Annotated in this window: 58 protein-coding genes and 1 other RNA gene (2 of these 59 running past the window's edge); 22 read left to right on the top strand and 37 right to left on the bottom strand. The window is 36.1% G+C overall.

From position 1 onward, the window contains the following. A protein-coding gene (locus EV200_RS16085) for a glycosyltransferase (protein WP_132534455.1) crosses the window boundary here: on the top strand, nt 1-219 show its 3' portion. It extends 831 nt beyond the left edge of the window; 219 of the gene's 1,050 nt are visible here — the last part of the coding sequence; its start codon lies off the left edge, out of view; it ends in the stop codon at nt 217-219. Nucleotide 220: 1 nt separating this feature from the next. Here EV200_RS16085 and EV200_RS16080 read toward each other — a convergent pair whose 3' ends face one another. From EV200_RS16080 to EV200_RS16070, 3 genes are all read right to left on the bottom strand, one after another. Further along, on the bottom strand, nt 221-1,033 hold the full coding sequence (locus tag EV200_RS16080) for a glycosyltransferase family 2 protein (protein ID WP_132534453.1): 813 nt from the start codon (nt 1,031-1,033) through the stop codon (nt 221-223). Between the two features lie 12 nt (nt 1,034-1,045). Then, entirely contained in the window at nt 1,046-2,251 is a 1,206-nt protein-coding gene (locus EV200_RS16075; RefSeq protein WP_132534451.1) for a glycosyltransferase, read from the bottom strand. Between the two features lie 199 nt (nt 2,252-2,450). Then, nucleotides 2,451-2,717 (bottom strand): hypothetical protein, encoded by a 267-nt coding sequence (locus EV200_RS16070; protein ID WP_132534449.1) that lies wholly within the window; start codon nt 2,715-2,717, stop codon nt 2,451-2,453. A gap of 142 nt (nt 2,718-2,859) precedes the next feature. Here EV200_RS16070 and EV200_RS16065 point away from each other — a divergent pair, with 142 nt between their 5' ends. The 6 genes from EV200_RS16065 to EV200_RS16040 all read left to right on the top strand — a co-directional run bounded on the left by EV200_RS16065 (nt 2,860) and on the right by EV200_RS16040 (nt 9,618). Continuing rightward, nucleotides 2,860-3,165 (top strand): hypothetical protein, encoded by a 306-nt coding sequence (locus EV200_RS16065; RefSeq protein ID WP_132534447.1) that lies wholly within the window; start codon nt 2,860-2,862, stop codon nt 3,163-3,165. A 180-nt stretch (nt 3,166-3,345) separates the two neighbouring features. Next, on the top strand, nt 3,346-4,803 hold the full coding sequence (gene gatB / locus EV200_RS16060; RefSeq protein WP_132534445.1) for an Asp-tRNA(Asn)/Glu-tRNA(Gln) amidotransferase subunit GatB: 1,458 nt from the start codon (nt 3,346-3,348) through the stop codon (nt 4,801-4,803). Further along, nucleotides 4,803-5,915, top strand: coding sequence for a TlpA disulfide reductase family protein (locus EV200_RS16055; protein WP_132534443.1), 1,113 nt, complete (start codon nt 4,803-4,805; stop codon nt 5,913-5,915). Before gatB ends, EV200_RS16055 begins: the two co-directional genes overlap by 1 nt. Before the next feature lie 103 nt (nt 5,916-6,018). Beyond that, nucleotides 6,019-6,708: a response regulator transcription factor gene (locus EV200_RS16050; protein WP_029286268.1), complete on the top strand. Its 690-nt coding sequence runs from the start codon at nt 6,019-6,021 to the stop codon at nt 6,706-6,708. Nucleotides 6,709-7,026: 318 nt separating this feature from the next. Next, the gene (locus EV200_RS16045; protein WP_132534441.1) at nt 7,027-7,749 is read left to right on the top strand and encodes an RluA family pseudouridine synthase; all 723 of its coding nucleotides are present in this window, start codon (nt 7,027-7,029) and stop codon (nt 7,747-7,749) included. A 78-nt stretch (nt 7,750-7,827) separates the two neighbouring features. Beyond that, entirely contained in the window at nt 7,828-9,618 is a 1,791-nt protein-coding gene (locus EV200_RS16040; protein WP_132534439.1) for a chloride channel protein, read from the top strand. A gap of 270 nt (nt 9,619-9,888) precedes the next feature. Here EV200_RS16040 and EV200_RS16035 read toward each other — a convergent pair whose 3' ends face one another. The 10 genes from EV200_RS16035 to EV200_RS15990 form a co-directional block, all read right to left on the bottom strand. Then, nucleotides 9,889-11,304, bottom strand: coding sequence for a sigma-54-dependent transcriptional regulator (locus EV200_RS16035; RefSeq protein ID WP_132534437.1), 1,416 nt, complete (start codon nt 11,302-11,304; stop codon nt 9,889-9,891). 225 nt (nt 11,305-11,529) lie between these two features. Beyond that, an RNA gene (rnpB, locus tag EV200_RS16030) (RNase P RNA component class A) lies at nt 11,530-11,910 on the bottom strand. Nucleotides 11,911-11,958: 48 nt separating this feature from the next. After that, the gene (locus EV200_RS16025) at nt 11,959-12,381 is read right to left on the bottom strand and encodes a c-type cytochrome (RefSeq protein ID WP_132534435.1); all 423 of its coding nucleotides are present in this window, start codon (nt 12,379-12,381) and stop codon (nt 11,959-11,961) included. 108 nt (nt 12,382-12,489) lie between these two features. Continuing rightward, nucleotides 12,490-13,140: an SCO family protein gene (locus EV200_RS16020; RefSeq protein ID WP_132534433.1), complete on the bottom strand. Its 651-nt coding sequence runs from the start codon at nt 13,138-13,140 to the stop codon at nt 12,490-12,492. Between the two features lie 149 nt (nt 13,141-13,289). Next, the gene (locus EV200_RS16015) at nt 13,290-13,745 is read right to left on the bottom strand and encodes a hypothetical protein (RefSeq protein ID WP_132534431.1); all 456 of its coding nucleotides are present in this window, start codon (nt 13,743-13,745) and stop codon (nt 13,290-13,292) included. Nucleotides 13,746-13,756: 11 nt separating this feature from the next. Then, nucleotides 13,757-14,737 (bottom strand): transporter, encoded by a 981-nt coding sequence (locus EV200_RS16010; RefSeq protein WP_132534429.1) that lies wholly within the window; start codon nt 14,735-14,737, stop codon nt 13,757-13,759. Then, on the bottom strand, nt 14,700-15,737 hold the full coding sequence (locus EV200_RS16005) for a cytochrome-c peroxidase (protein WP_229676854.1): 1,038 nt from the start codon (nt 15,735-15,737) through the stop codon (nt 14,700-14,702). Before EV200_RS16005 ends, EV200_RS16010 begins: the two co-directional genes overlap by 38 nt. Beyond that, a complete protein-coding gene (locus EV200_RS16000) occupies nt 15,737-16,507 on the bottom strand; it encodes an MbnP family protein (RefSeq protein WP_132534427.1) in 771 nt (256 codons plus the stop codon). The genes EV200_RS16005 and EV200_RS16000 overlap by 1 nt, the downstream gene beginning before the upstream one ends. Before the next feature lie 150 nt (nt 16,508-16,657). Further along, entirely contained in the window at nt 16,658-16,972 is a 315-nt protein-coding gene (locus EV200_RS15995) for a hypothetical protein (RefSeq protein WP_132534425.1), read from the bottom strand. Nucleotides 16,973-17,601: 629 nt separating this feature from the next. Then, on the bottom strand, nt 17,602-19,338 hold the full coding sequence (locus tag EV200_RS15990) for a phospho-sugar mutase (protein ID WP_132534423.1): 1,737 nt from the start codon (nt 19,336-19,338) through the stop codon (nt 17,602-17,604). 262 nt (nt 19,339-19,600) lie between these two features. Between EV200_RS15990 and EV200_RS15985 the strand changes: the two genes are divergently transcribed. Then, nucleotides 19,601-20,914: an aspartate kinase gene (locus tag EV200_RS15985; RefSeq protein ID WP_132534421.1), complete on the top strand. Its 1,314-nt coding sequence runs from the start codon at nt 19,601-19,603 to the stop codon at nt 20,912-20,914. A 318-nt stretch (nt 20,915-21,232) separates the two neighbouring features. Next, nucleotides 21,233-22,402: a diaminopimelate decarboxylase gene (lysA, locus tag EV200_RS15980; RefSeq protein WP_132534419.1), complete on the top strand. Its 1,170-nt coding sequence runs from the start codon at nt 21,233-21,235 to the stop codon at nt 22,400-22,402. An 84-nt stretch (nt 22,403-22,486) separates the two neighbouring features. Here the strand turns inward: lysA and EV200_RS15975 are convergent, their stop codons facing one another. The 4 genes from EV200_RS15975 to EV200_RS15960 all read right to left on the bottom strand — a co-directional run bounded on the left by EV200_RS15975 (nt 22,487) and on the right by EV200_RS15960 (nt 25,181). After that, nucleotides 22,487-22,699 (bottom strand): hypothetical protein, encoded by a 213-nt coding sequence (locus EV200_RS15975; protein ID WP_132534417.1) that lies wholly within the window; start codon nt 22,697-22,699, stop codon nt 22,487-22,489. A gap of 47 nt (nt 22,700-22,746) precedes the next feature. Continuing rightward, entirely contained in the window at nt 22,747-23,124 is a 378-nt protein-coding gene (locus tag EV200_RS15970; protein WP_132534415.1) for an SRPBCC domain-containing protein, read from the bottom strand. A gap of 195 nt (nt 23,125-23,319) precedes the next feature. After that, nucleotides 23,320-23,724, bottom strand: coding sequence for a GxxExxY protein (locus EV200_RS15965; RefSeq protein ID WP_132534413.1), 405 nt, complete (start codon nt 23,722-23,724; stop codon nt 23,320-23,322). A gap of 266 nt (nt 23,725-23,990) precedes the next feature. After that, on the bottom strand, nt 23,991-25,181 hold the full coding sequence (locus tag EV200_RS15960) for an acyl-CoA dehydrogenase family protein (RefSeq protein ID WP_132534411.1): 1,191 nt from the start codon (nt 25,179-25,181) through the stop codon (nt 23,991-23,993). Between the two features lie 112 nt (nt 25,182-25,293). On the opposite strand from EV200_RS15960, the gene folB reads away from it, so the two are divergent. Together folB and EV200_RS15950 are read left to right on the top strand one after the other, a co-directional pair. After that, nucleotides 25,294-25,662: a dihydroneopterin aldolase gene (gene folB, locus EV200_RS15955; protein WP_132534409.1), complete on the top strand. Its 369-nt coding sequence runs from the start codon at nt 25,294-25,296 to the stop codon at nt 25,660-25,662. 2 nt (nt 25,663-25,664) lie between these two features. After that, nucleotides 25,665-27,068 carry an FAD-binding oxidoreductase gene (locus EV200_RS15950; protein WP_132534407.1) on the top strand — a complete coding sequence of 468 codons (1,404 nt, stop codon included), beginning with the start codon at nt 25,665-25,667 and terminating at the stop codon, nt 27,066-27,068. Nucleotides 27,069-27,158: 90 nt separating this feature from the next. Here the strand turns inward: EV200_RS15950 and EV200_RS15945 are convergent, their stop codons facing one another. Next, entirely contained in the window at nt 27,159-27,644 is a 486-nt protein-coding gene (locus tag EV200_RS15945; protein ID WP_132534405.1) for an acyl-CoA thioesterase, read from the bottom strand. Nucleotides 27,645-27,711: 67 nt separating this feature from the next. Between EV200_RS15945 and EV200_RS15940 the strand changes: the two genes are divergently transcribed. Then, entirely contained in the window at nt 27,712-28,146 is a 435-nt protein-coding gene (locus EV200_RS15940) for an Hsp20/alpha crystallin family protein (protein ID WP_132534403.1), read from the top strand. Nucleotides 28,147-28,339: 193 nt separating this feature from the next. Next, nucleotides 28,340-29,656, top strand: coding sequence for a nicotinamide mononucleotide adenylyltransferase (locus EV200_RS15935; protein WP_132534401.1), 1,317 nt, complete (start codon nt 28,340-28,342; stop codon nt 29,654-29,656). A 150-nt stretch (nt 29,657-29,806) separates the two neighbouring features. Here the strand turns inward: EV200_RS15935 and EV200_RS15930 are convergent, their stop codons facing one another. The 8 genes from EV200_RS15930 to EV200_RS21795 form a co-directional block, all read right to left on the bottom strand. Further along, entirely contained in the window at nt 29,807-30,505 is a 699-nt protein-coding gene (locus EV200_RS15930; RefSeq protein WP_132534399.1) for a LytR/AlgR family response regulator transcription factor, read from the bottom strand. Further along, entirely contained in the window at nt 30,502-31,545 is a 1,044-nt protein-coding gene (locus EV200_RS15925) for a sensor histidine kinase (protein WP_165877948.1), read from the bottom strand. The genes EV200_RS15930 and EV200_RS15925 overlap by 4 nt, the downstream gene beginning before the upstream one ends. A 441-nt stretch (nt 31,546-31,986) precedes the next feature. After that, nucleotides 31,987-33,210, bottom strand: coding sequence for an ABC transporter permease (locus EV200_RS15920; protein ID WP_132534395.1), 1,224 nt, complete (start codon nt 33,208-33,210; stop codon nt 31,987-31,989). 10 nt (nt 33,211-33,220) lie between these two features. After that, nucleotides 33,221-33,967, bottom strand: a complete 747-nt coding sequence (locus EV200_RS15915; protein ID WP_132534393.1) for an ABC transporter ATP-binding protein — start codon at nt 33,965-33,967, stop codon at nt 33,221-33,223. Next, a complete protein-coding gene (locus EV200_RS15910) occupies nt 33,967-35,157 on the bottom strand; it encodes an efflux RND transporter periplasmic adaptor subunit (protein WP_132534391.1) in 1,191 nt (396 codons plus the stop codon). The genes EV200_RS15915 and EV200_RS15910 overlap by 1 nt, the downstream gene beginning before the upstream one ends. Nucleotides 35,158-35,199: 42 nt before the next feature. Continuing rightward, on the bottom strand, nt 35,200-36,492 hold the full coding sequence (locus EV200_RS15905) for a TolC family protein (protein WP_132534389.1): 1,293 nt from the start codon (nt 36,490-36,492) through the stop codon (nt 35,200-35,202). A gap of 481 nt (nt 36,493-36,973) precedes the next feature. Further along, nucleotides 36,974-37,996 (bottom strand): S66 peptidase family protein, encoded by a 1,023-nt coding sequence (locus EV200_RS15900; protein ID WP_132534387.1) that lies wholly within the window; start codon nt 37,994-37,996, stop codon nt 36,974-36,976. Nucleotides 37,997-38,456: 460 nt separating this feature from the next. Further along, nucleotides 38,457-38,618 carry a hypothetical protein gene (locus EV200_RS21795; RefSeq protein WP_208864558.1) on the bottom strand — a complete coding sequence of 54 codons (162 nt, stop codon included), beginning with the start codon at nt 38,616-38,618 and terminating at the stop codon, nt 38,457-38,459. A gap of 346 nt (nt 38,619-38,964) precedes the next feature. Here EV200_RS21795 and EV200_RS15895 point away from each other — a divergent pair, with 346 nt between their 5' ends. After that, nucleotides 38,965-40,263, top strand: a complete 1,299-nt coding sequence (locus EV200_RS15895) for a DEAD/DEAH box helicase (RefSeq protein ID WP_132534385.1) — start codon at nt 38,965-38,967, stop codon at nt 40,261-40,263. Nucleotides 40,264-40,390: 127 nt separating this feature from the next. On the opposite strand, the gene EV200_RS15890 is transcribed toward EV200_RS15895, so the two are convergent. The 3 genes from EV200_RS15890 to EV200_RS15880 form a co-directional block, all read right to left on the bottom strand. Beyond that, the gene (locus EV200_RS15890; protein WP_132534383.1) at nt 40,391-41,671 is read right to left on the bottom strand and encodes an OmpA family protein; all 1,281 of its coding nucleotides are present in this window, start codon (nt 41,669-41,671) and stop codon (nt 40,391-40,393) included. A 233-nt stretch (nt 41,672-41,904) separates the two neighbouring features. Further along, the gene (locus EV200_RS15885; protein ID WP_132534381.1) at nt 41,905-42,435 is read right to left on the bottom strand and encodes an RNA methyltransferase; all 531 of its coding nucleotides are present in this window, start codon (nt 42,433-42,435) and stop codon (nt 41,905-41,907) included. 60 nt (nt 42,436-42,495) lie between these two features. Further along, complete coding sequence (locus EV200_RS15880) at nt 42,496-43,647, bottom strand: galactokinase (RefSeq protein WP_132534379.1); 1,152 nt, start codon at nt 43,645-43,647, stop codon at nt 42,496-42,498. Nucleotides 43,648-43,723: 76 nt separating this feature from the next. Between EV200_RS15880 and EV200_RS15875 the strand changes: the two genes are divergently transcribed. Continuing rightward, complete coding sequence (locus tag EV200_RS15875; protein WP_132534377.1) at nt 43,724-44,770, top strand: aldose epimerase family protein; 1,047 nt, start codon at nt 43,724-43,726, stop codon at nt 44,768-44,770. Nucleotides 44,771-44,772: 2 nt separating this feature from the next. Next, on the top strand, nt 44,773-45,168 hold the full coding sequence (locus EV200_RS15870; RefSeq protein WP_132534375.1) for a DUF1398 domain-containing protein: 396 nt from the start codon (nt 44,773-44,775) through the stop codon (nt 45,166-45,168). 48 nt (nt 45,169-45,216) lie between these two features. Here the strand turns inward: EV200_RS15870 and EV200_RS15865 are convergent, their stop codons facing one another. Genes EV200_RS15865 through ribD form a run of 4 tightly spaced genes read right to left on the bottom strand, consistent with a single transcriptional unit; the run spans nt 45,217 to nt 48,621 of the window. Then, a complete protein-coding gene (locus tag EV200_RS15865) occupies nt 45,217-46,077 on the bottom strand; it encodes a nucleoside phosphorylase (RefSeq protein ID WP_132534373.1) in 861 nt (286 codons plus the stop codon). A 24-nt stretch (nt 46,078-46,101) separates the two neighbouring features. Next, the gene (locus EV200_RS15860; protein ID WP_132534371.1) at nt 46,102-46,716 is read right to left on the bottom strand and encodes an IMPACT family protein; all 615 of its coding nucleotides are present in this window, start codon (nt 46,714-46,716) and stop codon (nt 46,102-46,104) included. Further along, entirely contained in the window at nt 46,703-47,569 is an 867-nt protein-coding gene (locus EV200_RS15855) for a DMT family transporter (RefSeq protein ID WP_132534369.1), read from the bottom strand. The genes EV200_RS15860 and EV200_RS15855 overlap by 14 nt, the downstream gene beginning before the upstream one ends. Further along, nucleotides 47,566-48,621 (bottom strand): bifunctional diaminohydroxyphosphoribosylaminopyrimidine deaminase/5-amino-6-(5-phosphoribosylamino)uracil reductase RibD, encoded by a 1,056-nt coding sequence (ribD, locus tag EV200_RS15850; protein WP_132534367.1) that lies wholly within the window; start codon nt 48,619-48,621, stop codon nt 47,566-47,568. Before ribD ends, EV200_RS15855 begins: the two co-directional genes overlap by 4 nt. An 80-nt stretch (nt 48,622-48,701) precedes the next feature. Between ribD and prmC the strand changes: the two genes are divergently transcribed. After that, on the top strand, nt 48,702-49,565 hold the full coding sequence (prmC, locus tag EV200_RS15845; RefSeq protein ID WP_132534365.1) for a peptide chain release factor N(5)-glutamine methyltransferase: 864 nt from the start codon (nt 48,702-48,704) through the stop codon (nt 49,563-49,565). On the opposite strand, the gene xerD is transcribed toward prmC, so the two are convergent. Then, the gene (gene xerD / locus EV200_RS15840) at nt 49,540-50,436 is read right to left on the bottom strand and encodes a site-specific tyrosine recombinase XerD (RefSeq protein WP_132534363.1); all 897 of its coding nucleotides are present in this window, start codon (nt 50,434-50,436) and stop codon (nt 49,540-49,542) included. The two genes, prmC and xerD, sit on opposite strands and share 26 nt — an antisense overlap. Nucleotides 50,437-50,634: 198 nt before the next feature. Between xerD and aroQ the strand changes: the two genes are divergently transcribed. Beyond that, on the top strand, nt 50,635-51,057 hold the full coding sequence (gene aroQ, locus EV200_RS15835; protein WP_132534361.1) for a type II 3-dehydroquinate dehydratase: 423 nt from the start codon (nt 50,635-50,637) through the stop codon (nt 51,055-51,057). Nucleotides 51,058-51,061: 4 nt separating this feature from the next. Continuing rightward, entirely contained in the window at nt 51,062-51,784 is a 723-nt protein-coding gene (locus EV200_RS15830) for a TlpA family protein disulfide reductase (protein WP_132534359.1), read from the top strand. On the opposite strand, the gene EV200_RS15825 is transcribed toward EV200_RS15830, so the two are convergent. Together EV200_RS15825 and EV200_RS15820 are read right to left on the bottom strand one after the other, a co-directional pair. After that, a complete protein-coding gene (locus EV200_RS15825; protein WP_132534357.1) occupies nt 51,770-52,789 on the bottom strand; it encodes a glycosyltransferase family 2 protein in 1,020 nt (339 codons plus the stop codon). The genes EV200_RS15830 and EV200_RS15825 overlap by 15 nt on opposite strands. 5 nt (nt 52,790-52,794) lie before the next feature. After that, complete coding sequence (locus EV200_RS15820) at nt 52,795-53,667, bottom strand: lysophospholipid acyltransferase family protein (RefSeq protein ID WP_132534355.1); 873 nt, start codon at nt 53,665-53,667, stop codon at nt 52,795-52,797. A gap of 39 nt (nt 53,668-53,706) precedes the next feature. On the opposite strand from EV200_RS15820, the gene EV200_RS15815 reads away from it, so the two are divergent. The 3 genes from EV200_RS15815 (at nt 53,707) to mgtE (ending at nt 56,991) form a co-directional block, all read left to right on the top strand. Then, nucleotides 53,707-54,318: a WbqC family protein gene (locus EV200_RS15815; RefSeq protein WP_132534353.1), complete on the top strand. Its 612-nt coding sequence runs from the start codon at nt 53,707-53,709 to the stop codon at nt 54,316-54,318. After that, the gene (gene corA, locus EV200_RS15810) at nt 54,318-55,439 is read left to right on the top strand and encodes a magnesium/cobalt transporter CorA (protein ID WP_165877946.1); all 1,122 of its coding nucleotides are present in this window, start codon (nt 54,318-54,320) and stop codon (nt 55,437-55,439) included. The genes EV200_RS15815 and corA overlap by 1 nt, the downstream gene beginning before the upstream one ends. 202 nt (nt 55,440-55,641) lie before the next feature. Next, complete coding sequence (mgtE, locus tag EV200_RS15805) at nt 55,642-56,991, top strand: magnesium transporter (protein ID WP_132534351.1); 1,350 nt, start codon at nt 55,642-55,644, stop codon at nt 56,989-56,991. A gap of 266 nt (nt 56,992-57,257) precedes the next feature. Here the strand turns inward: mgtE and EV200_RS15800 are convergent, their stop codons facing one another. Beyond that, on the bottom strand, nt 57,258-57,671 hold the final stretch of the coding sequence (locus EV200_RS15800; RefSeq protein WP_188754124.1) for a pyridoxal phosphate-dependent aminotransferase. The gene runs 783 nt beyond the window's last position; the window shows 414 of its 1,197 coding nt (coding positions 784-1,197); its start codon lies beyond the right edge, outside the window; the stop codon is at nt 57,258-57,260.

Here is a 57,671-nt window from a genome sequence, read left to right as displayed (position 1 = left end):
TCACGTCCATTTGAAGAACAAGTAGATAAGGCTAGTGCCATTTCCTCATTCCCAGGTGTGCGCATTTTTTTGCCTGAATCGCTTTACCACACGGATTGGAATCACATGCTTACTGAAATGGAAGATACAGCGCCAAGTTGGAAGGATGTAATTGCCGAAAGTGCTTTGGAGGATGCAGCAAATGCAATTATAGCTGTCGGTAAAAGGTTGTATGGCTAGTTTATTTTTTTAAAGCAGCCAATATTTCCTCATCAGCAGGCTTTCTCTTAAATGTGATTTTTCGCTCATCCCAATCAATCAGATTCATATTTTTAAAAGCTTTTAACCAGCCTTCCATTGGCCACTTTTTCCATTTTTGATAGAATCGGTTTGCATTACCTATTATATCTTTCAGGTGATTGAGCGGTGGAGAAAAGCTTTCGTGATATTGATGATAGGCTTTGGCTGAAACATGTTGTAAAGGCACCTGCATTTTTTCTGCAGAGAAAGAAAAGTCTGTATCCTCAGCGCCATAACCCTTGTAACCTTCATCAAAACCTCCAATTTTTTGATAAATGGTCTTCTGACAGGCAAAATTTAACGACCAAAAAAGTGAATAGGGTATAACATCCATGTCGCTACGAATGGGATCAGGATCACTGAATACTTCCATAGCACTTAGGAAATCATCCTGTGCAGTAGCACCACTTCTTAAATATCTCACCTCGCCACTCAGCAGTGCATTTGAATCTTGATGTGCTTGATAATCAGCAATAAGCGTTTCAGAAGGAATACAATCCACATCTAAAAATATTAAGAAATCGCCATCTGCCTTTTCAGCAGCAAGATTTCGTGCAGCAGCTAGAGGCAAATGTGCCGATTCAATGATATTATAACAGCGAATAGGGAATGGAAAAGTAGGCAATTCTCTAATGGGCTCATTCATAAACACCACTACCAGTTGATCTGGCAAAATGCTGTTAGTTTCTAAACCCTTCAGTAGATTATGAAGTGCGTTTGCTCTTCCTTTAACAATGGTTAAAACGGATATCATTTTCTAAATCTACTAGACCGCGATACTTTGCATTTCATCTGATTCGCTGATGGCAATAGAATTTTGTTCAGGTTGAAAAATAGGTTTTGAAAAATACTGCCTTACTGATGCGATGGCCTTTGATATTGGTTCCATGATAATTTGCGTATGTCCGGATGATAAAAGATGCTCCTCAATTTGTTCCCATAAACTTTCAAAATATTGATTGTTTTGTACAGCCATTTTTAATGCCTGAAAATCGATTGATAGGGCAGCAGCTAGTGTATTTAATTCAGGATGAAAAGCAGCACATTGCTTACTGCTAGCCCATAATTTCCGCAAGGTATTTTTAGTGCTTAATTTAAAAATCAGTGTTTCTAATGATTCTACCAATTGCTGATCTCCCTTTACATTCATATCTTGCCATTGTTGCAACTGTACAGAAAAGCCAAATTCTACCCTTCCGTTCAATCGGGAAGAAGTATATATCTTCACATTCGGAGAGTGTCTAAATTTGGCATCTACCCGTTTCAATCGTTTTCTGAATTCTTCATCTTCAAGGTATGGAATTGCAGGTAATCTTCCTGATCGATCGTAAATTTCACAGGTTACAGCCAAACTAGGACCATAACATTGAAAATGCCGGGGCCATGGGTTTGATATGCATGGATCCAATACAGATTCCAACCGGCTGGAAAATAATCTATAGGTAACATCTCGTAAGTGATGCAATTTAGATTGTTCAGGGGTATCTCTCGGTAAAATTCTGCCGCCCACAACATCCACCCCATTTTCCATTTCAGCCAAAATATGATATAGCCACGTAGGGTCAGCCTGGCTATCGCCATCTGTAGAAACTATAATTCCACGGTTTCCCGCCACCTGAATCAGCCGTTGATAAGCATTGTCCATTAATAATCTTCTGGCCGTACCAATATGTGCAGCATCACCTTGAAATGTAATTTCAGCAACCTGAAAAGCAAATTTTGGATATACCAATTGGTAAGCCTGACAGATTTTAAAAGTTTCGTCTGTACAATTATTAGCCAGCACTAATACCTCAAAGCTATGATAATCAATTTGATTTCCTGAAGGATCACACTGCATACGAAGTGCATTTAAAGTATCAATAATACATTCTGCTTCATTCTTTACCGGAATTACAACAGATACACGTAAAAGGGGATGTGGTAGTGTCGGAAAAAGGGCGTTATTTTTTTTAAATAAAGATAGAATCATAGGGTTGCGAGAGATATGTTTTCAATGAGAACACTATTTTTTTGATAAAAGTTCTATAATTCTACATATCGCAATCAATCCCTTAAGCAGGTGTCTATTAAAGAATTCTATGTCATGAATAAAAAAGAAAATAAGATGTAATATTTTATATTCTGATGAAATATTTAGAGTAGTTTTAATATATAAACTTCGTTAAAAACTAACGATTTTCAATCTCTGCAATAATCTGATTAATTACGGGCGAATGTAATACGATTTGATGGCTTTGTGGATTAAGATCACTTTCAAATAGAGAAACCTCCTCAATTAATTCATCTAATGGAAGCAGTTGCCAATCTTCACCCGGTGGCCTCAAAGCAGCAATAATATGCCCTTCATGAATGATCTCATAAATACCATCAGCCTCACTAACCGTTATTGGAGTGTCAATACCATCAAGACTTACCACCAAGTTAAATGATTTCATTTTAAAGGAACATGTTCTGGTAGAAAAGGTTTTAACGGATATTATTATTTATATGTAATATACCATCAAAATAATTAACCTCTGTTTCAGTAATTTAACGTTGAGCATTTGCAAATTTGGATTATGCGTTTAAATTTGCGCCATGACTGTGACTGTGCTGGCTATCTTAGAGACTGATTTTGTTCCTGCAAAACACCTGGCAAAAATCATGAATGACCGTTTGAATCGTGCGGCTAAAGAACTTGCTGATGTACATCTCAAGGCGCTAACCGGGCGTGGATTTTCACAGGATGATCTGGTGGTTTATTTAAGTTATAATCCTAAATTTAAAATACGTTACCGCATTGTGAATGATGTTCCGGCAGATATCGAATATTTTGTTGCAGAATGCTGTGGCCGTCTTGGTTATATTTTATGGAGAACCAATCTGGTAAATGTAGATCAATAAGTTATCCTTAAATATTATTATATCTTTAGATTGAAAATATCGTTTAATTTCGTAATACGTAAAGCAAGATTTACCATTAAGAAATAGACACCTACGTGATATTCTGGTTGAATTGTGCCCATTCAATTTAACATTCTTTGTTATATTTGTCGGCACGATACATTAAAGCATCATTTTTATATGAGTTTAGGGATACCCGAAAACAGATACGAGTTAGTTTCAGGATTGGAAATCCATGTTCAGTTAAATACAAATACCAAAATATTTTCTGCTGACAGTGCATCTTTTGGGGCTTTGCCGAATCAAAATATTTCCACAGTTTCTCTGGCTTTACCAGGTGCTTTACCAAAATTAAATAAAGAAGTGGTAGCGAAAGCCATCCGGATTGGTTTAGCATTAAATTGTACCATTAATCAGGTGAATCATTTTGACAGGAAGAATTATTTCTATGCTGATTTGCCAAAAGGATATCAAATTACTCAGGATAATCAACCCATTTGCATTAATGGATATTTAGAAGTAGAACTGAGTAATGGTTCGAAAAAGAAAATTGGCATTAACCGTATCCATTTAGAAGAAGATGCTGGCAAAAGCATCCACGATCAGGATGACCATTACTCCTTGGTTGATTTAAACCGTGCAGGCGTACCCTTAATAGAAATTGTAACAGAACCTGATATCCGCAGTGCGGAAGAAGCATCGGCATTATTGAGCGAAATCAGAAAACTGGTGCGCCATTTAAATGTGAGCGATGGTAATATGGAAGAAGGTAGCTTACGTTGCGATGCCAATATCTCTATTCGTGAAAATGGAACAACTGCTTTTGGTACACGTTGCGAAGTGAAAAATTTGAATTCAATGCGTAATGTACGCAGGGCGATGGAATTTGAATTTGGAAGGCAAGTGGAGGTGGTAAGCAATGGTGGAACCATTATCCAGAGTACCTTAAATTTTGATGCGGATAAGGGTACTACCTCACCGATGCGAACAAAGGAAGAAGCCAACGATTACCGTTATTTCTCCGATCCGGATTTACAGCCTATTCATATTTCTGATGAATGGCTTTCGGAAATTAAGTCTGCCATGCCTGCTTTGCCGAATGAGATTTCCAGACAGTTGATCGCAGAATTTGGAATCAGCAAAGCTGATGCAACGCTATTTGCCGAAGACTTAGATTTATTAAATTATTTCCATCAGGCATTGCCCATCGTTAACATCAAGAAAACACTCATCAACTGGTTAATTGGGCCTATCAGAGCAGTTTTGAGTGAAAGGGGAATAGCAATTGCTGATTATAAAGTTCAACCAGATCAATTGGCAATGGCCATTAACCTGGTTGAGGATAAAAAACTTACTCAACAAATCGCTATTCAACAATTATTGCCGGCTATTGAAGAAACAGGTGAAACTAACGTAGCTGTTTTAGCACAGCAGTTAAATTTACTGATTACAGAAAACAGCAATGAGCTTGATGGATTTATTGATGAGGTACTAAATAAATACCCGCAACAAGTAGAAGCCTATAAAAAAGGCAAAAAAGGTGTTTTAGGTTTGTTTGTGGGTGACGTAATGAAGCTGGCAAAAGGTAAGGCAGACGCTAAAAAACTAAATGAATTAATATTAGAAAAACTTAAATAATGAAATTAAAGAACTTAAGCCTGATCGTGTTGATCGCGATTGCTTTCACGGCATGTAAACCTAAAGATAGTTTTACTATCGACGGAACATTCAAAAATCCGGGGACAGAGAAAAAAGTATTTTTGCTTGCTATGGAAAACAGCCAGATGGTAGCAATAGATTCAACCAATTTATCAGAGAAAGGTGAATTTAAATTTATCAGAAAAACACCATCGGTTGATTTTTTTAGGGTTTCTATAGGTAACCACGAATTTATGCTAATTGCTAAGAACGGAGATGATATCAAACTGGAAGCAGATTTAGCTGATAAAACAATGGCCTATAAAATATCTGGTGCCAATGAAGTGGAAAAATTATCAGAGCTTAATACACTTAAAAATAATTTCGCTAAACAAGTAGAGAAACTGCAAGCAGACTTTGAGGCAAAGGTTGCCAAACAGCCAAAAAACAGAGCAGCTATATTGGAAGAAGCAAAGCCACAGTATGAGTCTTATATCAATCAGCTAAATTCATCAATCTTAAAATTTGCAAAGGACAACAAAGGTACATTAGCAAGTTTTTACGCCATGAATACTTTAAGCCCACAGGAGTTTGAAGCTCAACTAGTAGCCTTCGCAGATGAAATTAAAGATGAGATTAAAGGGAATGCAACTGTTGATACATTTATCAAACAAATGGCTTTACTAAAAGCGGTTCAGGTTGGACAGGTAGCGCCGTCATTTACCATTAATACTGCAGATGGAAAACCAGTAAGCTTAGCAGATTATAAAGGTAAATATGTTTTGGTAGATTTCTGGGCCTCATGGTGCACACCTTGTCGCCAGGAAAATCCAAACGTGGTAAAAGTCTATAATAAATACAAAACAAAGAATTTTGATATCGTTGGTATTTCATTAGATACGGATAAAGCTGCCTGGTTAGGTGCCATCAAAGCTGACGGCTTGATGTGGACACATGTTTCAGAATTGAAAGATTTTAATGGAGAAACGGTGAAAAAATATCAGGTACAGGCAATCCCAACATCATATCTGATTGATCCTTCGGGTAAAATTGCCGCAAAAAACTTACGTGGTGATGAACTTGAGGCATTTTTAGCTAAGACGTTACGTTAAAACAAATTCAATGTTAAACTAATTTAAGTCGTTAACAATTTATTAACTTAGGCTTAACGAAGAGTTACAGCAGAGACAGTACTTTCGTAACAAATATTTAACTATGAACAACGCAGGTCAGAAAATATTAATTGTTGATGATGAACCAGATATTCTGGAACTGATTGAATATAACCTGAAAAAAGAGGGATATCAGGTTTTTACGGCTGCAAACGGTCAAGAGGGGATTACAGTAGCGAAGAAAGTTCATCCTGACTTAATCATTCTGGACATCATGATGCCTAAAATGGATGGAATTGAAGCTTGTCGTTTGATGAGGGCCATTCCAGAATTTAAAAATACTTTTATGGTATTTTTAACGGCTAGAAGTGAAGAATATTCTGAAATTGCAGGTTTTAATGTAGGTGCTGATGACTATATCGCAAAACCAATCAAACCCCGTGCATTAGTGAGCCGGATCAATGCCATTTTAAGAAGAAATGCAGGAACTGAAGAAGTTTCTGAAAATAAATTAGAAATCGGCGATTTAGTAATAGATAGAGAAGCCTATCTGGTTTTTCAGGGCGGTAATAAAGTTGTTTTAGCCAAGAAGGAGTTTGAATTGTTATACCTTTTAGCTTCAAAACCAGGTAAGGTTTACACCCGTGAATCAATTCTTAAAAACATCTGGGAAGATTCGGTTGTGGTAACCAACAGAACAATTGATGTTCATATTCGTAAGTTAAGAGAAAAATTAGGTGAAACTTATGTATCAACCGTTAAAGGGGTAGGATATAAGTTCGAACTTTCATAGAAAGTAATATAAATATTTAAGCCGCAGATTCGCTGATTGATCAGAGGGCCTGCGGCTTTTTTATTTTAGAAAATTTCCTTCTTTCTCCGTTTCGTCGTAACCTCATTGCTGTTAACCAGTAGATAAAGCTAAGAATATCGTCATTGCGAGGTACGAAGCAGTCTTAATGCAGATGTTAATAGTGAATAGGAATATTTCGTGGCTCACATTGATATGTATCTTCATATCCTTTATCTAGGTTTATCCTTATTATGCCGTTAATTTCTACACCAATAAAAATAAATCCTTATTTTTGCGGCTCATTAATAATAATACAGTTTGAAGTATCCAAATTTTAAAGATCTTATCCTTTTCGAAGACAATGATTTTATCGTCATTAACAAACCACCATTTCTAGCCTCACTTGATGAAAGAGGCGGCTCAGGCGAAACCAATGTTTTGCGCTTAGCAAAACAATATAGTGATGATGCTCAGGTTTGTCATCGTTTGGATAAAGAAACATCGGGTGCTTTAATCATTGCCAAAAATCCAGAAGCTTATCGTCATGCTTCCATGCAATTTGAGAGAAGGAAAGTAAATAAAACCTATCACGCAGTAGTAGATGGTCATGTTATTTTTGACCAGTTATTGGTTGATTTACCCATTCTCAACGATGGAAATAAAAACGTAACCATTGATCGGGCGGAAGGTAAAAGAGCAGAAACTATTTTTGATTCCTTAAAATTTTATAAGCATTATACACTGGTAGAATGTAAGCCGATTACAGGCCGGATGCACCAAATCAGGATTCACCTGGCAACACAACGGGCAGCAATAGTAGGTGATGACATGTATAAGGGCAAACCTGTTTTTCTTTCCTCCATTAAACGTGGATATAAATTAACAAAGGGTGAAGAAGAACAGCCTATTATGAAACGTTTCGCCTTACATGCGCGGCATTTAGTATTTAAGGGGTTAAATGACCAGGATATTGTTATTGACGCACCATATCCAAAAGATTTTGCTACTTTAATTAAGCTCCTAGACAAGTTTGATGCATAAATAACTGCCTTAAAAATTGTCTCGGATATCGTTTTTGCCTACATTTGAGGCATTAATCCTCTATTAAAATCCAATAGAATGTATATCCGCTTTGTCAATTACCTTGATAAAATTAATCAATACCGAAAGTCAAAAATATCAAACCGTAATTTTCTAATTATACTGGCGGTAATTGTAGGGGTTCTTGCCGGACTTGCGGCCGCTGCGATTAAAAGTTTAACCCATCATATTGAAGAGTTCCTGCAATCAGACTGGCACTGGAAATATAAATATTACTTGTATTTCATATTTCCAATGATTGGTATTTTTCTGACAGTTTTATACATCAAATATTTCATCAGAAAAAGTAAATTTGAAACGGGTCTAACGCCATTGCTTTACGCCATCTCAAAAAATTCAAGCAGGGTAGAAGCACACAATATTTATTCTCAAATCATAACTGCTGCCATTACGGTAGGTTTTGGGGGGTCTACAGGTTTGGAAGCGCCTATTGTGACTAGCGGAGCATCAATCGGTTCTAACCTTGGTCGTTTTCTAGGCTTATCATACAGAGAAATAACAATGTTGGTGGCTTGTGGTGCTGCTGCAGGTATTGCAGGGGCTTTTAACAGTCCGGTAGCTGGAATCGTTTTTGCCATTGAAATCTTGTTGCCAGAATTTACTATTCCGGCCTTTATTCCATTATTATTGTCTGCTGCTACAGCAGCGGTAGTGGCCAGGATATTTTATACCCAGCAATTGTTTTTCCTGGTTACAGAAGGCTGGCAAATCAATGCCCTATTTTATTACGTACTCTTGGCAGGATTAATCGGCCTTTTTTCCATTTATTTTACAAAAGCCAATTATGCGGTAAAAGGATTGTTCTATAAAATTAAGCATCCTTATACCAAAGTAGTAGTAGGTGGTTTAATGCTGGGTGTTTTAGTATTTCTCTTTCCAACACTTTATGGTGAAGGTTATATTACGATGAAGAACTTGTTAAGAGGAGATTATCTTGCGGTAATTAACAACAGTATTTTTGAAGATTACAACTCCATTTCGGCAATGGTGGTGCTATTTACAGTTGTTACTATTTTTATGAAATCACTTGCCACACTGATTACTTTAGGTGCTGGTGGTAACGGTGGTACATTTGCCCCAAGTCTGATCATGGGCGGTCTGATTGGTTTTATCTTCGCCTATGTGGTGAATCTTTCTGGCGTGGCACATTTAAATGTATCTAATTTTATTGTAGCCGGTATGGCTGCCGCCTTGGGCTCAATTATGCATGCTCCGTTGACCGGAATTTTTCTGATTGCAGAAATCACTGGTGGGTATATTTTAATGGTTCCTTTAATGATTACCACGGCAATTTCTTATGCAATTAATCGCAGCTCGCAGAAACACTCTATTTATACAAAAGTTCTTGCGGATAAAGGTGAACTCCTATCTCATGAAGACAAGGATACAACGGTTTTGAATCAAATGAAACTAAAATATCTGATCGAAAAAACATATCCTCAGCTATATATGAATGATCTGATTGCTGAAAAAATGAATGAGATCGTTCAATCACATAAAAATATTTGTGCCGTTACCGATGAGTTGGGAGATTTTAAAGGGATTATTTATATTGAAGAACTTTTTAGCGAAATGGTTAATAATCCTGATAAAGCAAATTTATCAGCCACAAACCTGGTACAAGCTGCCCCAAATACCATCATGGAAAACGATGATTTAAAAATCGTATTGCAGAAAATGGAGCAAGACAATGTTTGGCTTCTACCCGTAGTTGATGAGGCTAACCGCTATATCGGATTTGTTTCTAAAACAGCTATTTTTAATAAGTATAGGGCGCTTTTGATGCGGCAAAACGATTATATGAGTTAACTTCAAATCCTCCTTTGAAGGGCACTCGTCGTTGCTGCGAGGCACGAAGCAATCCACTTTCTAATAAATCATATCACGAATGAGATTGCTTCAATCGATGAAAAATCGATTTCGCAATGACGGGAGAAACGACTTTCGAATGATGTAAAATTTAGCCTTAAACAATAAAAGCAGGAATCAATTCCTGCTTTTATTGTTTATATTATCTAGATCCTCGAACCTTTTTACGCTTTATTAATTGCGATCGCTGGGAATTTTACCTTTAGGGGGCTAGGGGGTATCAACCCTTTTCAACCCGAACTTTTCAATTTTACTATATAAATGACTTCTTTGGATATCTATTTCATCAGCTGTTTTTGAAACATTCCAGTTATTTTTCTCGAGCTTAAATTTTATAAACTCCTTTTCAGCATGGTCTTTATAATCCTGGAAGTTATTAAAACTATCAAAAGATGATGACATACCTGAAGAACTACTGTTTGAACCTGCTATTTGCGTACTTGTAGCTGCACCAATATTGGTTCCTCCACCAGGATTGGCAAATGCACGAACATCATTTTCCGTAATCACCTTATCACTCAAAATAATTAATCGCTCAATCATATTATGTAGCTCACGTACATTACCTGTCCATGGTAGAGCTTGTAAAGCAGCCATGCCGCTATCATTAATTTTTTTAACTGGCATTCCATAATCGCTGCAAATGCTTTCCAAGAAATTTTGTGCAATCACCGGAATGTCGTCTATACGTTCGGTTAAATGCGGAACATGAATATTAATTACGTTCAGGCGGTGGTATAAGTCCATTCGGAAATTACCATCTTCAATTTCTTTTAATAAATCTTTATTAGTAGCAGCTAGAACACGCACATTTACTTCGATCTCTTTTTCGCCACCTACACGCGATATTTTATGTTCCTGTAAAGCACGTAAAACTTTTGCCTGAGCGGAAAGACTCATGTCACCAATCTCATCCAAAAATAGTGTTCCACCATTGGCCAATTCAAATTTACCAATTCGTTGCTTAACAGCTGAAGTAAATGACCCTTTTTCATGGCCAAACAATTCACTCTCAATTAATTCTGAAGGGATTGCTGCACAATTGACTTCAATTAGCGGACTATCTGCACGATTTGATTTTTCGTGCAGCCATCTTGCCACCAGTTCTTTACCACTACCATTTGCACCAGTAATGAGTACACGGGCTTCAGTTGGAGCTACACGTTCAATGGTTTCTTTTATTTTGGAAATGCTTTCAGATTTACCTAAGATTTCACGGGTTTTGCTGACTTTTCGTTTTAAAACTTTGGTTTCAGTAACTAAATTACCCCGATCTAAACCATTACGAACAGTGATTAGTAAACGATTTAAATCTGGTGGTTTTGAAATGAAATCAAAGGCTCCCTTTTTGCTAGCTTCAATAGCAGTCTCTACCGTTCCATGTCCGGAAATCATGATAAAAGGCAGATCAGGTTTAAGAAGTTGGGCCTGCTCCAATACCTCCATGCCGTCCATTTTATTCATTTTGATATCGCAGAGTACCAGATCGAAATTAGTCCTTTTGATCATTTCAAGGCCGTCGATACCGTTATCAATATCTTCAACATCGTAATTCTCGTATTCCAGGATTTCGCGTAGGGTACTTCTTATTGCCCGCTCATCGTCAATAATTAATAGTTTGGCCATTTAATGTTTATTTGTTCAAGTTATAATGCGAATATATTATTTTTTAATTAATGTATAGTTTTTTATACAATAATTAAGGCTATTAACGGTGAATTTTTTAAAATGTTTTAATAATCGTACATGATAAAGGTGTAGATGCTATCCCAATAATAAATATAGAATTAATATTAAGTGATCTTAAATAAACAGGCGCTAATGATAATCATTCAGACAATAGAAAATCAAAAAAAATGCAGGTCTATAAGCCGGGTTCTGTTTTCTGATTGCTCAGAATTTCTATCATTAATCCAGTATAAACGTTGCCGTTTATCTCTAACGACCTACCCACTAACATCGGACGGGCAGCCCTACATGCGTTAGCCTATTTGGTCTTTCAACTCCCGGGGTTTACAAACCACTACAGTCGCCTGCAATGCTCGTGCGCTCTTACCACACGTTTTCACCCTTATCCCAACGTAAAGTTGAGACGGTATATTTTCTGTTGCACTAATCCGTGATTCAGGTTTTCAATCCTCAATCCCTTTCCGTTAGAAAGCGGGATGCCCTGCGTTGCCCGGACTTTCCTCTCTTCCGATAAATCGAAACAGCGATAGAACAACCTGCATTTTGGGCAAAGATGCCTGTTTTAAATTAAAAAGGCACCAAAAATTTAGATTATTTACAATTTTGTAAGTGGATAGAAACTTTATTGTACGGAACGAATCCCTGGTTATTTCCAAATGAGTTGGTAATATAAACCATCACCTGCGCTACATCAATATCGGCCAGTTCAGGAAATGCAGGCATTTTTTCCTGATATTCTTTGCCATTTATCGTCATCTTTTCGTTGGTTCCGTTTCTGATAATGCAAGCCAATCGGGTTTTATTGTTTTTTAAGAAAACTGAATCCGTTAAAGGTGGAGCCAATTTACCTAAACCTTCACCATTTTCCCCGTGGCAATTCTGACATCTGGTTTTATAAATATCCTTACCATTAGACATATAATTTTGCAAATCGATCGTTTCCTGGTTTTGACAGGAAATAATTATCGCTATGATAGCAAATAGAAAGATGGAATGGATAATGTATTTGCGCATGGGTTTAGTTTAAACAAATCGTCATTCCGACCGAAGTAAAGAAATTTATAAAATTAATAGATCTATACTTCATTTATTTCGCTGGAAATGACGATTAAAGTGATAATTCTATTTTTTATATTCAGCCAATAAAACTGGGATATCCTTTTTTAATTGTTCCACTTGATCCTCTTTGGTGCCATCATAAGCACCCCTGATCCGTCTGTCTTTATCAATTAATACCAGATAACCCTGATGAATATAACCGTCTTTAGCTGTGCTATCTTCACCAACAGCTACCAAATAGTTTTTCTCTGCTAAAGTATAAACGCTGTCTTTGCTTCCATAAAGAAATTGCCATTTTTTGCCGTCAACACCTAACTTTTGTGCGTATTTTTTTAATACCGAAGGTTTATCGTATTTAAAATCTATCGTATGCGATACAAACATCACCTCAGGATTGGTTTTAAACTCGTTATAAACTGTCATCAAGTTGCGGTGCATCGTTGGGCAAATGGTAGAACAAGAGGTGAAGAAGAAATCCGCAATATATACTTTTCCGTCTGTAGCTTTATTTGTAGTAAGAACACTATCCTGATTTAAAAAAGCCCAGTTGGGAATGGTTTGATAAACCGTATCTATTTTTTCTACACCAGCGGCATCTCTAACCGTTTCGGCATGGCGCTCACCATAAAATGGAAGTTTTTTATCTTGTTTACAAGATGAAAGTATGGCAATGGATAGCAGACAAATCGCTATCGAAGAAATAATTTTATTCATGATATTTTATTAAAGTGTAAATATACAACCTCTGTATTGTAGGAGGGAATTAATTGTAAACGAATCGTCATGCTGAATTCATTTCAGCATCTTTCATGCTATTAGGGCAATGAAGTCAATCCAGGGTAACGACCGATTTAGAAACTTGTTTAATGTTTATGATGTTCCATATTCATTTTAGCTACTGTTGCAACATTATATTCTTTTAAAACTGAATCAGATGCTCTGGTTACTTTGATATAATCGTCTTCAACCTGCCGAACTTTTACCATTTCTGATTTATAGTAATCTAAATCTTCCTGTTCATTTTTGCCCTTAAAGTCATCATTAAAAAGGTGCATCCAATCCATCATACTTTCATCTGCTTGGCTTAAGCTGCTGATCAAAGTCCTTATTTTTACAGCTTCTTCCGGCGATTTTAGTTTACTAGATTTTAAAATGGAATCTAACTTCATTTTATTTGACATCACTTTTCCGCCATCGATCATCAGTTTATCGTGGAGATTAAGTACTTCTTTTTTTACTGCTTTCGAATCTGGTTCTGTTTTGCAAGCGCTAAAAAGGAAAACGATTAAGCATAATGCTAGTATTATTGTATTTTTCATATGATTTGTATTTAAAAATTATAAGTAATTCCGACATAAACTTTACCTGCACTCATGGGGTGATCCGTTTCTGCTTCCCAGATATTTTTTTGGATTCCGGCATTCAATGCTACGTTCTTATAAAAAATATCTGCTCCTACACCGCCCATTAAATTGTTCATCACATGCTCGCCTGTTTTTACACCATTGTACTTCTCTCCGCCAGAATATTCATAGAAAAACTGTGCAGAAGGCATAATTTGTACCTCTTTGCCAATTCTTTGTGTATAAAAGATATTGAGAAAACTTGTTGTGCTATTCGCAATACTTTCTTCCCGACTGTTTCTCCCGTTTACCTTGTAAGAAGTATTTAAACTTGCGCCAAATTTACCTAAGCCAACCATATAATTCAGATACACAAACCCATCAGTACTGCCTGTGCCACCTTGCATTAAAGATGAATAGCGGATTCCATCTGTATTTTTGAAATCATTTTTACCCGTTGGCAATTTAATTCCGGCACCAGCAATGAGTTGCTGTTTAAAATTATCTTCCAGTTTTTGAACAAGGTGATAGCCTGCATAAAGATTAATATCACCCATACCGCCAATTGTTGAGGTATAGCCGTTGTAACGTTCGCTATTTGAAACATAAGGAAGTATGGCGTTAACTTCCAGTTTACTATTAATGAAATATTTGCCTCGTATTTCCATCGAACGATATAATTCATAGTCATCTGGATTCCCGGCATGGCCCGTGATTGGCGAATTCTGGCTTCTTGCCGGAATGAAAAATTTACCTCCATTCGGAAATAATGAATGAGATTGACCATCATAACCATTAAATGATCGGTAACGGTATAATACACTGATGCTGTTGCGATTGTAGTAAGGTGTGATGCCCATAAAACAGCCACAGATGTCGCAAGCAAATACGTTACTACTAATCAGGAGCAACAACGTAATCATTAGCCACTTACGATTCGCTATATAATTTGTTTTTGATAAACTCATTGTCGGTTAAGGTTTTTAAAAATGCTTTGATTTGTATGCGTTCCGCACTATTTAATTGAATACCATTTTTAAGTGATGGATCTAAATTTTTATTTGCCTTAATGCCAGAATCATAATGTTCGAGCACTTCATCCAGGTTATAGAAACGACCATCGTGCATGTACGGACCAGTATATTCGATGTTTCTTAAACTCGGTATCCTGAATGTTCCAAAGTCAGTTTGCACACCGGTGATATGGGAACGACCTTCATCAGAGCTAACTAAATCGAGTCCATTGTTGCGATAAGAAAAATCTGTAAAAAATGGCTCTGCATGGCATGAGCTGCATTTTTCTTTGAAAAGTGTATAACCTGATTGTTCTTCAACAGTAAATGAAACACCTGCTTCTTTACGGATTACCTGATCATATTTTGAATTTCCCGAAACCAATACACCAGTAAACTGAGTGAGTGATTTTAAAAGCAATTGAGAATTAATCTCATCAGTACCAAAAGTTTGTTTAAACATTGCCGGATAAGGTGCCGTAGTTTTTAAAAAAGTTACGATGGTTTGGATATCAGTCCCCATTTCACAAGCATCTGTAATGGCATTTAATGGGGATGTTTCCAGGTTTTTCACACCACCATCCCAAAAGAAAGCTTTTTGCCAGGCCAGGTTAAAAAGGGGCGGAGCGTTTCGTTTTCCCTGACAATTGTTTACACCGTGACTTACTTTATGATCGAGGTTTGCAAAGGCGGCAAATTGTTGATGGCAACTTCCACAGGATACACTTTTATCAGCAGATAGCCTGGCATCATAAAATATTTTTTTTCCTAAAGCAAAACCTGCATTACTCAGTTTATTTTGTTCAAAATTGTATGCCGGGGTAGGAAAATTTGCAGGAATAGAAAATGTTACCGGTTTTTCTTCCGGCTTAATTTCCTCCTCGTTTTTACTACAGGCGTACATCAACGCAATGCTTACAATAAGCACCACGAAGACAATTGATTTCCTGATCATTAATTATGGATGTGATCTAAACGGAATAAACCTTTTGCATAGTTGTTGGCTACAAGAACTGAATTAGCTCCTCCCATAGTGAAATTTAATGTGGCAAAACTAACATCTGTTATACCTGTAAATAGCGCAGCGGCATTTACAATAAAATGCATATCTGGTTTTGAATCTGTCCTGATTCTCAATGGATTTGCACTATTTATCTCGGTCGAATAAGTTCTGATGGTGTTGTTTGGATCTAAAACGCCGCCTATATGAAAAGTCAAAGCCTGATTTGCTGCTGTAGATTGTGGCGAAGTACCTTCCAATTTAACAAAGATATAGCCACTGTTCCAAGTCCAGAACATGCCGTTTATTGGATCTAAAGCACCAGTTTGAGCACCTGCAAAATTACGTGCGTAGTCTACACCAATGGTGTATTCAATTTTGGTATAATCACCCGTTGGAATATCACTTACAGTAATTAATTTTGATACTGGTTTTGATTCATCTATTAAGAAATAACTTTCTGGAACCAAATAAGTTGTTCCATCGACTTTGCTTAATTTAACGTTACTCATATAATATTTGAATACATTGATTTTAAAATCTTCGCCCTTTGCATTTTTATAAGTCGTGGTATTTAAATTCAGTGCTGCACCGTTTACCTGGTGTTCGAATTCTAAAGTAAAGCTTGATTTGGTATCGGTTGCGGTTTCATCTGCATCTTTTTTACATGATGAAAGTAATATAATAGGGCATAAAAATGCCAAGAAGTATGTTGAAATTTTCATTTTTTGAAAATGGATAAGTAAAATATTTGAAGAAATTCTAATACGGTCGTCATGCTGAATTCAATTCAGCATCCTGAAAATACATGATAGACCCTGAAATAAATCCGATAGCTATCGGATCAGAGTGACGATCTCAAAAAAAAGATTTACTTAGACCGTTTTCGGCGGATGGAAAATAGAAATGGAAAGATCTTTTATTGGTTTTTCAAGATAAAGGCTTTCAGACTTAATTATGAAATAGGGAAGGTGATGATTAATTGTTAAAACCTGAAATTCAGGATCGGCTTCTATAATTCTTTTTAGCGTTTCCTGTGTTTGTTTGTTCTTGCCATCTAAATCTTTCAGTTTTTTAGCTAAGAAACATTGTCCGTCGCAATGTAGTTCAGGATGGGCCTTGTTGATACAAAATACTGAAGTGATGTATTCCTTATTCATTTGATAGCCTGAATACACAATCAATTGCATGTAGCAATTTGATATGGTACAGATCACCAGAAAAAATATAAGGGCTTTTTTAAACATTGTATTTCGCCTGCAAATGTACAAACGAAATTGAGGTTGGCAAAGAAAAAAGTTGAGATGATATTTATAAGTTTCGTCCTGCTGAACTTGATTCAGCATCTATATCGTAGTAAGGCCCTGAAATAAATTCAGGGTGACGATCTGTTTATAATAATTTTTCGATCTGTTATTAAGGAATTTAACTAAGAATGGTCGTCCTGCTGAACTTAATTCAGCATCTTTCATATAAAAATGCTTAATGGATAATTGATATTGCTCAAATAATTATCCCGCAGATTTAGGAGATTACCGCAGAAGCGAGAAGCATAAATCTACGGTGATCATTTTGATCTGCGGGACAAACCATTGCGTCATGCTAACTCGTTCTGCGTTGATAATTCAATAATATAGACCTTGAATCAAGTTCAGGGTGACGATCTGGTTATAATAATTTTTTGATCTGATTTACTAAGACATTTAACTAAGAACGGTCGTCCTGCTGAACTTGATTCAGTATTTTATTAACAAAAAAACCACAGATGAATTCTATTCACCTGTGGTTTTAAATATAAATCTGCGAATCTGCGGCTAACTTATGCTTGTAAATCTGCCATCACGGATTTAATTTTATCACCCAATTCTTCATTTACTTTTGTGAAATCAGCTCTATCTGCCAAAGGTGCGTTAACACTGCAATAGAATTTAATCTTCGGTTCAGTACCACTCGGACGGGCAGAAACGATACTTCCATCTTCTGTAATAAACTGTAATACATCAGATGTAGGGTAATCCAATTTAGTCACTTTTCCTGTTTCCAAATCAGTTTCCTGACTCAATTCATAATCCTTTAATACGGAAACTTTAGAACCACCTAACGAAGCAGGCGGATTTTCTCTGAATTTCACCATCATGGCTTTAATTTCTTCCGCACCGGTTTTGCCTTTTTTAGTAAGCGACACTAAGTCTTCTTTATACAAACCATACTCTACATACATATCCAATAAGGCATTATATAAACTGGCGCCCTTATCTTTGTAGTAAGCGGTCATTTCAGAAATGAAAGCAGCAGAAACAACAGCATCCTTATCGCGAACTAAATCACCGATTAAATAACCGTAGCTTTCTTCACCACCACCAATAAAGTATTTTTTTCCTTCTAGTTCAGTCATTACCTGACCGATATATTTAAATCCTGTAAGGGTGTTATAATAAGTAACATCCTTTTTCTTTGCGATTTCTTCGATCAGGTTTGAAGTTACAATCGTTTTTACAATGAATTGGTTACCATCTAATTTACCAGCCTCTTGCCATGCCGTTAACAGGTAATTAATCAATAAACTTCCCGTTTGGTTCCCATTTAATAAAACCCATTCTCCATCATTGTCTTTAACAGCGATACCTACGCGATCCGCATCAGGATCGGTTGCCAACACTAAATCAGCATCAATCTCTTTAGCCTTATTCATGGCTAAAGTTAAAGCATCTTTTTCCTCCGGATTTGGATAAACAACTGTCGGGAAATTGCCATCTGGTTTGCTTTGCTCTTCTACAATAGTAACGTTGGTAAAGCCAAACTGCTCCAATGCTTTAGGCACCAAAGTGATTCCGGTACCGTGAATAGGAGAGTAAACAATTTTTAAATCATGCTGTCTTTTAATGGCTTCAGGAGAAATAGAGAGCGCAGTGATGCCGTCTAAATATAATTTATCTACCGCTTCGCCGATTAATTCAATGTTCGCTTCAACACGATCAAACTTAACCTCATCAATGCTGCTGATTTTATTTACTTCATCGATCACCAACTTATCATCAGGAGAAGTGAACTGTCCACCGTCTGCACCATAAGCTTTATAACCATTATATTCTTTAGGATTGTGAGATGCCGTTAACATTACACCGCTTTTACATCCAAAATGACGTACCGCGAAAGAAAGCTCTGGCGTTGGTCTTAATTCTTTGAAAAAATAAACATAAATGCCATTGGCAGAAAAAACATCAGCGGTAATTTTTGCGAAATAATCTGAGTTATTACGGCTATCATGTGCAATAGCAACGCTGATTTTCTCACCTGGATATTTATTGTTTAAATAATTCGCTAAACCTTGAGTAGCAGTTCCAATGGTGTATTTATTGATTCGGTTAGAGCCAGCACCCATGATGCCACGTAAACCACCAGTTCCGAACTCTAAACTTTTATAAAAAGAATCAATTAATTCTGTTGTTGCATTCTGATCAACTAAGGTTTGTATTTCAGCCTTCGTTTTCTCGTCGTAATTACCGCCTAACCATTGGTTAATGGTGGCTTGTGTAGATTGGTCAATTGCTTGCATTGAGCTTTTTTTTAATTAAATATCTGGTGTGGAACAAAATTTCGTTACTGAAGTTTGGTCAAAATTCATTTATTTCGATTTATCCAAATTTTATTTTGTTGAGGATGTTGCTTTTAAGCTTGTTTTGCTTATTTTCACGCCCCGATACAATAATAAAGAAATTCCGGTATTAAAATAAGGCCATCTTAACTTTTTCACAATCTGAAGGGAATTATGTAAAGTTTTGGCAGTTTTTATCACAGATAAAATAATAATTAAGTAGATGAAAATATTAAAATTTGGGGGTACATCTGTTGGTAGTCCCGAGCGCATGACGAAGTTATTGGATATTATTAATCCAAATGAAGAACAGATTGTAGTGTTATCAGCCGTTTCTGGAACTACAAATAGTTTAGTAGAAATTTCTAATTATTTTTTAGCCGGAGATAAGAAGAACGGAAGCACTGCCGTAGAAAATTTATATCAAAAATATAAGGATTTCGTAATTGAATTGTTGCCTGCTGCTGATTTTCAGGAAATGGGAAATGAAGTGATTGATTACCATTTCAGCTTTTTAGCCGTTTTAACCAATGATATTTTCACGCCAATTGAGGAAAAAGTAGTTCTGGCGCAAGGCGAACTATTGTCTACCACTTTATATCACATTTATTTAAAGTCAATTGGAATTGAGTCTGTATTGTTACCAGCTTTGGATTTCATGAAAACGGATGAAGACAATGAGCCTGATATTCCATTTACTACAAAGCATTTAACCCCGCTTCTGGAACAACATAATGGAAATAAATTATTCATTACACAAGGATTTATTTGCCGTAACAGCTTTGGTGAAGTAGATAATTTACGCCGCGGTGGTAGCGACTATACTGCATCTTTACTTGGTGCTGCAATTTTAGCTGAAGAAGTTCAAATCTGGACAGACATTGACGGGATGCACAACAATGATCCCCGGGTGGTAAAAGGAACTAAACCAATTGCGCAACTTTCTTTTGATGAAGCAGCTGAATTGGCTTATTTTGGAGCGAAAATTTTGCATCCGCAATCTGTTTTCCCTGCGCAGAAATATAAAATTCCTGTTCGTTTGTTAAACACTATGGAGCCATCAGCGGCAGGGACGTTGATTACCCATAACAGCGAAAAGGGGAAAATTAAATCCATTGCTGCTAAAGATGGCATTACTGCTATTCGTATTCAATCAAGCCGGATGTTATTGGCTTATGGTTTCCTTCGTCGTGTTTTCGAAGTATTTGAGCGCTATAAAACGCCAATTGATATGATCACCACTTCTGAAGTCGCGGTTTCTTTAACCATCGATGAAATTGGAAATCTTCCGAAAATCATTGAAGAGTTGGAAAGTTTCGGAACAGTGGAAGTAGATACCAACCACAGTATTGTTTGTGTGGTGGGGGATTTTGGTTCAGAAAAACATGGTTTCGCCAGCAGGGTTTTAGAAGGTTTGAAACACATTCCAATCCGGATGATTTCTTATGGAGGAAGCAATTACAATGTGTCTTTACTTATTTTAAGCGAATATAAAACAGAAGCGTTAAGAAGTTTACACAACAGGTTATTCGAATAGGAGGTAGAAAGCGCCAACGATGACCAAAAGGCCAAGTAAGATATGCAAAGCTAAAAAGCCCTTTGGAAGTACATCATTCTTGTATTTTTTATATGAATTGAATAATCCCAAGGAAATAATCAATACAATAAATATGGCAGCTACAATCTTCATTTTTTAATAAATAAGAGAAACAGTACAATCAGGAGCAATACAATGGTGAATCTGATTTTTCCATTGTATTGTTTTTGGGTAATTCTTCCATTCTTTAAATCGAGGTAATTACCGAAGTATACCAGCCCAAAGAATAAAATTAAAATTATAATAAGGAATTTGAACATGTTCGTCGATAAAGATATATCAAAGTTTAACAATATAGAAACCCCTTTTTACTATTATGATACTGATTTACTGCAAAAAACACTTCGCACTTGTGCAGAAGCAGCAGCGCCATATCAATTTCATATCCACTATGCTTTAAAAGCAAACTTTAATGCGGTTTTGCTTGAAGAAATTAAATCTATCGGTTTCGGTGCAGATTGTGTGAGTGCCGGAGAAGTAAGAAGAGCAGTAGAAGTAGGTTTCGATCATCAGAAAATTGTTTTTGCCGGAGTAGGGAAATCTGATAAAGAAATCAATGAAGCGTTAGATCTGGATATTTTCTGTTTCAATGTAGAATCGATTCAGGAACTGGACGTGCTAAATGAATTGGCTGCTGCAAAAGGAAAAGTAGCACAGGTTGCTATTCGCATCAATCCAAATGTTGATGCACATACGCACCACAACATCACCACGGGTTTAGATGAAAATAAATTCGGAATTAATTCCTGGGATTTACCAGAATGTGCAGAGACTTTAAAAGCATCTGCAAACCTGAAATTTATTGGGATTCACTTTCATATTGGTTCTCAGATTACCAACCTTGATGTATATAAAAACCTGTGTGTCCGGGTGAATGAGTTTGCCGCCTGGTTTGAAGACAAAGGCTTTACACTGAAAGTTTTAAACGTAGGTGGAGGTTTAGGTATCGACTACTATAATCCTGATCATCAGATTCCTGACTTTAAATCGTACTTTAAAATCTTCAATGAGTTTTTAGAAGTTAAAGCCGGACAGGAAGTTCACTTTGAACTGGGCAGAGCGCTTGTAGGTCAGTCTGCTTCATTAATCACCAAAGTTTTATATATTAAAAACGGCAAGAAGAAAAACTTCGTGGTTTTGGATGCGGGGATGACAGATTTGATGCGCCCAGCTTTATATCAAGCCTATCATAAAATAGAGAATTTAAGTCAGTCCGGAGTCCAGAGTCCAGAGTCCAAAGTCATAAAATATGACATAGTAGGACCGATTTGCGAAAGCACTGATTGTTTCGGTAAAGAAGTAGAACAACCTGAATCTTTTAGAGGAGATATTTTTGCCATTCGCAGTGCAGGTGCCTATGGCGAAGTAATGGCTTCAAAATACAATTTGCGTGATGCAATAAGGTCAGTTTATAGTAGTGAAATATAATAATTACACAAAGTCGTCATTTCTAGGTATGAAGCAATCTTATTAGCAAGATAGATTGCTTCGCACCTCGAAATGACGTTTTAATTATTTCCTTTTTGATGCCACAAAAACAAAAACTCCTGCTACTAAAATAATACCGCCAACATAAGGAGGCCAGGCAACAGACTTTTGTCTATCAGCAGAGATTTGAATTGGACCAGCATCCACTATTTTTTCCTTTTTGGTATAGGAGAAGCCAGTCCAAATCAGCATTGCGATGCCAGCGACAATTAATATAAGTCCAACAGTTCTGTTCATGATTTTTGTATTGATTAAGATCTAAACAGTAGGGCAGAGGTTATGTTTTACTCATCAAAGAAATCCACCAAACCTCCCAAAAAATATTCATCAATACCTTCCGTAAAATCTTTATAATCTGCTTCAGGGATATTGGTTTGTTTAAACTCCAATGAAGTACCCTTTTTATCTTCGTGAAGTTTGATGGTCACAATTGATGGTTCAGTACTCTCACCGAAATACCACTGCTGTACAATTTTCTTATTCGTTTCAAATTCTAGGTTTTTACCTACGATATCACCATCCCAAAAAGAAAATTCAGTGTCTGGTTTCTCTTCAAATTCAACCTCAGCACCCGTCCAAAGCTTAATGCTGATGTCTTTGGTAAGGGCTAAATAAACTTCTTCTGGTGATGCGGGTAGGTAGGTGTATTTTTTATAGTCCATTCTGGAGCAGGATTAATAGGATTTAAGGATATTCAGGATTTAAGTTCGAGAGATCAATCTAATAGATTAAATAATTAAATATTGTAGTGTGCATATGTAGTTTATTAGTCCGTTTAGAGTAAATTTACAGAGGTTAATGATCAAAATTAATTAATAATCCACGTAATTCTGATCTGCGATGATAATCCTGCAAATCTATAAATCTAATTTTAATCCTGCTCTATATTTGTTTGTTTTTGGATTGTAAATCTTCTTGAATTGTAAACTTGGAGCGCCAAAATTAATCAATAATTCAATATTGAAGTTATAAGCAACAACATAATTTTTTGCCTGGACAAGATGAGTAGCTTCCATATTAAAACAGGCTTTTAACTCAACGGTGAGAATATCCTCTATAACAAAATCTGCTCTTCGTTTTCCAACAACCACACCATCATAAAAAATTTCTTGCTCTACTTCTCTTTGAAATTTAATGCCGGCTTTTTTTAGTTCCATAGCCAAACAACGCTGATAAATAACTTCTTGAAAACCGTTGCCTAAAACATTATGCACTTTCATAGCACAACCATTTATTTTATAAGTTAAATCTTCAATATCCATTTTATTTAAATTAATGGAACGAAAACTGTAACAATAGGGGACGTTGGTATTTACATAATCTTTGTTGTTTCAATATAGGAAGTAGAATTTTTAAAATTAAACTTTAAAAATTGTGGTTGAGAATTATAAATATTTATTTCATTTTATTCAGGCTATTCTCTATTCATCACTTTCACTATATACTGATCATGATAATCACGAAAATCCTCTTTTTTTATTCTGCACCTAGATCCTGCCAATCTTGATAATCACAAAAATCCTGCTCTTTATTTAAACGCATTCAATCCAGTCACATCCATTCCTGTTATCAATAGATGAATATCATGCGTTCCTTCATAAGTAACCACCGATTCTAAGTTCATCATATGTCGCATAATCGAATACTCACCAGTAATTCCCATTCCGCCAAGCATCTGACGGGCATTTCTGGCAATATCCAAAGCAATTTCTACACTGTTTCTTTTAGCCATCGAAATTTGTTCTGCAGTAGCACGGTTTTCGCTTTTTAGCATCCCCAAACGCCAAACCAAGAGCTGGCCTTTCGTAATTTCGGTAACCATCTCCGCGAGTTTTTTCTGTTGCAATTGAAATCCACCAATTGGTTTTCCGAACTGAATACGTTCTTTTGAATATCTTAATGCCGTATCATAACAATCCATTGCTGCGCCTAAAGCACCCCAGGCAATACCATAACGTGCCTGATTTAAACAACCTAATGGTCCTTTCAAGCCAGTAATTTCCGGAAAAACATTTTCTTTTGGAATCTGCACGTTATCGAAAACCAATTCGCCGGTTGCTGATGCTCTAAGACTCCACTTATTATGCGTTTCAGGCGTAGAAAATCCATCCATGCCACGTTCAACTACCATTCCTCTGATTTTTCCAGCTTCATCTTTCGCCCAAACGACAGCGATATCTGCAAAGGGCGCATTGCTGATCCACATTTTTGCACCATTTAAAATATAATGAGAACCGGCATCAGTAATATTGGTCACCATTCCGCTTGGATTAGAACCATGATCGGGTTCTGTTAATCCGAAACAACCCATCATTTCACCGCTAGCTAATTGTGGTAGATATTTTTTGCGTTGTGCTTCACTTCCATAAGCATAAATAGGATACATGACTAATGAACCTTGGACAGATGCTGTAGAACGAATTCCAGAGTCACCACGCTCAATTTCCTGCATCAAGATGCCGTAAGCGGTATAATCTAAACCTGCACCACCATATTCTACTGGAATGGTTGGTCCAAAAGCACCAATATCAGCCAACCCTTTTATTAAATGCTTTGGAAATTCTGCTTTTTGCGCATAATCCTCAATGATCGGACTCACTTCCTTTTTTACCCATTCTCGTGCAGTTGCACGAATTAATTTATGCTCGTCTGTTAGCAATTCATCCAATAAATAATAGTCGGGAGCCTCGTAAAGGTCTTTTTTTGCTGATTTGCTCATCGTCGTTTTCTAATCTGGTTAAGAAATAGCGTTTAATTCAAAGGTAACAATTTACCACAATGGGCATGATATTCATGAATAAAAATTTAATTTAGCGGCATACAAAACATCCATGAGTCAATACAAACAAACCGTAGCTTTAAAAGATGTAAAATGCTTTGCCCTGCACGGCTATTATCCAGAAGAGCAATTAATCGGAAATCATTTTATAATCGATTTAGAGACTGAATTTACCCCACAAGGTTTTGATGATGAGCTTGCACAAACGGTGAATTACGAAGATTTGAATGAGATCATTTTGAATGAAATGAAGAAGACTCAAAAGCTTTTGGAAACAGTTTTAAAAAATATCATTTCAAAAGTGATCGAAATTTATCCTTTTGTGGAGCATGTAAATGTGAGTATAAAAAAGTTAAATCCTCCAATGCCTGGACAAATCGGGCATTCCTTTGTTCAGTTATCCTACACTTCAGCCCAATAGACATGACCTTTAATAAAATAAATGCAGAAATTTTAGCAGAAATCAAGTCAGCCTTGGGTGATGAAAAGGTTTTTACTGATGCTGAAAGTTTAGATCAATATAGTCATGACGAAACGGAAGACTTACGTTATCAGCCCGAGGTGGTGGTGAAGCCAACTTCGCCTGAAGAAGTATCTTCTTTACTAAAAATTTGCAACAACCATCATATTCCGGTAACCCCACGTGGTGGTGGAACTGGCTTAAGCGGTGCAGCTTTACCCATTTATGGCGGGATTTCCTTATCCATGGAAAAGTTTAAATCCATCATCAGCATTGACACCGAAAACCTGCAAGCAACAGTTGAACCAGGGGTAATTACAGAAGATTTTATTAATGCAGTGGCTGAAAATGGATTGCTTTATCCAGTCGATCCAAGTAGTAAAGGTTCTTGCTTTATTGGCGGAAACGTGGCTCATGGTTCTGGTGGACCAAGAGTAGTAAAATATGGTACGATACGGGAATATATATTAAACCTCGAAGTGGTTTTGCCTAATGGTGAAATTATCTGGACAGGCGCCAATACTTTAAAATATGCATCGGGTTATAACTTAACTCAGCTCATGATCGGATCAGAAGGTACATTAGGTGTAGTAACCAAAATCGTTACGAAACTCTTGCCAAAACCTAGTCAGTCTGTGTTAATGATGGGTTCATTCAGTACCAATGAGGCTGCCTGTGCAGCAGTATCAGCAATTTTCAGAGCAGGCGTAACGCCATCAGCTTTGGAATTTATGGAGCGGAAAGGAGTGGAGTGGGTCATTCAATTCGACGACATTAAGTTTGATTTAAAAGATGATGTAGCTGCCTTGCTGATGATCGAATTTGATGGTGATGACCTGGACGATATCTTTAAAAATTGTGAAAAAACCAATATTGTACTCGAGCAACACCATTGTACTGAAGTTTTATTTGCGGATACAGCACAACAGAAAGAGGAATTATGGCGAATGCGCAGAACGATGGCCGAGTCCGTAAAATCAAATTCTGTTTATAAAGAAGAAGATACGGTAGTCCCTCGTGCAGCGTTACCAAAATTAATTAACGGAATCAAGGAAATTGGTTCTAAGTACGGCTTTGAAAGTGTTTGTTACGGCCACGCTGGTGATGGAAACCTGCACGTGAATATTATTAAAGCAGGAATGAGTGATGAAGACTGGAAAGATAAACTCAAATTCGGCATTACAGAAATTTTCGAATTAACAACCGCTTTAGGTGGAACACTTTCAGGAGAACATGGAATTGGGTTGGTTCAAAAGGAATTTATGCCTATTAAATATTCTGAAATTCATTTAAACTTAATGCGGGGCATCAAAAATGTTTTTGACCCAAACGGGATTTTAAATCCTGGTAAGATTATGCCAGATTAGTATAGTTCGTCACCCTGAACTTGATTCAGGGTCTTAATATTTTCTATCAGAATTAAGATGCTGAAACAAATTCAGCATGACGACTCACTATTAGGTTAATTGTTCGAAACCCAACATCTTCTGTTTTTCAGCCTCTGGTATGGCTGTAGGTCTATTGGTCGTGTAATCAACAGCAATACAGACCGTTTTGCCTTTACTGCAAATTATTTCTTCGGTGCCTTTAATTTTAACGATTTGATAGTCTAAATCGAAACTGGTTGTTCCTATCCTTGAAGTTTTAACATGAACAACAATTTTATCATTCATCAATATTGGTAAAATATAATCCAATTCTGCATGAGCAATTACGATTCCTGTTTTATTCCAATCCCATTTTACAATCTCTTCCCAGTATTTGGTTCTGGCAATTTCCAGGTAAGTGAAATAGACTGAATTATTCACATGCCCCATCATATCAAAATCTATAAAACGTAAATGAATGTTAGTTTTATAATTGAATTTATCTGAAAAAGACCTTATATCTGTCAGTTTGTCTTTTGTTTTTGTGAAATTACGCCATATTGTCTTTAAAATCATAAATATTTGGTTTGGTATATAAGTTGAATAAAGGTTAATATCAATTAAAAAATAAAAAAATAGAGATATGACACTTGTAAATTTTAACAACAGAACCCGCAACACAGCTCCTTATTTTAACAATGTTTTTGACTCATTGTTTACCGACGCTGTAACTAAAAATAAAATGGTTAATCAATCACCAAGCGTAAATATTTACGAAAATGAAACTGCTTATGTCATTGAATTGGCCGCTCCGGGATTGAAAAAAGAAGATTTTCAAATCAATTTAAAAAAAGACACACTATCTGTTTGGGCGGAAGTTAAAAAAGACGAAGCCAAAGCAGCAAAAGATTTTACACGTAAAGAATTTGACTACAGCTCATTTGCCAGATCATTTAATTTACCAGATACTGCAGATGGCGATAAAATTACCGCTGAATATAAAGATGGTATTTTAAATATCAATATCAGTAAAAAAGATGATGCGAAATTGCAACACAAAGAAATTGTAGTGTCGTAATAAAAAATCATCACTAAAGATTTCATAATAGTTTAGGTTTAGGTTTTATAAGGTTAACATCGGATGGTGTTAACCTTATTTTGTTTTAGTACTGATTCATTGGTCATTATCTTATATGTGATTCATTTTGTGGATGTTAAGAATGAAACTAATTTACAATTGAACTAATGAACCATTTTCGTACTTTTGCGCCATGGCAAGAGAAATTCTGGATACCAAACGTAAAGCGCTAAAAATAAACCTTGACCCTAGAATTTATGGCACCTTCGCCGAGATCGGAGCCGGACAGGAAGTTTCCCGAAACTTTTTTAATGCCGGTGCTGCCTCTGGAACAGTAGCCAAAACCATGTCGGCATATGACATGACTTTTAGCGATGCTATTTACGGTGCAGAATCAAACGGACGCTACGTTTCCCAGAACAGGCTTTTACAAATGCTCGACCATGAATTTGGTTTGCTAAATGAGCGGTTATCTGGTGAGAAATACGAGAGCAGAACTTTCTTTGCTTTTGCTGATACAGTAACTACACTTAACTACAAACGGACTAATGAGCCTCATGGTTGGGTGGGCATTAGGTTCCAAAATGAACCTGGAGGTTTACCAAATGAAATATTTTTTCACGTTCGCCTGTTGGACACAGATGTAAATATGCAACAGCGGGTATTGGGAATTATCGGTGTGAATTTACTTTATGCTGCTTTTTATCATTATCAGGATCCGAAGTTAATGGTTGAATCTTTAGCAGATAACCTCACTATAGGCTCAGTAGAAATTGATTTGATTTCCGTAAAAGGTCCTGCTTTTCCTGGAGTAGATAACATCTTGCTTAATCTGTATATGATTATGAAAGATTTTTCTGCTGCTGCCATTTTTGATGCTGATGCACACCCTCGTCAGGCGAAGGATTTGTTGTATAAGAAAGACATCATGATTTTAAGAACTAAATATGGTCAGAAATCATTACCGAACTTCAGTTTATTCAATAAAGCCACTGATCAGTTTAAGCGTACAAACGAGGTAGAAGACGGAAATCTTGCAGTAATGATAGAGGTATTGTTGACCAATGTTTTAACTGATGAACAGGAAACGCCTGATGATATTGACCTGGAATCTGTAGCTAAGCGTGCTCAGGAAATGTGTGATACAGGGAATATTGTGATTGTATCTAACTTTACCCGTCATAATCGCTTGGCGAAATATTTAGCCCGATGTAAACCTAAAAGTGTTGGATTGGCCACAAACATTAACAACCTGAAATTTGTGTTTAACTCTACCAATTTCAAAGGCGAGAACTATTCAGGTCAATTATTGAGTTATGTAAATGATATGTTCAATACGAATGTTCGATTATTTGCTTATCCTTATTTAGATAAGAATACAAATGAAGTGGTGACAACGGCTAATATGCCCGTTACGCCAGAGGCAAAACCTTTATTTGATTTCTTACTGATTAATCATTATATCACAGATATTGAGGATTACGAAGAAGACGAAGTGAAAACTGTGTAGAATTACTTATCGCCGTAATGACCTAAAGCAGAGATGATCGTAACGATTATTATATCATCATCAATCTGATAAAATCATTCTATCTTTTCTATTAATTTGCCTAGACCTGCCTTATAAGTCATAACTTAAATTTGTATTCAAAAACACAAATTATTTAATTAATTTTTCAATCACATCTTTGTAGCTTTCACTTACTGGCAATTCCTTATCGGCTATAAAAACAGCATTTTTACGGATAGCGGTTATTTTTTTTGTATTTACAATAAACGATTTATGAATCCTTTCAAAATCCGTAGGCAAAGCCTCTTCTATTGCTTTCATACTTGTTCGCACTATTGCAGCTTTCGGACTTGTAGCAGTATGAATCTGAACATAGTCTTTTAATCCTTCAATATAAGTGATTTCAGAAAAGTTAATCTTCACGAGACTGTAGCCAACATTTACAAAGAAGTAATCTTGTTTTGGCAAACTTGGTTGTGTTGCCGATTGCTTCAATTCATATAAATCCTGGGCCTTATTACAAGCCTTCATAAAACGTTCAAGTGATACTGGTTTCATCAGGTAATCAACCACATCCAGTGCAAAACCATCCAATGCGTATTGTTTATAAGCAGTTACGATGATCACCATTGGTTTTTTAACCAGGCTCTGGATAAATTGAAGCCCTGTAATTCCGGGCATCTGGATATCAATAAAAATTAAATCGATCGACTGTTCCTGCATCATTTTATTAGCTGCAAAAGCATCATCGCAACTTGCCACCAGTTCTAAAAAGGGAATCCGGCTGATGTTATCTGCCAATAATTGCAAAGCTAAGGGTTCGTCATCAATGGCTAAACATCTGATCATATCGTTAATTTTAAAGTCAAACTTACATTGAACCAGTTGCCGTTTTTATCAATTATAAGTTGATGATTATCGCCATAAATTAGATTTAATCTTCTGCTCACATTAACCAGGCCAATACCTGAAGCTTCATCTTTAACTTCATTTTCTTCAGGATTAAATTTATTTCTGACACTGAAAGTTAGTTTTCCATCTTCTGTTTTCAAATCCACGAAAATTTGAGGATTTTCAATCATTCCGACGCCATGTTTAAAGGCATTTTCAATAAAAGGAATCAGCAACATAGGTTCTATCTCATCAAATTCATTTTCAATTTGAATGTGCGTTTCAATATTTACTTTTTTGCCAAAACGTTGTTTCTGCAAATCAATATAAGCCTGTAAATATTCGGTTTCCGTTTTTATAGAGACTTTTTCCTCATCCGTTTCATACAGCATGTATTGCATTAAACCTGAAAGTTTCATCACCGTAGGTTCTAATTCATTGCTTTTCAAGCGAACCAATGCCACAATATTATTCAATACATTAAAAATAAAATGTGGACTAATTTGCGACCGGAGGAAAGAAAGTTCAGTCCTCATATTTTCCTGTTCACGTTGTAAAACTCTTTTTTCTTCACTAATTCTATCCGAAATCATTGTAAAGGCTGTACTTGCTGCAATGGTAAGCAGAAATGTTGGCGTATTAAACCAAAGTGTTCTACCCAGATTAAAATTCAGGTCAGGTAGTAAACTTGTAAACATTACTGCATGAACAGTAATCGCCAATAGCAAACAAGCGAAAAAAGATAGAGAATATAAAAGGTATTTTTTTTGATAAAAAAAGGATGGAATTAGAACTTTACTATTGAGATAAAAAACAGCTATCCAATAAAAATAACTTAAAAAATTGAGTCGTAAAAATTGAGTTTCCTCATAATTGGTTAATGATCGGGGAGGGCGACCTCGGTCTATATTCATGATATACGGCAGCGTAACTAAAACAGCCCAAACCAAAATATGCAATGTAGCTTTAACCCACTTATTTGAGAAATTAATCGTCATTATCTGCTGTTTTACGCTCTTCATCGCTAAGTTATTATTTATTATGTTTTATTGATGGTATGCTGAATTTTTCATGCGAATATTTTTATAGGCATTCAAGACTGCTTCGCTATTTATATAAGTATCATTTTATAATGATGACTGAAATAAATTATAATTGAACGCGATAGAATAAAAACTTTCAACTAATCGTCATTTCAGTCAATATAGAAACCTTTGATATTGTAAGGGTTTAAAGATTTCTCCATTCCGCTGCGCTACAGTCGAAATAACGACAAGCACATTTTACTTTATCTTTTTTGAGTGCTAATTTCCTAATGCCAAGGCTATAATCTACAATAAGCCGTCATTTCTACCGAAGTAGAGAAATCTTTGAATGTAAGTTAATTAATTTCAAAGATTTCTTAATTCTGCTGCGCTTCAGTTGCCCAATACTTATTTCTACTCGTATCTTAATGCATCAATAGGATCTAAATTTGAAGCTTTTTTAGCCGGATAATAGCCAAAGAAAATACCGGTAATGGCACAAACAATAAAAGAAATGATGATTGATGATTCAGAGATCATGATTGGCCAGTTCAGCAGAAATGAAACGAGGTAGGCTGAAGCAATACCTAAAACCACACCGATCACTCCACCAGTAATACTGATCAGTATTGCTTCGATCAAAAATTGCATTAGCACATCCTGCCCACGGGCACCAATTGACATCCGCAGACCAATTTCCCTGGTACGCTCAGTAACAGACACATACATGATATTCATAATTCCAATCCCACCTATAAAAAGCGATATACCTGCTATTACAGTTAATAAAACGGTTAACATACTGCTTGTTGCACTGATGGTATTAATTAATTCTGCCTGGGTACGTACCTGAAAATCATCACTTTCTGCAGCTGTTAACCTATGGCTTTCTCTTATTGCCTTGGTTATTTCAACTGTTGCGGCATCACTACTGGCTTCTGTAGTTGCTGAGGCATAAATGCTTTGCAAATAATTGGTTGCTGTAATCCGTTTTTGAACAGTAGTGTATGGTGCCAGCACAATATCATCCTGGTCCTGTCCGAAATTGCTCTGGCCTTTGGCTTCTAAAACGCCAATAACCTGAAATGGAATGCTTTTGAAACGGATAATCTGACCGATTGGATTACTACCATCTGGAAATAAATTATCGATAACTGTTTGACCAAGAACACAAACTTTCGCAAAACTTTTTACATCTCTTTCAGAGAAGAGAATGCCGTCTTTCAGTTTTAACTGACGGATGTTCAAATAATCTGTACTCACACCGGTAATGGTTGTTGGCCAGTTATAAGCTCCTTTAATGGCCTGTCCACTGGTAGATACTACCGGAGATAAACCATTGATATTTTCTGATTGCAGTTTTTTGATGGCGGTAATATCTTCCATTTTTAAGGTCTGGATGCTGCTTCCTTGTAAACGAACACCGCCAGGCTCATTACTTTGTGGCATGATGGTGATCATATTGGAACCCATCCCAGAAAGAGAAGACCTGATACTTTGTTTCGAGCCCTCACCAATGGCCATCATTGCGATCACAGATGCAACGCCGATAATGATCCCCAGCATGGTTAAGAAAGCACGAAGCTTATTTCTTTGCAGGGCTAAAAAAGCTATCCTTAATAAATTTAAAATGGCCATGATTTTCTATTTAATAATCATCAGATTCTGGCAAATTGGCTAATGCCTCTTTCGCCGAACGTTGATTGGTATTTATACTGTCTTTTTGAATTTTCCCGTCCCTAAGCATAATTGTTCTGGTACTAAAAGATGCAATATCTGGTTCGTGGGTAACAAAGACTATTGTTTTTCCTTCAGCATTTAATTCCTGCATCAGCGCCATAATTTCATATGATGTTCTGGTGTCCAGGTTTCCTGTCGCCTCATCTGCTAAAATCATGACGGGATGATTTACTAATGCTCTTGCAATGGCTACACGTTGTTGCTGCCCGCCAGAAAGCTGACTAGGGGTATGATCAGAACGCTCTGCAAGCTTCACCGACTCCAGTGATTTTATTGCTCTTTTATGCCGTTCATCTGCTGAAATGGTTTTATTATAAAATAAGGGCAATTCAACATTTTCCAGTGCAGATGTTCGGGGAAGCAGATTATAGGCTTGAAATACGAAACCAATTTTAGTATTTCTTAAGCCAGCCAACTCATCTCTGTCTAAACTTTTAACATCAACGCCGTCAAGGTGGTAACTGCCTTCCGTTGGTTTATCCAGGCAGCCTAAAATATTTAGCAAGGTGGTTTTACCTGAGCCACTACTTCCCATAATCGTCACAAACTCTCCTGCCTTGATATCGAATGTAATTCCTTTCAATGCCCGAACGGTTTGGTCGCCCATGACAAACTCACGTTTCAAATCACGGATGTCTAATATTTTCTGTTCCATTAGTTCTTTTTATTTCCGCTTGGGCGTTTTGGCATAAAAGGACTCGATTGGCTTTGACTTCCTGCTGCTTTACCCATCATTTGCGAACCTGTAATAACAACATCATTTGCTGACAATCCTTCAATAACTTCAACATGTGTATTGTCATTAATTCCAGTTTTAATTTTTTTCTGAATCAATTCATCTGGCTGTTTCTGAACCCATACATAAGCTTCATTTACGCCTGCCGGTTTTTTTCCAGGATTTATCCATGTCATTTTATACTTTGCGTTTAACGTAGAATCTGGAGTATACTTAATTGCTTTGACCGGAATAAGTAAGGCATTATTTACTTCTTTCGTGAAGATGGTAATGTTAGCGGTCATGCCCGGTTTCAACTTATTGTCATCATTTCCCGTTTTTATAATCGTTTTATAGGTAACCACATTTGATGAAATTGACGGGCTTAACCGGATTTCCTGAATGGTTCCTTTAAATGTATCATCTAAATAAGCGTCAACCGTAAAAGTAGCACGTTCATCTTTAGTAATATTACCTACATCAGCCTCATCTACAGATGCTTCCACCTGCATTTTTGTTAAATCTTTCGCGATGCTAAAGATGGTTGGTGTACTAAAGCTTGCTGCAACAGTTGTACCTTCACTCACGCTTCTGGAAAGTACAGTGCCATCAATAGGAGAGTAGATACTTGCCAATGAAAGGTTTTTCTCTGCTGTAGCCAATTGCGCTTTAATGCTATTTACCGAGGCTTTAGATGCGTTATAAGTGTATAGAGCATTGTCGTAGTCGGCTTTACTAACCGCACCCACTTTATACAGATTTTGCTGCCTGCTAAAATTTCCCTGCTGATAAATCAAAGCACTTTGCGCACTCACTAAATTCGCTTGATATTGATTTACGGATGCCTCAAATAAGGTTTTGTCTAACTCAGCCAATAATTGGCCCTTTTTAACTTTCGAATTAAAATCTGCATATAAAGTTTTGATTGTGCCCGATACCTGAGTACCTACAGCAACCGTATCAACCGGTTGAACTTTTCCTGTTGCCGTTACATTTTCAGAAATGTAACCTGTGGTTGGTTTTTCAGTTTCGAGAACAATCAACTGTTCTTTTTTTCGCAAAGCAAAGTACCAAATTGCAAATGCTGCTACTGCTATGCCAATGATAATAAATATGGTTTTCTTCTTCATGATATGAATATTAAATTGATGTGGCTAAAGCCAATTCGATGATTAGTTGGTTATAGGAACGCCTGTATAAAAATTATAGATTTTAGTGTATAGGTTTGCGGTATATTTCGCCTGAACAAAAGCCTGTAAAGCCTGCACATATAAATTCTTCTGTTGCAGGTTCTCCACAATATTATTTGTGCCCTCTTTCAATGCTGCATTCGAAATCCTTAAGGCTTCGCTTGTGTAAGTAAATTGCTCTTGCGCAGCTGCATATTGGCTATTGGCATTTTGCACATTAATGTATGCCCGTTCAACGTTTTGAGTAAGTGTGGTTTTGGTGTCTAAAAGTGATAATCGTGCCTGTTCAATATTGATGTTAGCCTTTGCCACATTAGTCTTTGTGACACGCCTGTCAAAAATCGGGATGGATAAGGTTAACCCAAGATTTTGGTAAAAACTATTATTCAATTGATAAGTATAGCTTCCCGGTGTATTATTACTATAACCTGTATAGAGTGAACCACCTAAACTTAAGCTTGGCCTAAGGGTAGATTTTGCTTTTTGAAGCTCTACACCCTGAAGCTGAATATTCAATTCTCCACTTTTTATTTCTGGGCGAGTCCGTATGGCTTTGTCCTGAGCAGAAGCTAAATTATCTAATACCTGCGGTGTTTGAACAGTATCTGTAGTGCTTACTTCAAAGGCTTCCACCGTTGGTATTTGCAGCAATTGTTTTAGCGTTAAAATATTTTGCTGTAAGGTATTTTGAGCGGTAACTAAAGTATATTTATCGTTGGCATAGGTAGCCTGCAATTGCAAAAGGTCTTTTTTAGCGATTGTTCCGAATTTAAATTGCTGTTCTGATTGTTTTACCTGAGCTTCACTTGTGCTAAGCAAATCTTTCAGATAAGTGATATTTTCTCTCGCCAATAAAATATTTAAATAGGCCTGAGTGATGGAAATGGTGATGTCATTTTTGGCTGCCTCGACAGATAGATTTGCCGTTTGTAAATTCAGCTCTTTTGCTTTGATATCATTCTTTAAATAACTTCCATTGTACAAAGTCAGGTCGGAGCTTAAACCAAAGCCGCTCGTGTTTTGTAAACCCGATTTATAATTCGTTAAGGCTTGTGAAACATTACCGGTAAGGTTTGGAAGCACTGCAGATTTAGATGCGATTAAATTTTGCTCCGCAGTTTGAGAACTGAGTTTTAAAGTGTTGATGCTGATATTTTTTTCTTTAGCATAATCGATAGCCATTTTTAAATCCCATACTTTCGGAACTTCCTGTGCCTTTATCAGGCTTGGGACAGCTAGTAAAATGATGATAAAATATTTAATGTATTTGCTCATGGCGAATAAATTTTGTGTCTTTTTCTGAACTGTTGAACACAAAAATATATCCGCATATCATATCAATTTCCGATTTGAGACGAATGGTAAAAATGTTGAGATGAAAGGTATAAACTTTGAGATAACCTTGATATCTCGAGTTTGAGAACATGTAGTTTTTTATAGAAACATGTGAATAATATGAGAATATAAGAACCACATGAGCTTCAATGTTCTTATATTCCTTATATGTTAAAAACTGTAGAAATTAAATGTTCGAAACATTGGAATCAGTTGCAGTAACACCGGCTCACCATATGAGACATATAAGAAACACTTAAGCTTCAATGTCCTTATATTCCTTATATGTTAAAAACTGTAGAAATTAAATGTTCGAAACATTGGAATCAGTTGCATTAACACTGGCTCACCATATGAGACATATAAGAACCATATAAGCTTAAATGTTATAATATTCCTTACATGTTAAATTCTATAGAAATTAAATTGTTCTCAATATCGAACCAGTTGCACTCACATCCAAAATATGTTTCACTCCACACTTTAACGCATAATTATTTCTCTGATGGCCAACCGGAAAATCAAAAGCAATAGGGTAGTTGTATGCTGCAACTTTTTCTAAAACAATATCGTATACCGTTTTACCAAACTCTTCACCTGCATCATCAGGTTTAACTTTAAAGCCACCAATAATCAGTGCTTTTAAATTTTTCAATTTGCCGCTTCTCTTCAGGTTCCAAAGCATTCGATCAATGCTATAAAGATATTCTCCTGTATCTTCAATAAAAAGGATTTTATCTTTGGTATCTAAATCGGAATGAGTTCCAGCAAGTGTTTCTATGATACTTAAATTTCCGCCAATTAAAATCCCATTTACTTTACCTAACCTGTTATTTAAATTAGAAGGAGCCGAGTAGGTTAGGGCTTGGCCAGTAAGCGCACTTTTTATAGATAAAATAGTTTCTATTTGAATTGGCTCAGCTTTTAACCAATCTTCCGGAAAGCTATTGCACATCTTAGAATGGATAGAAGCAATGCCATAATTTTTCGCCAGGTGGCAATGTAAAATGGTGATATCGCTAAAGCCTATAATCCATTTGGGATTCCGTATAAAATGGGTAAAATCTAACTGATCGATAATCCGCACAAAACCATATCCTCCACGGGCACACATAATGGCTTTAATATTAGGATCATCGAGCATTTTCTGAAAATCGGCTAACCTTTCTTCATCCGTTCCACCATAAGTAAAATCTCGTTTTCCAATAGTTTCGCCCACTTTGATGTTAAAACCCCAGCTTTGCATCTGCAATATGGATGGTTGAATCTGTTTCATTGTAATGTATCCTGCAGGACTGGTAATTCCGATGGTATCTCCTTTCATTAAAAATGTAGGGATCTTAAATGATAAACTTTCATTATCTGCAACACTAGCCAGTGTTTTAAATGAAGGAAATGCCGTTGCTGCTGCAATGAATGAAGAAAGGAAGTGTTTTCTGTTCATCAAAGTTTAAAAAATTGGATTACAAGCAACTAATATAAGCTTTAAAAAAAATTCGCAAAAAAGAAAAGGGATTTATATCCATAAATCCCTTTTTTAAACCAAACAAATTAATCTGTAATAGATTAGTATAATGTGAATTATATAGATAACCAAGAATAAAATAAAATGTTTTGCATTATAAAATATTTTAGACTTTTAATGATTAATTAGGGATTATTAATCTTTGCATGAAAGATAATAATGGAGAAATGCTTCTCATATCTTTTTAAAAGTTAAGGCTATCCATCGCGAATAGCCTTTGCTAACAACAAAACAAATATAAGATAACCAAATCTTCCCTGATGAGCATCATCAGGTTTAAGTGCTATGAGACACACTTAGCGGCCTAGTAATGGATTCGAACCATTATGTAAGAATTTATGAAACCCCAACCTTCCAATCGGTCAACTGGCCGTATGCATTAAACTGGTTTAAGCATTAAAAAATCATTCAGCTCCTTCATTTGTTCTTGACTCAAAGTATCTTCATCTTTTATTTTTTTCTGATCCTTAACTTCAGAAGTTACAATCTCAATCGAGTTTGGATATTCGGCTATGGTAGGGTACTGAAAATATACAGACATCATTTGAGCTTTTAATTGTTTAACGCTTATTTAGTTAATGATTAATGTTAAGCAAATATATAAATTACTCTATAATATCTATAGATTATATAGTTTATTTTGTTATGTTTAATTTAATTTATTGATTTATAGTTAATTAAATTTTAATTGTATCGCCAAAAAGCATAATAGTCCTATTAAATAGTTTAAAATGAGATAGAAAATTGATCATAAGCCATTGAAATACTGCGATTAAATACTGAGGTTTATGAAGATTTAGTTGTTTATCATTCGAAGCCTTAAATTCAGTTTCTGAAAAGCTAATTATTTTGAGGATATTTGCATTTTCAAACATAAAAAAATAAGCGTGTCATTAGATAAATTAAAACTAAGCAAGCCACTGGTTGCAGCCATGACTGATGCAGGATTTTTAACACCAAAAGAAATCCAACTCAAAACCATGTCGAGAATTTTAGGTGGACAGGATGTTATAGCGGTAGGGCCAGAAGGATCGGGTAAAACAACAACTTATGTTTTAGCCACCTTAATGAAGTTGAAATATGCTTTTGAAGAAGCTCCAAGAGCTTTAATCCTGGTTCCTGATGTGGAACATGTTGATCATGTGCTTGAGCAATTTAAGTTACTAAATAGAAATAAAACTTTCAGAATTTTAGGAATAGACAGCCGTGGTGCGGTTGATACTCAAATGAATGAAATTACAGATGGTTGTGATATCATCGTGGCTGTTCCAGATAGGGCACGAGCTTTATACCTTAAACTTGCACTTAATACCAATAAAATTCAATTGTTCATCGTTGATAATGCAGAATTAATTGTTAAAAAGGGCTTGCAATTACCTGTTGTGGAATTGGCAAATAGCGCTTATAAATCTCAGCATGTTGTTTTTACTGAAGTGATGCATGAGAAATTAAATCTTATGATTTCACCATTTATGAAAGATTCAACAACAACTATTGAAGTTGATGAGATTGGTGAAAAACAAGCTGAAGTTTATCAACAAATGTTATATCAGGTTCCAAATTTTAGAACTAAACTAAATTTGTTAACCTTATTAATGAATGACACTGAATTTTTTGATAAAGTTGTGGTGTTCGTTAATACACGATTGACAGCACAAACAGTTTATAAAAACTTCAATCATTCCAATGATGAGGAGTATACTATTTACCGATCATTATTTTTCGATGATAAAGGTTATGATGATATTGAGGATTTCAAATCCAATCCAAATTCAAGGGTGCTAATTGTTGCTAATGAAAATCTCGACGAACTGGACATCCAAGGGATTCCTTTTATTATCCATTTTGAATTACCAGAACAAAAAGAGACCTTAATTCAGCGGATCATTAAGCATGAAGACGAAGAGGTAGTAGCCATTACCTTCTCAACGGATATTGAATTAATTGAGGTAAAAAAGATTGAGCAGGCTATTGGTCAACGGATGGAGGCAATGGAATTACCAGAAGATTTAAAAATTGTTGATCCTACAGCTAAACCTAAGAAAAAGAAAGGGGATGATGATGAAGATCAGTCTGAACGAGGTGCTGCTTTTCATGAAAAGAAAGCAAGCAATTTAAAAAACTACAATTATAGCGCTGGTACGAAAGCTAAAATGACCTACAAAAACAAAAAAGGATTATCTTAATTACCAATAGCCATTGCAAATCTATAATGTAAAGATTACTTCCTGTCAATCTTGCAATAATGAAAAGTTATTAAATGTAAAAAGCCCCGATTTTCATCGGGGCTTTTCTATTTCATTTTACTATTGACTAGTATAATGTAAATTCTACACGACGGTTTTCTTGACGACCAGTCGCAGTTTTGTTAGAAGAAATTGGTTGATCAGGACCGTAACCAGTAGCTTCGATTCTAGAAGCATTAGCACCTTGAGATACTAAATAAGCTTTTACAGATTCTGCTCTTTCTTTAGATAAACGTAAGTTTAATTCTCTACCACCAGTGTTATCTGTGTGACCAGCTAATTTTAAGCTAAAGTTTTTATCTACCAATAAACCCGCAACTCTGTTTAAGCTTGCATATGATTTAGAACGAATAGTAGATTTACCTAAATCAAATTCTAAGTTAGAAATTGCATCTTTAACTACTTTACGATCTTCTTCAGTGATTACTTTAGTTTCTCTGATAATTTCACGTTGAACTTTGATTGGGCAACCAGAACCATCAACAACAGTTGCTGCTCCAGTACCAGGACATTTGTCAAATTTGTTCGCTACACCATCATTATCATCATCAGCCATATCTTTAGCATATTGATCTCTATCACGTTGTGCATTTTGCTCAGCAGTAGATAATGCTCTTCTTAACTCAGCACTTTCTTCAGCACTTTGTTTGCGAAGATCCGCAATAGCGCTATAGTTTTGCAACTGTGAATTTTCTTTGTTACCTAAAGCAAATTCTAAACCTACGTGAGAGTAAGAGTATCTACTTTCGTTGTAAGCACTTTTAACAGTTGGTGATGATTTGATAAAATTGATATCGTAACCTAAATCAATATTAATTCCTTTTGACACACCAAATTTAAATCCAACTCCAGTAGGGATATACCAACCTTCTCTATCTGCAAAAACTTGTGTAGTTCCAACCTGAGAATCAGATGCCATGTAACCAGCACCCGCTTTGATATAAGGAATTAATACAGCGTTTTCAGTATTTAAGCTGAAGTTAGCGATGTTTAATACTGCTGTTAATGATCCAGCCCAGTTGATGCTGTTTTTCTGTTCTACGTTTGGCGCTACAATGGTTTTCATTTCACCACGTAAAAAGTCTGCCTGTAAGCCTAAAGCTGGTAAGATTTGTTTTTTAACGAAAGCACCGTAACCGATACTTTTAAATTCTCTTGCGGTAACGCTTCCACCACCTAAAATAGTGTTTTGGCTAAAAATACCACCCTGAGCACCAACGCTCCAGGTTCTTAATGATTGTTTGCCAAATCTACCTGATGTAGTTGGCGTTGATTCTTGTGCAAATAATTGTGATGATAATCCCAATAATGCAATCAACATTGCTGATTTAGTAATTCTCGTATTCATTTCTTTATTTTATAGTTGTTAAACAGCATTTTCCATATTACTGTTTGGTCACTCCTAAGAAAAAACCTTGCCAAAGTTTATCAGATATGGCAATTATCAATGAATCAGAAGATTAGGATGTAAAAATAAATGCACAAAAATGTTACGTTAACATTAATAATTGGGTATAAACCGTATAGTTTTCTATACAAGCGTTAATTGTGAAAGAATATATTTCCATAAATACGCCTAAACTAAAGCCTCAATTTTGCAAAAAAATCCCAGAAAACTATTCCTGCGGAAATGACAATGTTGAAGGAGTGTTTAGTACCAAACTGCGGAATTTCGATACATTCGTCGATTTTACTCATCACCTCATCACTCACGCCATCTACTTCATTGCCAAAAATTAAGGCGTACTTTTTATGCTGATCTGGGATAAAGGTATTAAGCATGGTACTGTTTTCTGCTTGTTCAATCGCCACAATTTCGTAACCATTTATTTTTAAATCTTCCACCGCCGAAACAGTGTCTGGATAATGAACCCAATCTACTGATTGAGTCGCACCTAAGGCTGTTTTTTCAATTTCGCGATGTGGTGGTTGAGCCGTAATACCACATAATATTACTTTCTCTAAAGCAAAACCATCTGCAGTACGAAATATTGAGCCGACATTATGCATACTGCGAACATTATCTAAAACCACTACTACAGGCAATTTATCCTGTGCTTTAAACGCTTCAATATCCGGACGGTTTAACTCGTCTAATTTTAATTTTCTCATGTTATACTTCGACATGTATGGATATACACCTCATGGTCATTATTAATAATAAGTTATTATTTAAAGTTTTATTGGTCCGTTACCAATTTCGCTAATATAGATTGCAGCAGGATAACCGATCTGATTTACATAATAATCTGTCAGTTTTTTAGCAAAATCTTCTTCGAACCCTTTTTCAAGTAATGCAATTGCACACCCACCAAATCCAGCTCCCGTCATTCTTGCGCCTATTACATGTTCATCTGTTAAACAATAATCTACAACGGTGTCCAGTTCTTTACCACTTACTTCATAAAGTACTCTTAGAGATTGATGGGAAGCATACATTAAACGACCAAATTCTTCTAAATCGACACTATTAAGCGCTTTAGCTGCCTGATGAACCCGGTCGTTTTCTTTAATAACATGGGTGGCACGATTTAATATTATTTCGTCTTCAATCAAATGACTGTGTAAAGCTAATTTTTCAGCAGTAAGCTCACAAAGATAGTGAAGCGTAATTTCTTTATTTAACAGGGTCAACGCTGTCTGGCATTCGGCAACACGCTCATTGTATTTAGAGTCCGCCAGTTCCCGTGGTTTGTTGGTGTTAATAATGGCCAAAACATAGTTTCCTAAATCTACATCAACCATTTTATATTTTAGCGTTTCACAGTCGAGTACAATAGCTTTATCTTTTTCTCCAAAGGCAACCGCAAACTGATCCATAATCCCGGAGTTCAATCCGATAAAATCATTTTCTACGCGTTTAGCCATCTTCACCAGATCGACTCTATCATAACCCAGATTGAAATAGTCATTCAAAGCGAATGCAGTTGCAATTTCAATAGAAGCAGAAGATGATAGGCCAGAACCAATCGGAATGTTTCCAAAGAAAAGAAAGTCCAGTCCAGGAATATCTTTACCATCTTTAAGAAATTCATTAATTATACCTATTGGATAGTTTGCCCAGTGGCTTCCATTTTTATCATGTGTTTTGGAAGCTTCAACAGTTAAGTTATTTTCAAAATTTAAACTGCTCATGTTGTATTCACCATTGTTGTTAGGTGAAATAGCCAGCCATGTACCTAATGTAATGGCGCAAGGCATCACCAAGCCACCATTGTAATCAATATGTTCGCCTATCAGATTAACACGTCCCGGCGTAAAATAAACTGAATCAGGATTTTTATGGTATAGTTCTATAAATTTTTGTGTGAGTTCAATCTTCATTTGGCTAAAAATATTTTATTAAAAGCAACTAATAATGGTATGTTTGTTTATAAACAAAAGCCCTAAGTTACAATTTATGAGCGTTCAGCAAATATCAACAGGTAAATTTATTGATGATGAAGAGGTCTTCGCCATCGAACTAACCAATAGCAAAGGCACTTACGTGAAGATATTCAACTATGGTGCAATCATTAACCAATTTATTGTCGAAAATATCCATGGCGAAAAACAGGATATTGTACTTGGATTTGATACGTTTGAGCAATACACCGATCCAGCATATTTGACTGAATATCCTTATTTAGGTGCTGTAATTGGTCGATATGCCAATCGAATTAAAGGTGGTAAGTTTTCAATTGGAGAAGAACATTATCAGCTGGATTTGAACACAGATGATAGCACTTTACATGGTGGTTTAGTGGGTTTTGATAGAAAAGTTTGGGATATCGTTGATCTTGATGAAAATTTAAACGCAGTAACTTTACAATATGAAAGTGTTGATGATGAGGAGCATTTCCCTGGTAATTTAATTGTTGATTTAACTTTTGAATTGACTGAAAATAATGAACTGATCTTGAGTTATGAAGCTGAAACCGATGCAGCAACTCCAATTAACTTAACGCATCATGGCTATTTTAACTTAGCACTAAATGGTGGAAATGTATGCAAACATCAACAACAAATCTTCGCATCACATTATCTTGAGCAGGATGAAGGTTATTCGGTAACCGGAAAATTAATCCCTGTTGCAGATACACCGCTTGATTTTACGGTGATGAAAGAAATTGGCAAAGATTGGGATGAAAGCACTGGTTATGATCAATCCTTTGTGTTAGATAAAACATATGGAGATCTTTCTTTAGCCAGTAGAACAATCGAAGCAAACAGTGGTTTAACTTTAAGCGTATACACTACAGAACCAATTGCACATTTATACACTGCTAAGTATTTAGAGGTGAAAAATGGAAAGGGTGGAAGGGACTATGTGGGTTTTGATGCCTTTTGTGTAGAAACACAGCACCATCCAAATGCAGTTAATATTTCTGAATTTCCAAATACCATCCTTCAACCCGAAGATTTGTATACGCAAACTACAATTTATAAAGTTTCATTAAATCAATAAATATGGTTACTAAAGAAGATATTCAGGCAGCGGAATCAAAAATCACAAAAGGTTCAGATTTTCCTCAGTTTATAAAGGAAATAAAAACAATGGGCGTGATTAGAAATGATGTGTATGTTTCCAATGGTTTGTCTGTTTACTTCGATAGCGATAATCAGGTATTACAGATAAGTCCGGAAGAGTATCCGGAATTGGTGGTTAATGAAGAATCTTCCGAAGAGAAATTGACACATGCCTTGGAAATTCATCAAAAAGGTGAAACAGATTACATTACCTTTTGTAAACAAGCTGCAGATGCCGGGGTTGAAAAGTGGATTACCGATCTGGAAGACATGACTTGTACATATCTAAATAGTGAAGGAAACGAACTTTTAAAGGAAAATATTTCCTCGATCTGATTAATAAATTTAACCCACCTGTGTTTTTTGATCTAGGTGGGTTAAATCTTAAATTCTTTCTAAAACCAATCTGATGGCCTGATCTACAATCTTTTGCGGATCTTGGCTAAATTCAAATTTAACACGACTTGCCAAGATGGCATTAATGGATAGCGCTTTATGTCCGAGGACACGAGCAAGTGCATATATCCCCGCAGTCTCCATTTCGAGGTTGGTAATGCGATGCTGGTTGCTGTTAAAACTATTAATCAGTTTAATAAAATCAGGAACCGCATTTTTTGCCCTGACCATTCTTCCCTGAGGGGCGTAGAAGCCTGGAGCAGTTACCGTAATTCCCTTTGGTAAATCTTTTCCTACGGTATTCAATAATGATTCATCGGCAGCAGTTAAATATGGATGAATATGTTTTAAATGGCCAAAGTGCATTTGAATAGCAGACAATAAATAGCTTTCTTCTGCTGATGGCTGGCTAAGATAAAAATTCATTAACGCATCCATTCCCAAACCATGTGATGAAGCTAAAATTGTTCCCATAGGGATGTCTGGCTGAACAGCACCCGATGTTCCAACCCGGATAATGTTAAGTGATGTCAATGATTTTTTTACTTCCCTCGTGTTAAAATCAATATTAACCAAAGCATCCAATTCATTGAAAACAATGTCAATATTATCTGTACCAATACCAGTGGAAATAACTGTAATACGCTTTTTTCCAACATAGCCAGTATGGGTAATGAATTCACGTTTTCCCTTTTTATATTCAATGCGATCAAAGTATTTACTCACATCACTTACACGATCGGGATCGCCAACGGTAATGATATTCTCGGCGATATCGCCTGGCAATAAATTGAGGTGATAAATGCTTCCGTCAGGATTAATAATTAAGTCGCTTTCTGCAATTTTCATATGTAATAAGTTTTATGCCACTGCTTAAATGGTTTGCAAATATTTAAGTTTTACCTGCTCAATTTTATCAAATCTACTCAAAACCTGATTCAGGTGAGACTTTCTCACCTCAAATTTTAAGCTACAGTGTGTATCAAACTGTTGTGCCAAAACCTGCAGATTTTCATCCTTTACCAGCTTCATAACATCATTCATTTGCAGGTAATCAAAATACACCTCATAAACATCATTTACTGTTTTAGCAATAACTTTACTTTCTTTAATTGCCTCTAAACTAGCGTTTTTGTAAGCATTAATTAAACCTGGTACACCTAGTAAAGTGCCACCAAAGTATCGCACCACCACGATTAAAATATTAGTGAGGTCTTCTGATAATAAGCAGTTTAAAATCGGCCGGCCGGCAGTTCCTGATGGTTCGCCATCATCATTTATCCTAAACACCGAACGATCAGTTGTTAAACGATATGCATAACAGAAATGATTAGCCTTAATATGTTCTGCCTTAAGTTTTACAATAATGGGTTTAACTTCATCTTCCGATCGGATTGGATAAGCATAAGCTAAAAACTTACTTCCTTTATCACGGAAAATACCCTCTGAAGTACCTTCTATCGTTTTATAAGAATTATCGAATAGCATTTTGTGATAAAGTAATAAATATAACGGCCACTAAGGCCAAAAAAATACCAACGTAATTCAGTTTGCTCAACTTCTCTTTGAAAATGATAATTCCAATTAAGCTACCTAGCACAATTACACCCATGTTCATCGCTGCAAATACTGTAGATGGATTTTCGGCCAAAGCCTTGTGTGCTTTCATGTAAAATAGAATATTTCCGAAATTAAAGAAGCCTAAAATAAGTCCGCAAGCCAGATTAACCAGTTGTAATTTGGTTTTCCTGGCGATAACCATAAAAATTACAATAGCCATTGATACGACAAAAGCCAATGCAAAAACGGTAAAAAGAGAAGTGGTGTAAGGTAGATCTTTATATAAAGCTATTTGCTTAAATAGTATATCAATAATGCCAAAACCAATAAAGACTGCAATGGGATAAATCCAGTGTTTGGATGAAGTTTCCTTCTCCGATTTTCGGACAAAGGTTAATATGATAGCCAGGAATCCTATTGCTAACCCAATGAGTTTATATTCATTAAATCCTTCTCTAAATATAAAATATGCGGCTAAAATTGGGATGAATAAGGATAAGCGTTGGGCAATATCAGTTTTAACGATGCCTAGTTTTTTTACCGATGCTGCAAGCACAAGAAAGATCGATGGAAGCAATACGGCTAGTGCAATATATATAGGCCATGGTGCCGCTGTTGTAAGCAGACGCACATCAGGTTTAAAGAATAGAAAACAAAGTGATAAAGCTGTAAAATAATTAACAGTCACCGCTTGAATAATATTAATCTGATACCGCTTAGCCAACTTTAACAAAACAGCTACAGTTACGCTACAGATAACACTTAAAACAATGTATATCATTTGTTTAAATTATTTATATAAATAGAAAGTTTATCCTTTTCAATCTCTATTTGCTCAATCAAGTTACCTTTAATAGAGGGTGAAGAAACGCCTTCGTTCCAACTATCGGATGAAGTAAAAATTCGCGCTTCATCCCAAAGACTGGCTTCCAGAAATTGACGAAGGATTTGTGCACCCCCTTCAATAATAACAGATTGAATATCCATCAGGTAGAGTTGGAAAGTTATTTTTTGAGCGAGATAAAAGTGCATATCCTCCATTTGGATGTAGTGAATATTGTCTATTACATCAGTTTTAATCTCATTAAAAATTATGGTTTTCGCTGCAGCGTTATAAATATTGTTTGATAGCGGAATTTGCAGATTCTTATCAATGACTAAACGGATGGGGTTTTTTCCAGGAAACGCTCGAGATGTGAGTTGGGGATTATCCATTAAAGCTGTCTGTTTCCCAATTAAGATTGCGTCTTCTTCTGTACGCCATTGATGCGCCAGTCGCTTAGCCAGTGCACCGCTAATCCACTTCTGGTGGCCATCATTAGTGGCAAAATAACCATTGGCCGTTTCGGCCCATTTTAAAATGATATAAGGTCTTTTTTGCTCAATTCTAGTAAAAAATCTTCTGTTAAAATATCTACATTCTGCATCTAAAACCCCGCTGATGACTTCGATGCCTGCATTTTTTAAATTTTCTATTCCCTTACCATCTACACCATCAAAGGGATCGCGGTTTCCAATAACCACTTTCTTAAGCTGATGTTTGACAAAAAGATCAGCACAGGGTGGTGTTTTTCCAAAATGAGCACAAGGTTCCAGATTCACATACGCAGTAGCTTTTTTAAGTAAATGTTCGGCTTCAGCTCCAAATCTCTCTATCACTTGGCGTACTGCATTAGGTTCTGCATGAGCCTGACCATATTGCTGGTGATATCCTTCGCCTATAATTTTTCCATCGGCAACAATTACACAACCTACCATGGGATTGGGGTTAACATTTCCGATAGCCAGTGCTGCTAACTCCAAACATCTTTTTAGGTAAAACTCATCGCTCATTGTGGCAAAAGTAATAAAAATGAATGATCGATTAAATGAATGTAGAAATGTTATGGTTGCAATTAAGTAATTTTACAACAATGAAAATAGGAGCATTAGCAACTCAATATAAAATTGAACTGGAATCAATATATGGCGATGATGAGGCAGAAGCATTATTCAGTTTAGCTGCTGAACATGTTTTAGGGCTATCACCTGCAAAGGTAAAAATGGTTAAAGATACTTTGCTCACCTTTATTCACCTTCAGAAACTATTAAGCATTCTCAATGATTTAAAAATTGGCAAACCGATTCAGCATATTTTGGGCGTAGCACATTTTTATGGTGGCATATTTGAAGTAAATCCGCATGTATTAATACCCCGGCCCGAAACAGAAGAGTTAGTAGACTGGATTATACAAGATCATAAGGTTTCAGAAACTTATCATGCAAAGCTACTTGACATTGGAACAGGTTCAGGCTGTATTCCGATTTCTTTAAAAAAATACCTGCCCGATTTTGAAGTCTTTTCTATTGATGTTTCAGCTGAGGCCCTCGAAGTTGCAAATAGAAACGCGAAAGCAACTAATGTAGAAGTTAAATTTATGGAGGCTGATATCTCGAATTACCAGACCGATCTTAAGTTTGACATCATAGTGAGCAATCCACCATATATCAGGGAATTAGAGCAGCTTGAAATGCACGAAAATGTGTTAATGCATGAGCCTCACCTGGCTTTGTTTGTGAGTAATGAAAATCCCTTAATTTTTTACGAAGCCATAGCTGATCTAGCTATTCAAAATTTAAACCCTAAGGGTTCATTATATCTTGAGATTAATGAATATCTGTCTAAAGAAACAATAGATATGTTAACTGCTAAAAGATTTAAAAACATTACTTTAAGAAAAGATATGCAGGGAAAGGATCGGATGATTAGGGCTAAGATCTCGGATGAAACTGAGTAATCACTTCATGCAAATAATCGCGATCAATATGGGTATAAATTTCAGTGGTGGTGATGCTGGAATGTCCAAGCATTTCCTGCACTGCCCTTAAATCTGCGCCTCCTTCAATCAAATGCGTGGCGAAAGAGTGTCTAAGGGTATGTGGACTAATCGTTTTTTTTAAACCTATTGTTACAGCAAGCCCCTTTATCAGATTAAAAATCGATATTCTAGAAAGTTTAGCACCAAATCGGTTTAAAAAAATATAATCTTCATTTCCTTTTTTAATCTTCATATGTACCCTGATTTGAGTCATATAAATATCCAGTAGCTTTAGGGCAACACCACCAATAGGCACTAACCGTTCCTTATTTCCTTTTCCTATTACTTTAATAAATTCTATTTGGGGATAAAGATTAGAGATTTTTAATTCTGTTAATTCCGTTACCCGTAAGCCACATCCATACAATACTTCTATAATGGCCTTATTGCGCATGCCTTCTGGTTTGGATGCGTCTATAGCATCAATCAGTTCATTAATTTCATGAATGTTCAGCGTATCCGGAAGTTTTCTACTCAGTTTTGGTGCGTCAATTAAATCCGCTGGATTATCAGTAATCAGCTCTTCCAGAATCAGGTAAGTAAAGAAAGCCTTTAACCCGGAAATTACCCTGGCTTGGGTACTGGCCAGCATCCCCAATTCATTTAACCATGATAAAAAAGATTTTAAATCTGCAGTGGTGATTTCATTTAGACCTGGTATATGATTGATGGATTTATAATATTGCACCAGTTTATCTATATCACTGAGATATGCAGCAACAGAGTTTCCTGAAAGTGATCTTTCTAGTTTTAAATAGGATCTGAAACCTCTAATGTATGAATCCCACACAGTTTATAAAATTAATGGATTTGAAAATTGAAATGGTATTCATCTGGAATCAAAGATATGATGAATTGCTGTAGTCAGCTAATTCATTTATCATCAAAACGAATATTTTTATAATCATTCCGTATAATTGCAATACAATATGGAAGACATTAATAATGTAATGTTAGTTTAGAAGCTCCACAATCGATAAATATCAGCATGAAAGTACAAATTATAAATGGCCCGAATTTAAATCTATTGGGTGTTAGAGAACCATCTATTTACGGGAACACCAGTATTGAGGATTATGTTAAGGAATTAAAAGCGCATTACATCAACATAGAAATTGATTATTATCAGAGTAATGTAGAAGGAGAATTAATTAATAAGCTTCATGAAATTGGGTTTGATTATGACGGAATCATATTAAATGCTGGAGGCTACACTCATACATCAGTTGCTATTGCAGATGCCATTGCGGCCATTAAAACACCAGTGGTAGAAGTACATATCTCAAATATTTATGCTAGAGAAGAGTATCGGCATGTCTCTTTAACTGGGAAAAATTGCCAGGGTGTGTTAACTGGATTTGGAATGAACGGCTATCGTTTGGCTTTGGAAAGCTTATTGATCAAAAAATAATGATATGTTAAAAAAGGCGCTTCTCTTAGTGTTAATGGTAAGTGCATTTGCTGTTAATGCTCAAACCACGAATACAACACAAAATGTACTTAATGAAACATCGGTGGTTAGGGCAGAAGATGGGAATGTTTATCCATATTTGGTTTGGCAAAAATTAATGTCGACCGGTAAATATGGTTTAAAAACCAGGGGTACAAAAACAGAAAGTGGTGAAACAGAATATTTAATCTTTGAACTTTCTGAAGCTCAAAAGTTTAGCTACTTCGAAAAAATGCCTAAGCCACGACCAAGTGTTTCTTTTAAGGAGGGTGATGACTTTAAAGGTTTCAAAGCTACAGACATTAATGGCAATAAAATTGATTTACGAGAAGCGACAGGTAAGGTGATCGTTTTGAATTTTTGGTTTATTAACTGCCCCCCGTGCAGACAGGAGATTCCACAATTAAATGAGCTGGTTGCGGAATACAAAAATAATCCTAACGTCGTATTTCTTGCAATTGCCACAGACGAAAAATATGATTTGCAAAAATTTCTAAAAACCACACCTTACGATTATAATGTGGTTCATAATGGGCGCTATCTTGCCAGTAAATATTCGGTGACGTTGTATCCAACACACGCTATTATTGATAAAAACGGCAAGGTAAAGTTTAGCACGGTTGGCCTGGCAGCAAATACGATTCACTGGATTAAAAAGTCTATTGATGAATCTTTAGCTGCTAACTAAGTCTTTAAAATATTTAATTTTTTTGATAAAAAAAGCCCAAACTACGCTGTTATTGTAAACGCCTGCATGTTGTACATAAGGTGTCTGATTGGCCATCCTTTTAAGATTTGTTTTAGCTATAGACTTTAAGAAATGCCAGTGACCTTTGCTTACTGCTAAGGTGAATTTTGGTTTTCCACTCAATAAAAAGTGCCACCAGGCGATAAAATCGATACACATTCGAATAGAAATCCTGAAAACTGCATCAGCAGCCGGCAGGTTTTTCTGCATGATAATTAAGTTATTCCTGAAATTAAGGTAAGTTTTAAAAGGATTTTCTGTTTGTAAAGTACCTCCACCAACATGGTAAACCTCCGCATCAGGACAGTACATAATTTTATAGCCCAGGTTTTTTAATCGCCAGCATAAATCTATTTCTTCCATATGTGCAAAAAGGTCAGCATCCAATCCACCAGTTTCTTTCCAGTACTTGCTTTTAATAAAAAAGGCAGCGCCGCTGGCCCAGAATACTTCAGAAAGTTGATCATACTGTCCCTGGTCGAATTCATAAATATTAAATAAACGACCACGGCAAAACGGATAGGCATAAATATCCAGGTAGCCACCTGCTGCACCCGCATACTCAAACTGTTCTTTATTCAGTTGCCATTTAATTTTAGGTTGTGCTGCCGCAATTTTTTCATCACTTTCCATCAAAGCGATTACTGGCTTAATCCAATTGGACGTAACTTCAACATCAGAATTTAAAAGAATATAATAATCGGCCGATACTCGCTCTAATATTTTGTTGTAACCGCCTGCGAAACCATAATTGATGTCATTCTTTAGAATTTGAACAGTTGGGAAATGCGCTTCTAAAAAGGAAATGGAATCGTCAGTTGAGGCATTATCACCAACAATTACCTGCAGGTTATCATATTCGGAAAGTAAAACTCCAGGCAAAAATTGTTCTAGAAAAGATTTTCCATTCCAGTTTAATATTACAACGGCTACTGAGGGATTCATTGGCATTATTCGGGTTTAAATTTCCAGCGTTTATGGCTCCAAAGCCAATATTGAGGCTGTTCTTTAATAATATCTTCTAAAAATTTAAAGTGCAAATTGGTAATTTCATATTCCTTCATTGCAGAAGGGTTTAAGCACATTGGCAGTACTTCTACATGGTAATAACCTTTTTTAACAACGGTTACTTTGAAATAATAAATAGGCCTGTTGGTAGATTTGGCAATTTTTTCTACACCCAACAAGGCAGCCGTAGGCTGATGCAAAAAATCCAGAAAATATTTGGTTTCCTCACGTGTAGGTGCCTGATCACTGGCAAAACACAATAGGGTAGGCTCGTTTTTATAGGCAGCCATCCCTCTTAAAGTTTGACGCATGGCAATAAAAATGTTGCCATACTGCGTACGGATTTTGCTAAACCATGATTCAAATATTTTATTGCTCAAAGGTTTGTAAATGACTAGCGTTTTGGCTGAAAGATTTAACCCAAGTGCGAGCGTTCCCAATTCCCAATTCCCATAATGCCCGGTACAAGCTAAAACACTTTCGCCTGCCTTAAAATGAACTTCCAGTTGTTCCAAGCCTTTAAAGGTCACTCTTTTTAGCGTCTCCTTCTTCGAAATGGTGGTCATTTTTATAATTTCAAAAATGAGATCAGATAAAAACCGAAAAAATTTCTTTTCAATTTCTATAATTTCTGAAGGTGATTTTTCAGGAAATGATTGCGTTAAATTCTCACGAACCACTTTTTTTCGATAGCCGATGAGGTAATAAAGCAGATAATATAGTAATCTTGCAAAAAAAAAGAGCAGGGGCAGAGGCAGCAGTGAAATCAGAAATAAAAAAAATACGCCTAAATGCGCAAATCCTCTTTTAATCATTATTTTTAAAACGTTTCAGCTACAAACATAAATCTTCAAATGCAGAATACAGCTATACTTCCATTATTTTATCTTCCACCAGTTGGGTATTTTAGCTTATTACAAAAGGTAGGACAAGATTTTCTGATTGAAAAAAATGAACACCTGGCGAAACAAACCTACCGCAACCGGGCAAGTATTTATTCGCCTAATGGCAAGCTAGACTTGACTGTTCCAATAGTAAAAGGAGCTAAAAACCACACCAAAATGAAGGATGTACGCATTAGCTATGATTTTAAATGGCAGCGTTTACATTGGCTTAGTTTAGAAACCTGCTACAGAAGTTCGGCATACTTTGAATTTTATGAAGATGAACTTGCCCACTTCTATCATGAAAAATTTGATTTCTTATTTGACTATAACTTTGAATTACTTGCCTGGTTAAATAAGAAACTGAAACTCCCGTTAGAACTTGAAGTAACAGCTAGTTATGAAGACAATATTCCAGCTGAATTAGATTATCGGGGAATGATGAATCCAAAGAAAGCTGAAGAGATGGCAAACAATAAGCCCTATTATCAGGTTTTTGAAGACAGGCACGAATTTTTGCCTAATTTAAGTATTGTAGACTTGCTATTTAATCAAGGTCCGCAGGCCAAATTGTATCTGTAATGGGAAAGAGTAAACCGCGTAACCGGCATAAACATTATAATGTACCTGTTCCAGGCACAAGTCCTGGCTTGTACGAAATAGATGATAATGCATTAAAACCAAAAATAACGCTTCACACCTATAACGAGAGAACCTATAAAAAGGAGGAATTATCAAACATCAATAACATCGATCAATTGGTTAAAAATAAAGATTTTAATTATTGGTTCGATATAAAAGGCCTCGCAGATCCAAATATTTTCGAGACACTTTTTAATAAGTTTGATATTAGTCGACTGGTTTTAGAAGATATTACCAATTCTTATCAGCGACCAAAGCTGGATGAGTACGACAACGATAAATATTTATTTGCGGTAAGCAGACATTTATACTTAGGTGATGACGATGTTTTATGTAATGATCAAATCTCCTTTATTTTGTCTGAACGTACCCTCATTACTTTTCAGGAAACCTATGCAGATTGTTTTGAGCCAGTAAGAAAGCGATTAGAAATTGGTAAGGGCAATATCCGGATTGGTGGCAGCAGCTACCTGATGTATGCCATTATGGATGTAATTGTAGATAATTACTTTACTTTGTTGAATTTCTGGGGAGAGGAATTAGACGCGATTGAAGACCGCCTTTATGATCATCCAGACAGAAGAATCATGTTTGATACGCAGGCCATTAAACGATCGCTGATTACCATTAGAAAAGTGGCCTGGCCAGAGCGTGATAAGTTGAACGATATTATCCGAACGGACAGTGCCTTGATTTCAGATCTCACAAAAACCTATATGAAGGATGCTTACGATCACTGCATCCAGATTATTGATTTTATAGAATCATTGAAAGAGATTGCCTCGGCAAATATTGATATGAATTTGTCCATCACCAGTAACCGGATGAATGAAATTATGAAGGTACTAACGATTATCTCGTCTATTTTTATCCCGCTGACTTTTATTGCCGGTATTTACGGAATGAATTTTAGTCGTGAAGATCCGATAACTGGCAAAATCTTACCTCATAACATGCCAGAACTTTATAGTCCGCATGGTTATTTATGGACATGGGTGGTGATGGGCGTTATTGCATTGGCACAAATCATTTATTTCTGGCGCAAAGGCTGGTTTAAATAATATTGTTATTTTTCTAATAACATTACTTATAGTCAAGGTCTTAATAGTTTACATTTTAATCTGGTTACTCATTTAAACACTACTTGTAAATGAAAATCAAAAGTTGAAAACCATTCGCATTTTATACTAAATGATGGACATCAGAATAGGTTTTAAAAACTTTTTTATTAGTAGCTTTAGAAAGTTTTAGGTTAGGTAATAAATGCAGTCATTCGAAATTGATAAAAGCGACGTACTAAAGGTTAAAAATGCAATTTTAGCTGGTGATGAAATCTTAAAAGAGGTTTTAGATGATTATCATGCTTCAGAAATTGCTATACTATTCGAGCGTTTAGATAAATCTGAACAACAGCATATTATTAATCTGCTCCCTGCAGAAATTGCTTCTGAGATTATCTCAGAGATGGATGAGGAATCTCACCCAGAGAATTTACTATTCCAGTTACATCCGGATAAGCGCACCGAAGTAATCGAAGAATTGGATTACGATGATGCAACTGATATTATCTCGCAACTGGAGGATCATGAGCAAAATGAAATTCTGGAAGATCTGCAAGATGAGCATGCTTCTGAAATAAGAAACCTCTTAACATACGATGAAAAGACGGCTGGTGGTTTAATGAACACCGAGCTGATTTGTGTTAATATTAACCTTACCAAGAAAGATGCGATTGATGAAATTATCCGTCAAAGTGAAGAGATGGAAGAGTTTTACACCATCTATGTAGTAGACGACGAAGAGATTTTCAGGGGCATTGTTTCCTTAAAAGATATTATCAAAGCTAAACATAACGCTAAAATCACTGAGTTGGTTAAAATTGACGCCGTATATGTGCATCCTGATACTGATCAGGAAGAGGTAGCCAATTTGATTTCTCAATATAACCTCACCAGTATTCCGGTAATTGATTCACATCAGAAATTATTAGGTCGCGTGACCTTCGATGATGTGATCGACGTAATGGAAGCAGAAAGTACTGAAGATATCTTAAAGATTTCAGGGGTATCAGAAGATGAGGAATTAAGTGGTAATTGGGTAGAGGCTGTTAAATCTCGCTTGCCCTGGCTAGTAATCAATTTAGGAACTGCGTTCCTCGCTTCATCAGTGGTACGTTATTTTGATCCTACTATTCAGCTTATTCCATCGCTAGCTGCTTATATGACAATTATTGCCGGAATGGGAGGGAACGCTGCAACACAAGCACTTGCTGTTACGGTAAGGCGTATTTCACTCTATGACCTTACGGATAAACAAGCCTATAGAACAGTATTAAAAGAATTTACAGTAGGCTTGATAAATGGTGCAGTAAATGGTTTAATCGTTTTCGTCTTTGCTGTTTTCTTTGATGGAAATCCAATGCTGGGCGTAGTAATCTTTCTTGCTATGACAGGTAATCTGCTGATTGCAGGCATAACCGGAGCGGGCATTCCGTTAATTTTGAAGCGTGTTGGGATAGATCCTGCAATTGCCTCTTCCATTATCATTACAACTTTTACAGATGTGTTTGGTTTTATGCTGATTTTAGGCTTGGCCAGTAAACTTTTATTATAGGTATCTAGTTTCCTTCTACAGCTTATCTGAATGGCTATAGTGTCTTTTTACTAATTAAAATCTACTTTTAAAAATTAAGTTAACGGCTATGTTTTGTAATGAGGGCTGCAGAGATTTGCTTTTTTACTGTGTTAACATACTAATTTAGTCATTTAAATAGCCCTTTCATATATCCCCTCATTAAAAACGGGTACGGTGATATAAAATAAATAAAAAACCCCTCGTTAATTTAACGAAGGGTTTTTTGTTTATTTATGAAAGATGGATTAAACCAATTTACCCAATGCTTCTTTAATTCTTTTTAAAGCTTCAACCAAGCTTTCATCAGAGGCAGCGTAAGATAAACGGATATAGTTATTGTTACCAAAAGAATCACCACCAACTGTTGCTACATGACCAACATTTAATAAGTATAGTGCAAGGTCTGATGAATCTTTAATCACATTTCCATCAGCATCTTTTTTACCAAAGAAAGAACTGATTTCAGGGAAAAAGTAAAAGGCACCATCAGGAAGATTTGTTTTAACCCCTGGGATTTCATTTAACAAGTTATAAACCAGCTCTCTTCTGCGTAAAAATGCCTCTTTCATCTTTAATACACTTTCTAATCCCTCCTCATAAGCAACAATACCAGCACGTTGAGCAATGGAACAAGTTCCTGATGTAGTTTGTCCTTGCAA

This window comes from Pedobacter psychrotolerans, assembly GCF_004340665.1.
In the GTDB taxonomy this organism is placed as follows: Bacteria; Bacteroidota; Bacteroidia; order Sphingobacteriales; family Sphingobacteriaceae; genus Pedobacter; species Pedobacter psychrotolerans.
Note: the sequence above shows the minus strand (reverse complement) of the source record. Positions and strands in the feature narration are given on the sequence as shown.

Bases quoted from the DNA above. Each gene is read 5' to 3' on its own strand.
- EV200_RS16080 (WP_132534453.1), bottom strand. From the start codon at position 1,033: ATGATATCCGTTTTAACCATTGTTAAAGGAAGAGCAAACGCACTTCAT.
- EV200_RS16075 (WP_132534451.1), bottom strand. From the start codon at position 2,251: ATGATTCTATCTTTATTTAAAAAAAATAACGCCCTTTTTCCGACACTA.
- EV200_RS16070 (WP_132534449.1), bottom strand. From the start codon at position 2,717: ATGAAATCATTTAACTTGGTGGTAAGTCTTGATGGTATTGACACTCCA.
- EV200_RS16065 (WP_132534447.1), top strand. From the start codon at position 2,860: ATGACTGTGACTGTGCTGGCTATCTTAGAGACTGATTTTGTTCCTGCA.
- gatB (WP_132534445.1), top strand. From the start codon at position 3,346: ATGAGTTTAGGGATACCCGAAAACAGATACGAGTTAGTTTCAGGATTG.
- EV200_RS16055 (WP_132534443.1), top strand. From the start codon at position 4,803: ATGAAATTAAAGAACTTAAGCCTGATCGTGTTGATCGCGATTGCTTTC.
- EV200_RS16050 (WP_029286268.1), top strand. From the start codon at position 6,019: ATGAACAACGCAGGTCAGAAAATATTAATTGTTGATGATGAACCAGAT.
- EV200_RS16040 (WP_132534439.1), top strand. From the start codon at position 7,828: ATGTATATCCGCTTTGTCAATTACCTTGATAAAATTAATCAATACCGA.
- EV200_RS16035 (WP_132534437.1), bottom strand. From the start codon at position 11,304: ATGGCCAAACTATTAATTATTGACGATGAGCGGGCAATAAGAAGTACC.
- EV200_RS16025 (WP_132534435.1), bottom strand. From the start codon at position 12,381: ATGCGCAAATACATTATCCATTCCATCTTTCTATTTGCTATCATAGCG.
- EV200_RS16020 (WP_132534433.1), bottom strand. From the start codon at position 13,140: ATGAATAAAATTATTTCTTCGATAGCGATTTGTCTGCTATCCATTGCC.
- EV200_RS16015 (WP_132534431.1), bottom strand. From the start codon at position 13,745: ATGAAAAATACAATAATACTAGCATTATGCTTAATCGTTTTCCTTTTT.
- EV200_RS16010 (WP_132534429.1), bottom strand. From the start codon at position 14,737: ATGAGTTTATCAAAAACAAATTATATAGCGAATCGTAAGTGGCTAATG.
- EV200_RS16005 (WP_229676854.1), bottom strand. From the start codon at position 15,737: ATGATCAGGAAATCAATTGTCTTCGTGGTGCTTATTGTAAGCATTGCG.
- EV200_RS16000 (WP_132534427.1), bottom strand. From the start codon at position 16,507: ATGAAAATTTCAACATACTTCTTGGCATTTTTATGCCCTATTATATTA.
- EV200_RS15995 (WP_132534425.1), bottom strand. From the start codon at position 16,972: ATGCAATTGATTGTGTATTCAGGCTATCAAATGAATAAGGAATACATC.
- EV200_RS15990 (WP_132534423.1), bottom strand. From the start codon at position 19,338: ATGCAAGCAATTGACCAATCTACACAAGCCACCATTAACCAATGGTTA.
- EV200_RS15985 (WP_132534421.1), top strand. From the start codon at position 19,601: ATGAAAATATTAAAATTTGGGGGTACATCTGTTGGTAGTCCCGAGCGC.
- lysA (WP_132534419.1), top strand. From the start codon at position 21,233: ATGTTCGTCGATAAAGATATATCAAAGTTTAACAATATAGAAACCCCT.
- EV200_RS15975 (WP_132534417.1), bottom strand. From the start codon at position 22,699: ATGAACAGAACTGTTGGACTTATATTAATTGTCGCTGGCATCGCAATG.
- EV200_RS15970 (WP_132534415.1), bottom strand. From the start codon at position 23,124: ATGGACTATAAAAAATACACCTACCTACCCGCATCACCAGAAGAAGTT.
- EV200_RS15965 (WP_132534413.1), bottom strand. From the start codon at position 23,724: ATGGATATTGAAGATTTAACTTATAAAATAAATGGTTGTGCTATGAAA.
- EV200_RS15960 (WP_132534411.1), bottom strand. From the start codon at position 25,181: ATGAGCAAATCAGCAAAAAAAGACCTTTACGAGGCTCCCGACTATTAT.
- folB (WP_132534409.1), top strand. From the start codon at position 25,294: ATGAGTCAATACAAACAAACCGTAGCTTTAAAAGATGTAAAATGCTTT.
- EV200_RS15950 (WP_132534407.1), top strand. From the start codon at position 25,665: ATGACCTTTAATAAAATAAATGCAGAAATTTTAGCAGAAATCAAGTCA.
- EV200_RS15945 (WP_132534405.1), bottom strand. From the start codon at position 27,644: ATGATTTTAAAGACAATATGGCGTAATTTCACAAAAACAAAAGACAAA.
- EV200_RS15940 (WP_132534403.1), top strand. From the start codon at position 27,712: ATGACACTTGTAAATTTTAACAACAGAACCCGCAACACAGCTCCTTAT.
- EV200_RS15935 (WP_132534401.1), top strand. From the start codon at position 28,340: ATGGCAAGAGAAATTCTGGATACCAAACGTAAAGCGCTAAAAATAAAC.
- EV200_RS15930 (WP_132534399.1), bottom strand. From the start codon at position 30,505: ATGATCAGATGTTTAGCCATTGATGACGAACCCTTAGCTTTGCAATTA.
- EV200_RS15925 (WP_165877948.1), bottom strand. From the start codon at position 31,545: ATGACGATTAATTTCTCAAATAAGTGGGTTAAAGCTACATTGCATATT.
- EV200_RS15920 (WP_132534395.1), bottom strand. From the start codon at position 33,210: ATGGCCATTTTAAATTTATTAAGGATAGCTTTTTTAGCCCTGCAAAGA.
- EV200_RS15915 (WP_132534393.1), bottom strand. From the start codon at position 33,967: ATGGAACAGAAAATATTAGACATCCGTGATTTGAAACGTGAGTTTGTC.
- EV200_RS15910 (WP_132534391.1), bottom strand. From the start codon at position 35,157: ATGAAGAAGAAAACCATATTTATTATCATTGGCATAGCAGTAGCAGCA.
- EV200_RS15905 (WP_132534389.1), bottom strand. From the start codon at position 36,492: ATGAGCAAATACATTAAATATTTTATCATCATTTTACTAGCTGTCCCA.
- EV200_RS15900 (WP_132534387.1), bottom strand. From the start codon at position 37,996: ATGAACAGAAAACACTTCCTTTCTTCATTCATTGCAGCAGCAACGGCA.
- EV200_RS21795 (WP_208864558.1), bottom strand. From the start codon at position 38,618: ATGTCTGTATATTTTCAGTACCCTACCATAGCCGAATATCCAAACTCG.
- EV200_RS15890 (WP_132534383.1), bottom strand. From the start codon at position 41,671: ATGAATACGAGAATTACTAAATCAGCAATGTTGATTGCATTATTGGGA.
- EV200_RS15885 (WP_132534381.1), bottom strand. From the start codon at position 42,435: ATGAGAAAATTAAAATTAGACGAGTTAAACCGTCCGGATATTGAAGCG.
- EV200_RS15880 (WP_132534379.1), bottom strand. From the start codon at position 43,647: ATGAAGATTGAACTCACACAAAAATTTATAGAACTATACCATAAAAAT.
- EV200_RS15875 (WP_132534377.1), top strand. From the start codon at position 43,724: ATGAGCGTTCAGCAAATATCAACAGGTAAATTTATTGATGATGAAGAG.
- EV200_RS15870 (WP_132534375.1), top strand. From the start codon at position 44,773: ATGGTTACTAAAGAAGATATTCAGGCAGCGGAATCAAAAATCACAAAA.
- EV200_RS15865 (WP_132534373.1), bottom strand. From the start codon at position 46,077: ATGAAAATTGCAGAAAGCGACTTAATTATTAATCCTGACGGAAGCATT.
- EV200_RS15860 (WP_132534371.1), bottom strand. From the start codon at position 46,716: ATGCTATTCGATAATTCTTATAAAACGATAGAAGGTACTTCAGAGGGT.
- EV200_RS15855 (WP_132534369.1), bottom strand. From the start codon at position 47,569: ATGATATACATTGTTTTAAGTGTTATCTGTAGCGTAACTGTAGCTGTT.
- ribD (WP_132534367.1), bottom strand. From the start codon at position 48,621: ATGAGCGATGAGTTTTACCTAAAAAGATGTTTGGAGTTAGCAGCACTG.
- prmC (WP_132534365.1), top strand. From the start codon at position 48,702: ATGAAAATAGGAGCATTAGCAACTCAATATAAAATTGAACTGGAATCA.
- aroQ (WP_132534361.1), top strand. From the start codon at position 50,635: ATGAAAGTACAAATTATAAATGGCCCGAATTTAAATCTATTGGGTGTT.
- EV200_RS15830 (WP_132534359.1), top strand. From the start codon at position 51,062: ATGTTAAAAAAGGCGCTTCTCTTAGTGTTAATGGTAAGTGCATTTGCT.
- EV200_RS15825 (WP_132534357.1), bottom strand. From the start codon at position 52,789: ATGAATCCCTCAGTAGCCGTTGTAATATTAAACTGGAATGGAAAATCT.
- EV200_RS15820 (WP_132534355.1), bottom strand. From the start codon at position 53,667: ATGATTAAAAGAGGATTTGCGCATTTAGGCGTATTTTTTTTATTTCTG.
- EV200_RS15815 (WP_132534353.1), top strand. From the start codon at position 53,707: ATGCAGAATACAGCTATACTTCCATTATTTTATCTTCCACCAGTTGGG.
- corA (WP_165877946.1), top strand. From the start codon at position 54,318: ATGGGAAAGAGTAAACCGCGTAACCGGCATAAACATTATAATGTACCT.
- mgtE (WP_132534351.1), top strand. From the start codon at position 55,642: ATGCAGTCATTCGAAATTGATAAAAGCGACGTACTAAAGGTTAAAAAT.